The following is a 57,520-nucleotide window of genomic DNA, read 5'->3' as shown; positions in this document are numbered from 1 at the left end:
TGCAGCAGGGCCAGGGCCTGGCCGACGAACTCGGCGGCGACGCCGGCGGAGACGCCGAGCACGACGGCGCCGAACTCGGCCGGTGCGAACTCGGCGATCTCGGGACAGCCCGCACCACCCAGCACCACACCCCGCTCCCGGCCACGCAGCCGGTCGGACTCACCGCCGCGGTCGCGGCGCGGCCGCGACTCGACGCTGTGGAGGGCCGCGAACTGCTGGGCATGGACAAGGACACTCACCTCATGCTCGCGGGCCACGGCGTGATGCTCCGCGCCCGAGGCGAGCACCTCGGCCGCAGTGAGCCCTGACAAGTCGCCTTCGAACATGCGATCGATTCTAGCGTCACCGAGAGTGACTCGCAAATCACACCACCTCGATATCCCTTATTTGCAAGGGGAATCGATTGCGTCTAGGTTTCAGATGGCTTGGTGGGTGAAGGTTCGGCGGTAGTTGGTTGGGGTGGTGTTGAGGGTTCGGGTGAAGTGTTGGCGGAGGAGGAGGGGTGAGCCGAAGCCGGCTGCGGCGGCGACCTGGGCGATGTTGAGGTCCGTTGTTTCCAAGAGTTCCTGGGCGCGGGCCAAGCGGGCGCGGATCAGCCACTGCAGCGGCGTCGTGCCGATCTGGTCGCGGAAGCGCCGGCTCAGGCTGCGGGTGCTCAGTGAGGCCTGAGCTGCGATGGTGGCCAGGGTCAGTGGTTCGGTCAGGTGCTCGGTCATCCAGTGCAACACCGGTTCCAGCGAGTCGTTGCCTGCGACAACTGGTGTGGCGATGTACTGCGCCTGGCCGCCATCCCGATGCGGCGCCATCACCAGTTGCCGCGCGACGGCGGCCGCGACCGCTGAGCCGTGGTCGCGGCGAACGAGGTGAAGGCAGAGATCGAGTCCGGCGGTCACTCCCGCGGACGTGAGCACATCACCGTCGTCGAGATACAGCGCGTCGGTGACCACGTCCACCTCGGGATATCTACGGGCCAGCTCGGCCGCGTGGTTCCAGTGCGTGGCTGCCTGCCGCCCGTCGAGCAGCCCGGCCTCGGCGAGTACGTAGGCACCCGTGCAGATCGATGCGATCCGGATCCCGCGCCGATGCGCTTCGCGGACCACCTCGACCACGGATGTAGGCGGATCGAACGAGGCCGGCACGATCACCGTGTCCGCCCGCAACGCCTCCTCGAACCCGTACGGCGCCTGGGCGCGAAGGATCCCGCGATCGAACGCGACCACATCAGTCCCGGCCGGACCCCCGCACACGCGGACGTCGTACAAGGGTCGTCCGTCGACTGGATCCTTGGCCGTGGCGAACACCTGGCACGCCCCGGTCAGTTCGAGTCCGATCACGCCCTCGATCGCGAGCACCGCCACAATCGTCATGGCGCGAATCTAGCGAACGATGTCGTTCAAGCCACTCTCGTACGGCGATCCCCGAAGCGCAGGGTGGGTCCATGAGGATCGACGTGCTGATGTTCGACGGAGTGGCCGAGGTGGACGCGCTCACGACGTACGCGGTGTTCGCGACCGCCCGGCGTCGCGGATTCGAGGTGGATCCGCACCTGGTCACGGCGGACGGCGCGACCGAGGTGGTCGGGTGCTACGGGACCACGTTCGGCGGGCTGGTTCCGTGGTCGCCGGAGTCGGCCCGGGTGCTCGCCGTGTCCGGTGGCTGGATCCTGGAGGAGATCGAGCGCGGGGTGATCCCGCGCCAGCTCGCGGAGGCGAAGGCGATCGGCGGGCCGGAGCTGGTGCTGGCCGGGATCGACTCCGGTGCGCTGTTCCTCGGCGCGGCCGGCCTGATCGGGGGACGGCCCGCGACGACTCATCGCCAGGATCTGGATCGGTTGAAGGAATGGGCCGAGGTCGTCGATGCGCGGATCGTCGATGACGGTGATCTGGTCACTTGCGGCAGTGGATGGTTCGCCGGTACCGACCTGGCGTACTGGCTGCTCGAACGCGAACTCGGCTCGCCCGCGGATGTCGTTGCCCTCGAACAATGGATAGGCCGCGACCGCCAGGGGACTGTCTGGCGGCGCGGCCTCTCGTAGTACTACTTCGTGCCGAACGTGTACGTCGTGGTGGACGTGTACGTCTGGCCGGGGCGGAGGACTGTGGAGGGGAAGTTCGGGTGGTTGGGGGAGTCGGGGAAGTGCTGCGTCTCGAAGGCGAACGCGTCGCCCTGGCGGTAGGACTTGTCGCCGATGCCCTGGAACGTCCCGTCGAGGAAGTTGCCGCTGTAGAACTGCGCACCCGGCTCGCTCGTGTGCACCGTCACGGTCCGGCCGTCCTCCGGCTCCCAGAACCGCGCGGCGAACCGCAGCCCGTCGTCATCGACATCGCCGCCGAGGACGAAGTTGTGGTCGTACCCACGCCCGATCACCAGTTGGGGGTGGTCGTCCCGGATCCGTTTGCCGATCGCGGTCGGCTTGCCGAAGTCGAACGGCGTACCGGCGACGGGCGCGATCTCGCCGGTCGGGATCAGGCCTGCGTCGACCGGCGTGTACGACGGGGCGTTGAGCTGCAGGACGTGGCCGTCGATCGAGCCGCTGCCCTCACCGGCCAGGTTGAAGTAGACGTGGTTGGTCAGGTTCACCACGGTCGGCTTGCCGGCGACGGTTGCGTGGTAGTCGATCCGCAGGGTGTCGTCCCGGTCGAGCGTGTAGGTGACCTTGGTGGTCAGCTCACCGGGGAAGCCCATGTCGCCGTCCGGGCTGAGGTAGCCAAAGGTGACGCCCACGATCTCGTCGGTCTGTACGACCGTTGCTTTCCACACCTTCTTGTCGAAACCGATGGTGCCGCCGTGCAATGCGTTCTCGCCGTTGTTGATCGGAATCTGGTAGTTCTGCCCGTCGAGAGTGAATCGGCCCTTCGCGATCCGGTTGCCGTAGCGGCCGATCGTGGAGCCGAAGTACGGGCTCAGGGCCGCGTAGTCGGGCAGGTTGTCGAAACCGAGACTGATGTTCTTGGTCTTGCCGCGCCGATCCGGGGTCTCGACCCGCTGGATGGTGGCACCCCAGGTCAGCATCGAGATGGTGACCCGGCCGTTCGAGAACGTGTAGACGTCGACCTCGTCCCCTTCCGGGGTGGTGCCGAACGGGTCCTTGCGGATGGAGAGGCGGCCATGGTGTGAACCCATGGCGGCGACCCTATCCGCAGCGGTGGCGTTGGTGGGCGGTGGTGGGCACTGTGAGCAGGATCGCCGGCGTGTTTGGAACAGTTCGTAACCGTTCGGATTCGTTCAGCGACCGGGCTCTTGACCAGATCCGTCCGGTGCCAGGCTCGATGGTGTCTTATCCGGGCGGCCATCCGGCCAGCAGGATCGTGGGTATGACACAGACAGCGCTGATCGTGATCGACGTACAGGAGTCCTTCCGGGTCCGCCCGAACTGGCAGGCGGTGAACCACCCCGATATCGCCGACCGGGTCGATCGGCTGGTACGGGCATCGCGTGCGCGTGGCGACCTGGTGGTGTGGGTGCTGCACACCGAGCCGGGTACCGGTGGCGCCTTCGATCCGGTCAACGGGCACGTCCGACTGATGGACGGGCTACAGCCGATCGAGGGCGAACCGGTCATCACCAAGACGTCGCACAACGCCTTCACCACCACGAATCTGCAGCAGTTGCTCACCCAGTACGGCGTACGCGAGGTCGTGATCAGCGGGATCCGGACCGAGCAGTGCTGCGAGACGACCACACGGGTCGCGTCCGATCTCGGGTACGACGTGGTGTTCGTCAGCGAGGCGACCGCGACCACCCCGCTGCCGCATTGGACGATGCCGGCCGACGCGTCGCTCGAGCAGGTGATGGCGGATCCGCGGACGCTCAGCCCGGACGTGATCGTCGAGCGGACGGAGTACGTGCTGGCGGGCCGGTTCGCCACCATCCGGACACTGGACGAGGTCGCCGGGCTGGCCGTGGCATCCTGACCGGATCATGCCGAAGGTCGTCTTCTTCCTGGTGCCGAAGCTGCATCTGCTCGATCTGGCCGGACCGGCCCAGGTCTTCTTCACCGCGAACGATCTCGGCTATCAGCACGACCTGTACTACGTCGCCGAGGCGGCCGAGATCGTCACGGCCCAGGGTGTGCCCGTGAAGGCGCAGCTGGACTGGCCCGATCTCGGCCGCGACGACCTCATCGTCGTACCGGGCTGGCGGTCGCCGCGGTTGTCGCCGTCGGCACCGATCTCGGCCGGGACGGCGGAGGTCCTGCGGGAGCATCACGCGACCGGGGGATCGGTGGCGAGCGTGTGCTCCGGCGCCGACGCGCTCGGTGCGGCCGGTTTGCTCGACGGGCGGCGGTACACGACACACCACGACCTCACCGACGAACTCGCGGCCCGGTATCCGAAGGCGACCATGGTCCGCGACGTCTTGTACGTCATGGACGATCGGGTGATCACGTCCGCCGGGATCGCGAGTGGGATCGATCTTGCCCTGCACCTGGTCGCGGTCAGGTGTGGAGTCGAAGCAGCCGCCCGGGTCGCGCGCCAGATGGTGGTCTACGCCCGGCGCAACGGCGAAGAGCTGCAGGAGTCGGCGATGCTGCGCCATCGCGGCCATCTGAGCGACCTCGCGCATCGGGTGCAGGACGTGATCGACCGCCAGTACACCTGCCGGCTGCCGCTGACCGAGCTCGCCCGGGGAGCCGGGGTCAGCGAGCGGACGCTGACCCGCATCTTCACCACCGCCACCGGGCTCACCCCGCTCCGCTACCAGCAGGTCCTCCGGCTCGAGCGGGCCGAGCACCTGATCGGCCACGGCGCGACCGTCGAATCCGCGGCGCGCGCCGTCGGCTTCGAAGACGCCCGTATGCTCCGCCGCCTCCGCGCCCGGGACTAGGTGGGGTTAGGTCTACCCCGGGTGGGGGCTTGCGTCTCCTGAGATCGGCGGCTCGCCACGACAGGCTCTTGCTGTGCGGGCAGAGCGCCCGGTCGGGACAGCGAGAGGCTGAACATGAGCAGGCGAACAGTGACCGTGCGGGTCGCGCGGTGGAGTGCAACTCATCCGTGGCGGGCGATCGGCCTCTGGCTGGTCCTCGTCGTCGTCGCGATCGGGTTGTCGATCGCGATTCCCAAGCAACAGACCAAGGACGCCGACACCCGGGTCGGCCAGTCCGGCGAAGCCGCGGCGATGATCGAGCAGGTGAACCTCGGCGGCAAGCCGAGCGAGACCGTCCTGGTGACCGACCCGGACGGACCACTGGACAAGGCGGCCGCGACCAAGGCGCTGACCCAGCTCCGGCAGAAGATGACGGCAATCGACGCGGTGGACTCGGTCGGTGAGCCGATCTGGTCGGCGAACGGGAAGGCCGCGCTGCTGCCGATCGAGTTGAAGGGCAACGCGGACGACGCCTCGGACAACGTCGAGAAACTCGTCGCGGTCACGTCCGAAGTACAGCGTGGCAGCCCCGGTCTGACGATCGAGCAGACCGGTAGCGCGTCCCTCGACGCGGGGATCTGGAAGCAGGTCGGCAGCGACCTGGCGCGGGCTGAGAAGCTCAGCCTGCCGATCACCTTCCTGCTGATGCTGCTGGCCTTCGGCGCCCTGATCGCTGCCGGGATCCCGGTCCTGCTGGCGTTCTCGGCCGTCGGTGCGGCCCTCGGCTTCTACGCGCCGCTGTCGTACCTCTTCCCCGACGGCGGCTCGGTGGCGAACGTCGTCCTGCTGATCGGTATGGCGGTCGGCGTCGACTACTCCCTCTTCTACCTCAAACGCGAACGTGAGGAACGCCGTCGCGGCCGCAACACCGTGGACGCGGTCGAGATCGCGGCAGCCACGTCGGGCCACTCGGTGGTGGTCTCCGGTCTCGCCGTGATCGTCTCGATGGCCGGTCTGTACGTTTCGCAGGATCCTGTGTTCTCCTCCATGGCGACGGCGACGATCGTGGTCGTGGCGGTCGCGGTGCTCGGCTCGCTGACCGTCCTCCCGGCGCTGCTGGCGAAGCTGGGTCACCGGGTGGACCGCCCGCGCGTTCCGCTGCTGTGGCGGCTCAACCGGCGGATCGGTCCGGGCGGGATCAGCCGTCGCATCCTTGCTCCCGTACTGCGCTTCCCCAAGGTCGCCCTGATCGGCTCGACCCTCGTGGTGGTCGCGCTCGCAGTACCGGCGCTCGGGATGAAGACCGAGACGGCCGGCCTGGACACGCTGCCGCAGAGTATCCCCGAAGTGGCGACGATGCAGGCATTGCAGGCGAACTTCCCCTCCGAGGGCATGGCGTACGACGTGGTCGCGAAGTCGGACGACAAGGCTGCCGCGGTCGCGGGGCTGACCAGGTTGCAGAAGGCGGCTGTGGACAGCGCGCAGTTCGTGGTGACGCCGGGGCAGAGCATCCGGGTTTCGGGGGACACCGCGGTCCTGACCCTGGTCTCGGTTCGGCCGGACTCCAGTGCGGACGCCAAGGTCGCGCTCGAGCAGTTGCGCGGGAACCTGGTGCCGACGGCGTTCAAGTCGTTGCCTGATGCAACCTGGGCGGTTGGTGGCGAAGCGGCCGACGGGGTCGACTACGGGAAGCGGCAGGCGGACAAGCTGCCGTACGTGATCGCGTTCGTGCTCGGGCTGACGCTGGTGATGATGGCGTTCACGTTCCGCAGCCTGGCGATCGCGGTGGTCACAACGTTGCTCAACCTGGCCTCGGTGGCGGCCTGCTTCGGGGTTCTCTCGCTGGTCTTCCAGCACACCTGGGCGGAAGGGCTGCTCGACTTCACGTCGCCCGGGTTCGTGGTGTCGTGGATCCCGCTGTTCCTGTTCGTGATCCTGGTCGGGCTGTCGATGGACTACCACGTGTTCGTGCTGGGCCGGATCCGTGAAGGTGTACAGGCCGGGTTGACGGCGCGCGAGGCGGTCCGGAAGGGCATCGTCGAATCGGCCGGTGTGGTGACCAGTGCGGCCGCGGTGATGGTGTCGGTGTTCGCGGTCTTCGCGACGCTCGGGATGATCGAGATGAAGCAGATGGGCGTCGGCCTCGCGGTCGCGGTCCTGATCGACGCGACCCTGGTCCGCATCGTGATGCTCCCGTCGATCATGGTCCTGCTCGGCCGCAAGGCCTGGTGGCCGAACAAGCTCCCGGCCGAGGTCGCCGACGAGCAGCAGCGGCCGGCTCGCGACCTGGTAACGGTCTGAAAGTAAGAAAGTCGAGGGCCTGGAGAACGCCACTCCAGGCCCTCGACGCCTTTGTTACTTACAGTTTGGAAGCTGTGGTGAGCTTGGCGATCGCGGTGCTCAGGTCACCGCTCAGCGCCAGGTGTTCCGCGTCGGAGGTCAGCTTCGAGGTCGCCTCGTCGAGGTCCTGGCCGATCTGGTCCTGGGCGATCCACCGGGCGGCGCCGACCACCGCATCGCTGTCGGCGAACGAGTCGACCCTGGTCCGGTCCAGGTACTTCCCGGCTTGGCCCAGGGCGGCCAGCGCGGTCGTTGCCTGGGGCCCTGACCAGTCCGTCTTTCGCAGGGCGGCGTCGATTGAGATGGCCGCGAGCAGACTATTTGGGTCGAGGAATCCCTTGCGCAGCAGCTCCTTCTTGGCCTCGGCCAGCTTCTGCCGAGCCGCCGCCTGCGTTGTCAGACCCCAGCCATACGGGTACTGCGGATCGTAGGACGCATCACCCACGTTGATCGGCTGCTGCGCCTCCGACTTCGGCCAGGTCACGGGAAGCCGGCCGCTGAACGGCCGCTTGCCGAACAGTACGTCCGCAACCCCAGCACCTTCGCTTCCTGGCAACCACGACGCGACCAACGCGTCGATCTCGCCGAGCTGATCCGCGATCACCTGCGGCCGGCCGGACACGATCAGCACGACACACTTCATCGCCGCGCACACCTTGTCCGCCGCGGCCTTGTCGGCATCGCTCAGCAACAGGTCGTGCCCGTTGCCGACATCACCGATCCCTTCGGCGTAAGGCCGCTCGCCGACCACCACCACACCGACGTCGTGGCCGTCCAACGGCGCCGACGCGTCCTGGCTGAACGTTGCCGTCGGCACGATTTGCTTGATCCCGTCCAGGATGGTCGTACCGGTCGTGGTCGGGCCGGAACCGCCTTGCCAGCTGATCGTCCAACCGCCGAGCTGGTTGCCCAGATCACCTGCGTTGCTGCCGGCGACGTACACCTTCGAAGTGGTTGCCAACGGCAAGAGATTGCCGTCGTTCTTGAGCAGTACCTGGGACTTGGCCGCCGCCTCCCGGCCGACCGCACGATGGGTCGCGCCGCCGATGGAGGCGAGCCGCGACGTGTCGGCGTACGGGCGCTCGAAGAGGCCGAGCTTGAGCTTCTGGGTCAGGATCCGGCTCACCGCGTCGTCGATCCGGCTCTGCGGGACTCGGCCGGCGGTGACCTCGTCGATCAGGCCCTGGGTGAAGCCCTGGTAGTTCGTCGGCACCATGATCATGTCGAGGCCGGCGTTGATCGACGTCCGGATGTCGCTCGGGTAGTCGCCCGGCAGCTGGTCGATCGCCTGCCAGTCGGAGATGACGAACCCGTCGAACCCCATCCGCTGCTTGAGAACACCGTTGATCAGCTCGGCGTTGCCGTGCATCTTCACGGGGCCGGCCTCGTCACCGATGATGTCGACACTCGAGTACGACGGCATCACCGTGCCGACGCCGAGATCAACCGACGTCTTGAACGGATCGAGGTGGATCGCTTCCAACTGCTGCCGCGTGACCTCGGTGATGCCCTGGTCGATCTTGTAGGCGCCAGTCGTCGAGGACCCGTACGGCGTACCGCCGTCGCCGACGTAGTGCTTCGCGGTGGCCAGGACCTTCGTGTTCTGCTTCAACTGGCTGCCGTCGGCCTTGCCCTGCATTCCCGTGATGACGGTCGACATGGCCTTCACCAGCGCGGGGTCCTCGCTGTACCCCTCGTAGGTACGACCCCACCGGTCGTCGCGGACGACGCACACGCAGGGCGCGAAGTCCCACGGGATGCCGGTCGCACGGACCTCGGTCGCGGTCACCTCGCCGGTCCGACGGGACAGCTCGGGGTCACGAGTGGCGCCAATGCCGATGTTGTGCGGCAGGATCGTCGCGCCGATCACGTTGTTGTGCCCGTGCACCGCGTCGACCCCGTAGATCAACGGGATCTGCAGCCGGGTCGCCTGCGCGTTCAGCTGGTAGTTGTCGATCATCGCCGCCCACGCGGCCGGGGTGTTCGGCGTCGGCACCGAACCACCACCGGAGAGCAACGACCCGAGCCCGTACGACGCGATGTCGGCCCGCGAGCGCAACGCGTTCCGCTCCGCCTGGGTCATCTGGCCGGCCTTCTCGGCCAAGGTCATCCGCGCGAGCAGATCCTTCACCCGCTTGTTCACCGGGAGGTTCTTGTTCAGGTACGGCAGATCGTGGGCGTCGATCACCACGACGGGCTGGGTGGTCGGCGCCTTGGCCCCGGTCACGGTCAACTCCACCGGGATCGTCTCGGCGACCTCTGCCGTCCGGTCCTTCCGGGTCGTCACCTGAACCGCCTGCGACGCGCCGGACGGAGTACCGGCTGCGAAGGTGAACGAGCCTGACACCGGCGTGTAGTCGTCGGCTCCGGCCGAGCCGGTGCCGGTCCGGTAGTCGACTGTGACGGGCTCCTCCAAGGGTGTGCTGCCGGTGGTCGCGACGGTCACCTTGAGCTGCGCGGTCCCGCCCTCCTTCACCGGATAGACGCCCGCGTCGGTGACCACGCTCGCCTTGAGTGCCGGGTCGGCCTTGCCGTACACCTCGACCTGGTCGATCAGGAACTCACCAGGGGTTCCGGCCGGCATGGTGAACGCGTAGCCCCACATGTGGGTCAGATTGAGCACCTGGTCGATCCCACCGACCGGCTGGTAGTCGCCGCGATAGACGAAATCCGTGAACGGGATCTCGACCAGCTGCCAGCCCTGCCAGTCGTCGGTGAAGCTGGTGTTCCACAGCTCCGACGCCTCGGCGTTGGCCCCGCCGTCCTTGATCTCGAAGAAGATCCGCTTCCCGGATCCGGGTGGCAGCGGCGCCGTGTTCTGTCCGTACCACCAGAACCGGATCCCCTTGTGGATCGACCAGTCGCCCGGGTTCACGTCGTACGTCACGTCATGGCTGAACCCACCCCACCCACTGATGTTGTACGTCCCGTGCAACACCTTCTCCCCGCTCGGGGCATCGTCCCGCGCCTGCAACTCCATCGTCGGCGGGTCGTCCGCGTCACTACCCCACCCGAAGATCCCCGCACTGGGCGGCGACGCGAACGGCTCGGCCCCCTCGAACGCCGCGAGCACGGTCGGCGGCGGCTCGTCCTCGACCGCCGCGGCCCCCAACGGCACCAAGCCGGCGACCAAGGCGCCCACCGCGACCAACGCAGTCCGCCATCTCGGCCGGCCCCCTCCAACCAGGCGCAAACCAGACCCGCTGACCATGGGCGACTCCTCTGCTTCCGCGCAGGCGCCTCCACCCGCGTCGGCCCCGACTCTCAGCCCTCCCCACCCCCAAATCAATACCTCCCCGGTTCCGGAACTAGAGCGCTCTCACACGGGGGATTGAGAAGTGGGGGTGGTTGGTTTGAGAAGGATTCCCGTGGCTGGATCGGTGGACCGGTTCAGGTGGGGCGGGAAAGGATGGGGGTATGACCACACGTTTCGGGATTTTTGTGCCGCAGGGTTGGAAGATGGATCTGGCCGGGATCGCGGACCCGGTGGAGCAGTGGGAGGCGATGACGGCGGTCGCGAAGCGGGCGGACGAGGGATCGTGGGACTCGATCTGGCTGTTCGACCACTTCCACACGGTGCCGGAGCCGAGTGACAACACCACGTTCGAGTGCTGGTCGGCGACGGCGGCGCTGGCCCGGGACACCAAGCGGGTGAACATCGGCCAGATGGTCGGCTGCAACGGATACCGCAACCCCGCGCTGTACGCCAAGATCGCGTCCACCGTGGACGTCGCCAGCCACGGCCGCCTGTACGCCGGGATCGGGGCCGGCTGGTACGAGCACGAGTGGAAGGCGTACGGCTACGACTGGACCGAGGTGAAGCCCCGGATGGCCGCCTTCCGCGAGGCCACCGAGATCATCTACAAGATGTGGACCGAGGACAAGCCGGTCTACGACGGCAAGTACTACTCGATCGACAAGCCGATCAACGAGCCCAAGGGCGTCCGCAAGCCGCACCCGAGCTTCTGGATCGGCGGCGGCGGTCCGCAGGTGACGCTGAAGCTGGTCGCGCAGTACGGCGACGCGGCGAACATCGGCGGCGGCAACCCCGAGGTGATCAAGGAGAAGACCGCGATCCTCAAGGGGCACTGCGACAAACTCGGCCGCGACTACGACGAGATCATCAAGTCGACCAACTTCAACGTGTTCCCGATCGACAAGGGTGACGACCCGCAGAAGGCGACCGAGAAGGCGCTCGGCCCGATGAACCGGGAGCGGTTCGACCGGGACAACCTGATCGGCACCGAGGACGAGATCGCGGACAAGGTCGAGGCCGCGCTCGAGGCCGGCGCCGACTACGTCAACTTCTATGTACCTGGCGTCGCCTACGACCTCGATCTGGTCAACCGCGTCGAAGAGGTCGCCAAGCGGTTCTAGCCTGGCTGGAACCGGTCATGGCGGGGATAGGTCAGGCGGATCCATGGACTGTGGCTGAGGGCAACTGTCAGGGTCGGTTCCGAGGCTTCGCGCCCGCTGGGGTCTCGGAAGGAGATCCAGGGGATGCGAACGTCACGGCTCGCGACCAGCATGCTCTGTACGGTGACGGTCGGCATCCTGCTGACTGCAAGCACAGCCGCGACCGCTCAGACCGCCGGTGGTGCCGGGTCCCTACCCGGTACCGCCGGTCTCGGCCAGACAACCAGGATCACCCTGATCACCGGCGACGTCGCCGAGCTCACCACCGGTGCCGACGGCACCCGCTCCGCCCGGCTGGTGGACGGCGGCAGCTACTACCTAGGTGACTTCGACGGCGAGCTGACTGTCGTCCCGACCGCGGCGTACGGGATGTTCACGCAGGGCCGTCTCGATCGCCGCCTCTTCAACCTGACCGATCTAGTCGCCCAGGGCTACGACGACGCCCACACCGCCAGGCTGCCGCTGCTCCTCACGAGCACCGGTACGTCGGCCCCGCGGACCCCTTCCGCCGCGACCACCCGCCGTACCCTCGCCAGCGTCGGTACCACCGCGATCGCCGTCGACAAGTCGCAGGCGAAGAAGTTCTGGGACTCCATCGACAGCGGCCCGAGCCTCCGGAGTACGGGCGCGAGCAAGATCTGGCTCGACGGCCGCACCCACGCCACCCTCGACCGGTCGACGAAACAGATCGCTGCCCCCACCGTCTGGCAGGCCGGGTACGACGGCAAGGGCGTCAAGGTGGCCGTCCTCGACACCGGGTACGACGCGAACCACCCGGACCTCAAGCAGCAAGTGGTCGCGGCCGAGAGCTTCATCCCCGACCAGGACGTCCAGGACCTGCACGGACACGGCACCCACACCGCCTCGACGGTCGCCGGCCTCGGTACGGCGTCCGGCGGCAAGCGCAAAGGGGTTGCGCCGGGGGCGGAGCTGCTGATCGGCAAGGTGCTCGACAACACCGGCGGCGGATCGGATTCCGAGGCGATCGCGGGGATGGAGTGGGCCGTCCAGCAGGGCGCCAAAGTGGTCAGCATGAGCCTCGGCGGCTGGCCGTCGGACGGTACTGACCCGATGAGCGAGGCGGTCGACCGGCTCTCCAAGTCCAGCGGCGCCCTCTTCGTCATCGCCGCGGGCAACTCCGGCGCCGAGGAGACGGTCGGTTCGCCAGGTGCAGCGGCCAGCGCGTTGACCGTTGGCGCGGTCGACCGCGATGACAAGCTCGCGTGGTTCTCCAGTCGCGGCCCGCGGGTCGGCGACGGCGCGATGAAGCCCGAGGTGACGGCGCCAGGCGTGGAGATCGCGGCGGCCCGGGCAGCCGGGAGCACCGAGGGTCACCAGCTCGACGAGTACTACACAACGATGAGCGGCACCTCGATGGCGACGCCGCACGTGGCCGGCGCGGCGGCGATTCTGGCGCAGCGCCACCCCGACTGGTCCGGCCAGCAACTGAAGGCGGCGCTCGCGTCGACGGCCGTGGACAGCACCGCCACCGCGGCGCAGGAGGGCCTCGGCCGGATCGACCTCGCGAAGGCGCTCGACCCGAAGATCCTCGCTGACACCGCGAACCTGTACTTCGGCGACCTCTCTTGGTCGGGAGCCACACCGCCTCAGCCGGTCGTCCGTACGGTTGCCTACCGCAACAACTCGCGGACCACCCAGCACCTCGACCTCACCATCCGGGCGACCTCACCCGGCGGCGTGAAGCCCGCGTTGACGGTGAGCCCGGTGAAGCTGACGATTCCGCCCGGCGGGACGGCGACGGCGTCGGTGCGGATCGATCTGGCCAAGACCCAATCAGCCAAGTACTTCGGGGAACTGGTCGCGCGCGGCAGCGGTTCGTCGTACCGGACCGGGGTCGGGTTCGCGGCGGGCGGGCGGCTGAACCAGGTGACGGTGAAGGCGATCGACCGGGACGGGAAGCCGGCCGCGGGGAGTCCGATGGCCAACAGCGGAGTGCAGCTGTGGAACCAGGACACCGGTGAGGTGAACGGGATCATCTTCGACGAGACCGGCAGCCGGACGCTCGAGGTGCCGACCGGCCGGTACAGCGTGATGGCGTACGTGATGGGTCCGGACGAGGCGGGCTGGACCAAGTCGGTGGCGTTGCTGGGTGATCCCGATGAGTGGATCAGCGGCGACCGGACGTTCACCTTCGACGCCCGCAAGGCGAACAAGGTGACGGTGAAGACGCCGCGGCCGGCCGATCTGGAAAGCGTCGGCATCGCCTGGCACCGCAAGGTCGGTGACCGGCAGGCCGTGTCCGGATTCGGGTTCGGCGACAACGTTGCCGATGGCATCTACGTGCAGGACTTCGGCAAGGTGCCGGCCGGGACCTTCCAGGTGGTCCAGCGCTGGGATCTCGCCCAGCCGAAGCTGACCGTCGACGTCACCGGCGCGGGCGGGTTCCGGCTGCCGACTCCGGCCGCCGCCACGTTCGACACGACATACGTCGGCAACGAGAAGGTCGAGCTCGTCAACGCGGGCGACGGTACGCCGGTGGAACTGGAGAACGCCAAGGACAAGGTCGCGCTGATCCGCTGGCGGGACTACGACCAGACGCAGACCCAGATCCAGGCGGCCAAGGACGCCGGTGCCAAGGTGGTGTTTCTCTACAACGAGCAACCGGGCTTCTGGAGCGACGGCGCGGAACTCGGCATCCCGGTCTACCTGCTCCGGGCGGCCGAGGGCGCGAAGCTCGTGCAGTTGTTGAGCCAGCGGCCCGTGACGCTCCAGCTGACCGGACTGCTGGACAGCGCCTATCACTACGATCTCGCGGCCGGTCCGGAGCAGGTCCGTGGACCGCTCACCTACGACTTCGCCCGAATGCGGCCCGCGGTGGTGACGACGAACTACCACCGCAACGACGGGTGGCGCCTGCACGTCGATCAGCGCATTGCCCGTCTGCCGGGTCTGCAGACCGGTCTCAGCGCGACCCGCCTCGTCGCTGGGCCGGTCACCCGGACGGACTACCTCGCCAGTGACGTCTCCGGGATCAACTGGAGCGAGCGGACTGCCGCGGGGGAGTGGAACGAGTCCGGGTTCGAGTACAGCCTGGGCCGGACCTACCGCCCGAACGAGCTGACCACCCGGGACTGGTGGGCCTCGATCGCACGTCCGGCGATCCCCGAGCTCACTGGCGGCGAGGCCGACGGGTTGCCGGTCGCCCGGTTCGAGAACGCGATCCGCGTGGCGATCCCGCAGTACGTGAACGGTGATCGGACCGTCTACGGCTGGGCCGACAACCGCGGCGACCGGACCGACCTCAAGCTGTCGAGCAACGGCAAGGAACTCGGCCGCAAGGACTGGTCGGTCGCGCAGTTCCCGGTACCGGCCGGAACGGCGTGGTACGACCTCACCCTCGACGTCCAGCGGTCCGAGGACACCTGGGCCAAGACCTCGACCGCGACCCATACCGAGTGGCGTTTCCGCTCCGGTACGACGAAGTCGCGGGCGGTCCTGCCGTTGGTCCAGGTGGACTATCGGCTCGACGGGAATCGGCTGGAGCTGACGCCCGGATACCAGCCGGGGGTTCGGGGTACCGGCTTCTTCCGGACGACGGCTGAGCTCAGCTACGACGGCAAGACGTGGCAGCGGCTCCCGGTCCTCTCGGTCGGTGGCAGGGCGACCGCGTGGATCCCGGGTGGGGCGCAGTCGGTCAGTTTGCGAGTGACCGCGACCGATGTGATCAACGGCAACCGGATCAGCCAGACGATCGAGAAGCCCTGGTGACCTAAAAGGGCGACGCCACGAAGCCGGGGGGAGTAGCTCCGTGGCGTCGCCGGCGGCGCACCAAGGGAGGGGTGGGGGCAGGCGCGCCGGTCTGGGTGGGTCAGTTCCCGAGAATGCCACCGCCGAGAACGCCGAGCAGGCCCAGCACCGAGAGCAGGTTGCGGATCACCTGATCGACCGCGGCCGTACCACCGGTCTGGAAGGCGGTCACGCATTTCTGCAACTGGTCCTGGGTCGGGTTGGTGATGGTGACCTTCGCCAGTTCGGACTGGCAGTACTGCGTCGCCTTGGTCAGGTCGGCCAGGGTGCTGCCGACCGTCCCGACGATGACACCCGCGGCGGTGGTCAGCTTGGCGACTCCGGCCGGCGTGCTGGTGGGCGGCGGTGTCGACGGCTTGGTAGTCGGCTTCTCCGTCGTCGGCTTCGTTGTGCCCGGCTTGGTCGTCGTCGGCTTGCTGGTCGGCTTCTGCGTGGGCTGGTTCGGCGGGATGGTCCGTTGCTGCGTGGGCGTCGGCTTCGTCTCGCCAGGCGGGTAGATCGGCAGGTCCTTTTCAGCGGGTGCGTCGATGGTCGGGTCGTCGATCTTGCCGTCGGCCCGGATGATGCCCTGGCCGTCCTCCTCGGTCCCGTTGCCGACCGCGATCCAGCTGCCGCCCGCGTACGCCTTGGCGATGCTGATCACCAGGTCGACGTACTCCTGGGAGTGGTTGTAGCGCAGCAGGGCCTGGTTCAGATCGCCGGCCTGGGAAAGGTCGGTGCTGCCCGAGCAGAGGTAGACGGCCGTCGACATGGCCGCGTCGTCGATGTCCTGCGGGTTCCGGACGCCGTCGCCGTCACCGTCGACACCCATCGAGCGCCAGGTGCCGGGGATGAACTGCATCGGCCCGACCGCCCGGTCGAACGCTCCGTCACCGTCGAACTTGCCCGCGTCGGTGTCGGTGATCCGCGCCGTACTGGCGCCGTCGAGCCGCGGGCCGTAGATACCCGGGACGGCGACACCGTTCGCGTTCAGGCCGTTGCCACCGAAGCGGCCGTGGTTCGACTCCACCCGGCCGATCGCGGCCACCAGGGTCCACGGCAACCGGCAGCCCGGGTCGACCTGAGCCATCACCTGCTGGGCCCGCGAGTACGCCTTCAGCGCCAGGGTCGGGATGCCGTTGCGGGACAGCCCGGACACCACCTGGGTCGGCTGCTCGCCGACGTCCACGCCGTTGCCGACCACACCGGGCACCGGGATGTTCGCCGGGTCCTCGATCGGCTGCTTCGGCACGACGACCGGGTTGCCTCCACTCAGACCGCGGTCCAGCGCCGCCGTGGCGACGGCCGGATCGTCGGTCGCACTGACGGTGAACGCGCTCGCGAACAGCGCCAGCGGAACCAGTGGCGCCACCTGACGCCAGCCGCCGCCGGTGGCGCGACGCTTGCCCTTCGCCATCGATGATCCCCTCCGTGATTCATCGACCTGCCTTCAAATCGGTCCTCGGCTGCCGTCGTATCTGGTCTAACGCCACTCCGTCGCATGGGTTACGGGCGGGCGCTGACAGTGCACGAGCGGTTACCGGGTACCCATACTGGCCCGTAACATCGCCTAACGGAACCCCCCGCGCCCTGCCCGCTGGCCGGATCCACCGGCCGGTCGGGGAGAATGGCGGCCGTGTCCGACCATTCCGCTCGTTCGACCGCCCGATCCACCGCATTGTTCGACCAAGCCTCCGCAGTCACGCCCGGCGGGGTCAATTCACCGGTCCGCGCGTTCCGGGCCGTCGGCGGGGTGCCGCGCTTCATGGCCTCCGGTGACGGATGTCACATCACCGACGTCGACGGCAACACCTACCTCGATCTGGTCTGCTCCTGGGGCCCGATGCTGCTGGGCCACGCCCACCCCCAGGTGACGGCCGCTGTCCAAGCGGCGGTCAGCCGCGGTACGTCGTACGGGACGCCCACCGAGGCCGAGGTGCTGCTGGGCGAGGAGATCGTCGCCCGTACGCCGGTCGACAAGGTGCGCCTGGTCTCGTCCGGGACCGAGGCGACCATGTCCGCGCTCCGGCTGGCCCGTGGGTTCACCGGGCGGGCCAAGATCATCAAGTTCGCCGGCTGCTATCACGGCCATGTGGACGCGTTGCTCGCGCAGGCCGGGTCGGGCGTGATCACGCTCGGGATCCCCGGTACGCCCGGCGTGACCGAGGCGACCACCGCGGACACGATCGTCCTTCCCTACAACGACCAGCCCGCCGTGACCGAGGCGTTCGCGCAGTACGGCGACCAGATCGCGGCGGTGATCACCGAGGCCTCGCCCGGCAACATGGGCGTGGTCCCGCCGCAGGACAACTTCAACGCGTTCCTGGCGCAGACCTGTCGTGCGCACGGCGCGTTGTTCATCTCCGACGAGGTGATGACCGGCTTCCGGATCACCCGCTCCGGCTGGTACGGCGTGGACGGGGTCGAGCCCGACCTGATGACGTTCGGCAAGGTGATGGGTGGCGGTTTCCCGGCGGCGGCGTTCGGCGGCCGGGCCGAGATCATGGCGCACCTGGCCCCGGAGGGCTCGGTGTACCAGGCCGGCACCCTGTCCGGGAACCCGGTCGCCACCACGGCCGGGCTGACCACGCTCCGGCTGGCGACCGACGAGGTCTACGCGAAGCTGGACGAGACCTCGGCCACGATCCAGCGGATGGTCGCCACCGCGCTGGACAAGGAGGGTGTGCCGCACGTCATCCAGGCGGCCGGGAACCTCTTCAGTGTCTTCTTCGTGAACTCATCGGACAGTTCGCGGCCGATCCGGGACTTCGCCGGGGCGAACGCCCAGGTGCTGCCCCGGTTCGCCGCGTTCTTCCATGCCATGCTGGACGCCGGCGTCTACCTGCCGCCGAGCGCCTTCGAGGCCTGGTTCGTGAGCGCCGCGATCGACGACGACGCTCTGGCCGAACTCGAGTCCGCACTGGCGCCGGCGGCGGCCGCTGCGGCCGCCGTACAGAACTGAGAAGGCCGTGCAGAATTGAGAAGGGATTGGGCAGCGGTGACCGAAACGACGGTCGTGCACCTGATGCGTCACGGCGAGGTGCACAACCCGACCGGTGTGCTCTACGGCCGGATCCCCGACTTCCACCTGTCCGAACTGGGCCGCAAGATGGCCGAGCGGGTCGCCGAGCACGTGGCCGGCCGGGACATCGTGCACCTGGTCAGCTCGCCGCTGGAGCGGGCCCAGGAGACGATGGAGCCGATCGCGCAGACGCTCGGGCTGTCCCCGGACATCGACGAGCGGGTGATCGAGGCGGCGAACCTGTTCGAGGGCAAGAAGTTCGGCGTCGGCGACGGCGCGCTGCGCCAGCCGAGTGCCTGGTGGCTGCTGCGGAACCCGTGGAAACCGTCCTGGGGCGAGCCTTACAGCCAGCTGGTCCGCCGGATGCGGGACGCGATCGAGACCGCCCGGCAGAAGGCCGCCGGGCACGAGGCGCTGATCGTGTCCCACCAGTTGCCGATCTGGATCGTCCGGTCCGCGGTCGAGGGCCGGCGGATGCTGCACGATCCCCGGAAGCGGCAGTGCAGCCTGGCCAGCCTGACCTCGTTCACCTTCCACGGCGAGACGATCGTGTCGGTGGGCTACGCGGAGCCGGCCAAGGACCTGCTGCCGGTGAAGAACCCGAAGAAGTTCGTGGGCGGCGCGTGATGATGCGCCGTACTGCGCTGGCGGTGGCCGGGCTTGTTTTGACGCTGACCGCGTGCAGTTCGGGTCAGCAGACGAACGAGAACCGCAGCGGGCAGACCGGATTCGTCAGCGGCAACGGCCGGGTGTCGACGTTCGCGGCGGCCGACCGCAAGCCGGCACCGGCGTTCGGCGGCGAGACCCTCGACGGCAAGCAGTGGAACTTCGCGGACCACAAGGGCAAGGTCGTCGTGCTGAACGTGTGGGGCTCGTGGTGCCCGCCCTGCCGCAAGGAGGCGCCGGACCTGATCGCGGCGTCGAAGGAGCTCGGCCCGGACGTGCAGTTCATCGGGCTGAACACCCGGGACCTGGACAAGGCGCCGGCGAAGAAGTTCGTCCAGGAGTTCGGCGTCACCTTCCCGAGCCTGTTCGACCCGAGCGGCAAGCAGTTGCTCGGCTTCCGCGGGCAGATCTCGCCGACCTCGATCCCGAGCACGCTGGTGATCGACAAGGATGGCAAGGTCGCGTCCCGGGTGATCGGTGAAGTGACGACGCAGACGCTCGTCGGAATGGTGAAAGACGCGAGCTGATGGCTGAGTGGTTCGCGGACTCGATGACCGGATCGATGCTGGTCGCACTGCCGATCGCGGTGCTGGCCGGGACGATCTCGTTCTTCTCGCCGTGCGTCGTACCACTGCTGCCGGGTTACCTCTCCTACGTCACCGGGCTGTCGGCCGCCGAACTCGGCTCCCATCGGCGCGGCCGGATGCTGGCCGGGACCAGCTTGTTCGTCGCCGGGTTCTCGGCCGTGTTCATCCTCACCGGAGTGCTCTTCGGTGCCGTCGGCAACGCTCTGCTCGAGCACCAGACGACGATCACCCGGGTCCTGGGCGGCGTGACCGTCGTCCTCGGTCTGGTCTTCCTCGGCGGGTTCGGGTTCCTGCAGCGGGACATGCGGGTGCACCGGGTGCCGGCCGTCGGGATCGCGGCGGCCCCGTTGCTCGGCGTACTGTTCGGCTTCGGCTGGACGCCGTGTATCGGGCCGACGCTGGGTACTGTGATGAACCTGGCGGCGACCGAGGGCAGCACCGGCCGGGGCGCGACGCTGGCGCTGGTGTTCAGCCTGGGCCTGGGGATCCCGTTCATCGTCGCGGCCCTCGCGTTCCGCCGGATGCTCGGCGCCGTCGCGTGGGTGCGCAAACACCAACTGCTGGTGATCCGCATCGGCGGCGTGCTGATGATCGCCGTCGGACTACTGCTGCTGACAGGGGTTTGGGATTCGATGACCGCCGATCTCAGGCAATGGGTCGCCAACTTCGGGTCGGCGGTGTGAGATGACGGACGTCAAGGACCGGCTCGATACCCCGGCGCCGCCTTCTGAGCCACCGTCGCTCGGCCTGGTGGGCTGGCTGCGGTGGAGCTGGCGGCAGCTCACCTCGATGCGGACCGCGCTGGTGCTGTTGTTCCTGCTGGCCCTCGGCGCGGTGCCCGGTTCGCTGATCCCGCAGATCCCGGTCGACCCGATCAAGGTGTCGGACTTCTACGAGGCGAACCCGTCGCTGGCGGAGTGGTACGACAAGTTCGGGCTGTTCGACGTCTACAAGTCGGTCTGGTTCTCCGCGATCTACCTGCTGTTGTTCATCTCCCTGATCGGCTGCGTCGTCCCCCGTCTCGGCGTCTACCTGAAGGCGCTGCGGGCAAGGCCGCCGAAGCCGCCGCGCAACCTGAACCGGCTGCCCGGACACCAGCGCTTCGAGACCGACGCGAGCGAGGCCGAAGTACTGGCCGCCGCGACGAAGGAGCTGCGCAAACGCCGCTTCCGCACCGAGTCGTACGACGGGGCGGTGGGCGCCGAACGCGGATATCTGCGCGAAGCGGGCAACCTGCTGTTCCACTTCTCCCTGATCCTGACCCTGATCGGGATCGCCTGGGGATCGCTGTTCGGCTACCGCGGCACCGTACTCGTTGTCGTCGGCAACGGATTCTCGAACTCGGTCGCGCAGTACGACGACTTCACCCCGGGACGGGCCTTCACCCCGGACGACCTGCCGCCGTTCTCGTTGACGGTGAACAGCTTCAAGGCCACCTTCGAGACGGAGGGTCCGCAACGCGGCGCGGCCCGGTCCTTCGACGCCGGCATCACCTACCAGGTGAGCCCGGAGTCGCCGGAGAAGTCGTACGACCTGCAGGTGAACCACCCGCTGTCGGTGGACGGCACCCAGGTCCACCTGCTCGGCCACGGGTACGCGCCGAAGGTGACGGTCCGGGACGGCCAGGGCCAGATCGCCTTCTCCGGACCGGCGCCGTTCCTGCCGCAGGACGCGAACTTCTCGTCCTTCGGGGTGATCAAGGCTCCGGACGCCCGGCCGGCCCAACTCGGCTTCGAGGGCTTCTTCCTGCCCACCGCGGTGATCGACCAGCGCGGCCCGATCTCGGTCTTCCCGGACGCGTTGAATCCCGCGCTGGTGATGACCGCGTACTACGGCCGCCCCAGCGCCGAGGAAGGCAAACCGCAGTCGGTCTACCAACTGGACAAGACCAAGCTGACCCAGTTCGACGACGGCAAGGGCGACAAGCTGCGGTTCCAGCTCGCACCCGGTCAGAGCATCACGTTGCCGGACGGCCGCGGCTCGATCTCCTTCGACTCCTACGAGCAGTGGGTCAAGCTGCAGGTCAGCCACACGCCAGGGCTGAATCTCGCGCTCGCGGGGATCCTGCTCGCCATCCTCGGGTTGATGGGGTCGCTGTTCATCCACCCGCGGCGGACCTGGGTGCGGGTCCGGACCGAGGACGGGCGTACCGTGGTCGAGGTCGCCGGCCTGGACCGGGGGCCGGAACGTGGTCTCGGTGACGAGATCGACGCCATCTCGACCGTCCTGAAGCCATCCCGATCAGTGAAGAAGGCGGAGCAGGCATGAACTCGGCAACCCTCGCCTCGGTGTCGAACCTGTTGGTCCCGACCGCCACGGTGATCTACGCGCTCGCCCTGCTGGCGCACACCGTCGAGTGGTCGAGCGGTCTACGGGTCGCCAAGCCGGCCGAGAAGAAGGTCCTGGTCGCCGCCGACGGCAGCGAGATCAGTGAGCCCGAGGACGTTGCTGTTTCTCTGCGCTCCGAGGCGGCCAGCCGGATCGGCGTACTGCTCACGGTGCTCGCGTTCGCGATGCACGCCGGCGGGGTGCTGACCCGCGGTCTCGCGGCCGGCCGGGTGCCGTGGGGCAACATGTACGAGTTCGCCATCACCGCGTCGCTCGCGGTCGGTGCGGTCTACCTGTTCCTGTTGAAACGGCAGCGGCTGCAGTGGCTGGGCCTCGGGGTCACGTTCGTGCTCGCGGCCACCCTCGGCATTGCAGTACTGGCGCTGTATGTCCCTGCTGCCGACCTGCTGCCCGCGCTGCACTCGTACTGGCTCGTCATCCACGTCTCGGCCGCGGCGATCGCGGGTGGCGGTTTCACGGTCGGCGGGCTGGCCTCCATCCTCTACCTGATCAAGAGCCGCGCCGAGCGCCGGGAAGCGGACGGCAAGCCGATGTCGGCCGCGCTGCGCCGGGTGCCGACGGCGGCTGCGATGGACGGCGTCGCGTACAAGGTGCACGCGTTCGCGTTCCCGCTGTGGACCTTCGGCGTGCTGGTCGCCGGCCCGATCTGGGCGTACTACGCCTGGGGTCGCGCCTGGGGCTGGGACCCCAAGGAGGTCTGGTCGCTGGTCACCTGGGTCGTCTACGCCGCCTACCTGCACGCCCGCGCCACGGCCGGCTGGCGCGGCCGCCGCGCCGCCTGGGTCGCGATCGGCGGCTGGGTGGTCTTCCTCTTCAACTTCATCGGCGTCAACCTGTTGCTGTCCGGCTTCCACGCCTACTCCGGCCTGTGATTTGATGGTTTTCAGGGAGCTGGTGTGAAGGAGTTCGCTGTCTACACGGGTCTGCGGCTGGTGCTGTTCGCCGCCGCCTTCGCCGTGCTCTGGTTCGCGTTGAACAACTGGCTGACCATCTTCCCGGTGCTGTTGCTGGCCTTGATCGTGTCCTCGATCCTGTCGATCTTCGTACTCCGCGCCGCCCGTGACCGGCTGGCCGGGACCATCGAGCAGCGGGCCAGCCGGATGTCGGCCCGGATCGAATCCGCCCGTCGCGCCGAAGACGACGACTGAGCTGATCGGTCGGCGTACCAGTTGATCCACTGGTACTCAGCGTGACCTAGGCCACGTAAGAATTCTCCGGTAAATCGTTTGTGTATCTCTTCACATGAGTCGTATCGTGATGGATGAAACGAAACCGTTTCGTTCTATCTGAGATCGACTGATCACACAGGGTGAAGATGACCGACACAGCCGAGACCACGCCGCGGCAGCGTCCGCGGGTCGAAGGAGACCGCGAGGAGCAGATCCTCGAGGCGACCGTCGACGTCGTCGCCGATCTCGGCTACGACCGGCTGACCATGGACGCGGTGGCGACGGCGGCCAAGGCCAGCAAGGCGACGCTGTACCGGCGCTGGTCGACCAAAGCGGATCTGGTCGTCGACGCGATCAGCCGGGCGAAGGGCTGCCCGGTGCCGGAGGCCGTCGACACCGGCAGCCTGCGCGGCGACCTGATCGCTCTGTCGTGTGACGAAGGCGGGTTCACCGACAAGCTGCCGATGTCGGTGATGGCCGGTCTGCTGACCGCGCTGCACCGGGACCCGGACCTGCAGCGGGCGTTCCAGGAGCTGTTCCTGGCACCCCGGATCGCGGTGACGAACCGGATCTACGAGCGGGCGGTGGAACGCGGCGAGATCGCCGCCGGTGTGGACGTCGCCCTACTGTCCACGACGCTGCCCGCGGTCATCATCCACCACGCCTTCATCCTCGGGGTCGAGCCGACCGAGGACCTCATTCTCCGTGTGATCGACAACGTCATCCTGCCTGCGGCGCGTGGGTCGCAGGCGAGCTGACCGGCGAGGGGCCGGTCAGCGACCTAGAAGCCAGTACCACCCAAGAGGGGAATCAATCCGCATGTCCGAAGACGTCAAGAAGGCCGATCCGCCGGAACCACGGCCGGTCGACACGGTGACCGAACCCGAACAGGGGCACGGCCACCGCCATCTCGGCATCGCGCTCGCGCTGATCAGCATGGCGCAGCTGATGGTGGTGCTGGACGGCACCATCGTCAACATCGCGTTGCCGCACATCCAGACCGACCTCGGGTTCACCAACGCGTCGCTGCCGTGGGTGGTCAACGCCTACGCGCTGGCGTTCGGTGGCCTGCTGCTGCTCGGCGGCCGGATCGGGGACATCCTCGGCCGCCGCAAGGTGTTCATCTTCGGCGTCGTGCTGTTCGGTGTCGCCTCGTTCCTCGGCGGTATCGCCCAGAACGAGACGGTGCTGCTGGCCAGCCGGATCCTGCAGGGTCTCGCGGCCGCCGCGGCGTCGCCGAACGCGCTCGCCCTGATCACCACCACCTTCCCGGCCGGCAAGGAGCGCAACCGCGCGATGGCCGTGTACGCCGCGATGTCGGGTGCGGGTGCCGCCGTCGGCCTGATCCTCGGTGGTCTGCTGACCGAGGCGTCCTGGCGCTGGACCTTCTTCATCAACACGCCGATCGGCCTGATCGTGGCCGTGCTGGCGTTCCGCTTCCTGGGTGAGTCCGCTCGCCAGACCGGCAAGTTCGACCTTCCCGGTGCGTTCACCGGAACCGTCGGTCTGACGTCGCTGGTCTACGGTCTGACCCACGCCGCGTCCGACGGCTGGGGCGACCCGCTCACGCTGCTCTTCATCCTGGGTGGTCTGGCCCTGATCGCGGTGTTCCTGCTGATCGAGGCCCGGTCGCGGCACGCACTGATGCCGTTCCGGATCCTCGCGAACCGTACCCGCGGGGTCAGCTTCTTCGTGATGCTGATCGTCGGTGCGGCGATGTTCTCGATGTTCTACTTCCTGGGCATCTTCGTGCAGAACATCATGCAGTACAGCGCGCTGAAGACCGGTTTCGCGTTCCTGCCGTTCAGCGTCGGCATCGTGATCGCGGCCCAGGTCAGCTCGGCGCTGATCGCCCGGATCGACCCGCGCTGGATCGCTGGTGCCGGTACGGCGTTCGCGGCGGCCGGGATGTACGGATTCGCCCAACTCGCGGTCGACTCGACGTACATCGCGCACCTGCTGCCGTACATCCTGCTGCTGTCCTTCGGGATGGGCCTGATCTTCGTCCCGCTCACCCTGACCGCGGTCAGCGGTGTCGCGGCCGAGGACTCCGGCGTCGGTTCCGCAGTACTGAACACGGTCCAGCAGATCGGTGGTGCGGTCGGCCTGGCCCTGCTCGGCACCATCTCCACCAACGCGATCAAGGACAAGTTCACCGAACTGTCCCCGGAGCTGCAGAAGGCGGCCGAGGCCGGTCAGTCACCCGAACAGATCCAGCAACTCCAAGGACAGCTCACGGCCCTGGCCACCACCCACGGCTTCACCCGGGCCTTCGTGGTCTCCGGCTTCATGTTCGTAGGCGCGGCCCTGATCACCATCTTCGGCCTCTCCATCAAGTCCAAAGACCTAGCCACCGACAACCAGTCAGGCAACGTCCACATCGGCTGACAGCTCCACAACGTCGAAGGGCCGCATCTCCCACCGGAGATGCGGCCCTTCGACTCGTTTGGCTCAGCGGGGTGGGAATTTGGAGGAGACCCAGTCGCGGACGCCGCCTAGGCCGTCGCCGGCGTCTCGGAGGAGTTTGGCCAGGGGGTCTTGGGAGCGGGCGAAGGCGTCGGAGTAGGACTTGGCCGCGTTCTTCGCCTCTTGGGTCATCGAGGCGTCGCCGTCTTCCTGGCGCTTGGGGTAGGTGCCGGAGACGATCGTGGTGTACTCGCCCTCGTCCACCCAGCGGCGCAGCTCGTGCGCGCGGATGACGGCCAGCGGGTGCGTCTGCGCCTCCAGCAGCAGGAGTTTGAGCACGCTGTCGCGCAGGTCGCCGGCGCCCTCGTACTCCGTCCCCTGGGCGAGGAACGCGGTCGTGTCGAGCTCGGCGAGCTGGCCGCCGCTGGCCAGTTTCATCTGCACCCGGAGCGCGACGGCGGGATCCTGGACGGCAAGCAGGCCGGCCCGGTCGCCGGAGAGCTCTGCCTTGCGGGACCACTCGTGCAGGGCGGCGATGATCGCGCGCAGGCCGAGGGCGCCGATCGGCATCCAGTTCACCGCACCGGTGAGCCGCATCAGCCAGAGCAGCAGCGACTGGTACAGCGCGTGCCCGCTCTGCGCATGACCGAGCTCGTGACCCAGGATGAACCGGGTCTCCTCGTCGTCCAGGCCCTGCAGGAGCGCGCTGTTCAGCACGATGAACGGCTTGTCCATGCCGATCGTGACCGCGTTCCAGATGGGGCTGTTGATCACGTACAGCTCGGGCAGGGTCCGTACGTCGAGGGTGGTGGCCGCCTCGGTGTAGAGCCGGTGCACCTTCGGGAACTGCCGCTCGTCGACCCGGATCGCCGAGCCGAGGTACTGCAGCCGGAACGCCCGCTCGTTGACCAGCCCGGACATCTTCCGGAGGACGAAGTCGAACCCCTTCAGCGACCGCAACGCCACCAGCGCACCACGGTCCGCCGGGTGTTCCCAGGCCCGCGAACTGATATCGGTCAGGGTGATCCGTTGCCGCGTCGGCCGCTCTTCGTGTTCGGTCATCTTTCCCCCACAGCTCGGCGTGATTCCTCCCAACCTAGCTCGCCCCGGGGTCGGCGTACCCGGAGCAGTCGGGGCGGTTGCGGAGAGTAGGAATACTCAATCCAGGGATGACTGTCCTAGCCTGGCGGGCATGAGTGAGGTTTTCGGGGGTTCGAGCAAGGCCCAGCCGTGCCGGGAAGTCGACCGGCGGGACGACAAGCAGCGCGCCTGGGTGTCGGAGGCGATCCGGATCGTGGACGCGGACGCCAACCGGTCCGCGGACACGCACCTGCACGTGTTCCCGATGCCGGAGTCGAGCGGCGTGGACCTGTACCTGAAGGACGAGTCCGTGCACCCGACCGGGTCGCTCAAGCACCGGCTGGCCCGCTCACTGTTCCTGTACGCGCTGTGCAACGGCTGGATCCGCGAGGGCACCACCGTGATCGAGGCGTCCAGCGGCTCGACGGCGGTGAGCGAGGCGTACTTCGCCCGGATGCTCGGGCTGCCGTTCGTTGCGGTGATGCCGGCCTCGACGAGTCCGGAAAAGGTCGAGCTGATCGAGTTCTACGGCGGCCGGTGTCACTTCGTCGAGCGGTCCGGGCAGATCTACGGCGAGGCCAAGCGGCTGGCCGAGGAGACCCGCGGGCACTACATGGACCAGTTCACGTACGCCGAGCGGGCGACCGACTGGCGCGGCAACAACAACATCGCCGAGTCGATCTTCGGCCAGCTGGCGCTCGAGCAGCACCCGGTGCCGACCTGGGTCGTGGTCGGCGCGGGGACCGGTGGGACATCGGCCACGATCGGGCGGTACATCCGGTACCAGCGGCACGAGACCTCGGTCGCCGTGGTGGATCCGGAGGGGTCGGCGTTCTTCCCAGGGTTCGAGGCGGGGGACAGCGACTTCTCCACCGGCCGCCCGTCGCGGATCGAGGGGATCGGCCGGCCGCGGGTGGAGCCGTCGTTCGTACCGGGGGTGGTGGACCGGATGATCGCGATCCCGGACGCGGCGTCGATCGCGGCGATGCGGTTCTGCTCCCAGGTGACCGGCCGGCTGGTCGGGGGATCCACCGGGACCAATCTGTGGGGAGCACTGCGGCTGGCGGCCGAGATGCGTCGTACGGGGGCTCGCGGGAGCATCGTCACGCTGCTGTGCGACAGCGGTGAGCGGTACGGCAACACGTACTACGACGACGCGTGGCTGAGGACGAACGGGATCGACATCACGCCGTACGCCGAGACGCTGACCGGTTTCGCCCAGACCGGCCGCTGGCGCGAACCGATGCGCTGATGTTTTAGCCCCCGAGTGCTAGCCCTACAGCGAGGCCCACGGCGTAGACCAGCTCGGTCAGGCCGGTGCCCTTCAGCACGGGGATGAGTGCGGGGCCGACCGCGTCGCTGATGACGACCCGGACCGCGCGGACGCCCAACGGCAGGGCGATGAGGGCCAGTAACGTCCACGGAGTCGCCAGTGCGGACAGGGTCGCCAGGATGAAGGCGAGCGCGATCAGTGCGGCGTACAGCTGACGGGAGCGAGCAGCACCCAGTACAACGGCCAGGGTGCGCTTGCCGCTAACGGTGTCGGTGGGGATGTCCCGCAGGTTGTTGACGACCAACAGAGCGCAGGCGATCGAGCCGACCGCAACAGCGCCGGCCACCGCCGTCCAGTGCAGCTCCTCCGCTTGCGCGTAGGTCGTCCCCAGCACTGCCACCAGCCCGAAGAACAGGAACACGCTGGCCTCACCGAGCGCGCGGTACCCGTACGGCTTCTTCCCGCCGGTGTAGAACCACGCGCCGAGCAGCGACGCGGCCCCCACGACCAGTAACCACCAACTGGAGGTCGCGCAGAGCACCACACCCAGTACGGCGCCCACACCGAAGCAGGTGAACGCCGCGGTCTTCACAGCCCACGGACTCGCCACCTTGGACCCCACCAGGCGGAGCGGGCCGACCCGGTTCTCGTCCGTACCGCGGATGCCGTCGCTGTAGTCGTTCGCGTAGTTCACGCCGATCTGCAGCGCCAGTGCGACGCCCAGGGCCAGCAACGCCTTCCACCAGACGAAGCCGTCCAGGTAAGCGGCTGCACCGGTCCCGACGAGCACGGGCGCGATCGCGGCCGGGAGCGTGCGCGGACGAGCGCCTTCGATCCACTGGGCAGGGGTGGCCATGACCGTCGATTCTGTCAGCTCCCTGTCAAAGGCCTGCACCCGGCACGGCTGCGGGAGTCGCGGTGGGCTGGCCGTACGCTCGGAGAGACATGTATACGTTGCGGTTGATCCCTGGCACCCCCGACGCGGTGCTGTCGGCACTGGCGGAGGTACTAGAGGGATCCGGTACGCCGTTCGCCCCGTTGCCGGCCGATCCCGCCGGTGCCGCGCGGGTCCGGCAGGCGGCAGCCCCGGACGAACCACTGGAAGCCGACTGTGCCGTCGTACTGACCACCTCGGGCTCATCCGGTGAACCGAAGGGGGTCCTGCTGTCCCGGGAGGCCCTGATCGCCTCGGCCATGGCGACGCACGACAGGTTGGGCGGACCTGGGCAGTGGTTGCTCCCGATGCAGCCGTACTTCGTGGGTGGCCTACAGATCCTCACCCGGTCCGTGCTGGCGGGCACCACTCCGGTTGTGGCCGGTGACAACTTCACGGCGGCCGCGGAGACGATGACCGGGGTCCGGCGGTACACGGCGATGGTGCCCACTCAGTTGGCTCGGTACCTCGAGTCGGAGCCGGACGCACTGCGCAGTTTCGACGCGATCGTGATCGGGGGCGCGGCGACGTCGGCCGAGTTGAAGGCACGGGCAGCCGCGGAGCAGGTGAACGCGATCCCGGCGTACGGGATGACGGAGACCGGGAGCGGGTGCGTGTACGCCGGGGTGCCGTTGGAGGGGACCGAAGTCGGGTTCGAGGGGGATCGGATCCTGATCAAGGGGCCGACGTTGTTCTCGGGGTACCGGCTGAGGCCCGAGTTGACCGCGGAGGTGCTGCGGGACGGGTGGTTCCGGACTCAGGATCGCGGGCGGCTGGTCGACGGTCGGCTGCAGGTGATCGGTCGGCTGGATGATGTGATCATCTCGGGTGGGGTCAACGTGACGCTGCCGGCTGTGCAGACGCGGTTGCTTCAGCACCCTGAGGTTCTGGACGCGGTGGTGCTCGGCGTACCGGATGCGGAGTGGGGGAGTCGGGTGGTCGCGTTCGTCGTTGGTGAGGCCGGGCGGGATGAGTTGCGGGACTTCGTGGCCGAGGAGTTGCCGCGGACCTGGGCGCCGCGCGAGGTGGTCCGGTTGGCGGCGTTGCCGATGCTTGCCTCGGGCAAGGTGGACCGGCAGGGCTTGCTGGATGGTGTGCGGTGATCACGTACTCGATCGGGATGCGGACCAGGTTCCGCGGGATCACTGTTCGCGAGGGCATGCTGTTCGAGGGGCCTGCCGGGTGGGCCGAGTGGAGTCCGTTCCTGGACTACGACGACGTCACGTGCGTGGCGTGGTTGCGGGCTGCTCGTGAGGCCGCTTTCGACGGGTGGCCCGCGGCGGTGCGGTCCGTCGTACCGGTGAACTGCACTGTGCCTGCAGTGGGACCGGAGGCCGCCCGGGAGATCGTGGTGAAGTCCGGATGTCGCACGGCCAAGGTGAAGGTGGCAGAGCCGGGGCAGAGGCTTGCGGACGACATGGCGCGAGTGGAAGCGGTACGGGACGCGTTGGGGCCGAGTGGTCGGGTGCGGATCGACGCCAACGGAGCCTGGTCGGTTGACGAAGCCGTTGCTGCGTTGAAGGAACTGGGCCGGTTCGACCTGGAGTATGTGGAGCAGCCGTGCGCGTCGGTGGAGGACCTGGCTGCCGTGCGACGGCGTACCGACGTACTGGTTGCTGCGGACGAGTCGATCCGGCGGGCCGAGGATCCGTTGCGCGTGCGTGAACTTGAGGCGGCGGACATCGCCGTACTGAAGGTGCAGCCAATTGGCGGCGTCCGGGCATGCCTGGAGATCGCCGAGCGAATCGGACTACCTGTGGTTGTGTCGTCGGCGCTGGAGACGTCCGTGGGTATCGCTGCTGGGGTCGCACTTGCCGCGGCCCTACCGGAGTTGCCGTACGCATGCGGCCTGGCCACTGTCTCTCTCTTGCAAGCCGACGTGGTCACCGAGCCCCTGGTGCCTGTGGATGGGTTGCTGCCGGTCAAGCGCGTGGTGCCGGACCCCTCCCTGGTGCACGCCGACGCGGCGACCACTGCGGTATGGGAGGCCCGACTCGACAGGGTTGACGAATTGAAGGGGAGTGCCGAATGAACCCGTCCACGGCATTTGCGGCTGTGGTTGTTGACGAGCTGATTCGGTGCGGTGTGCGGGAGGCGGTGATCGCGCCGGGCTCTCGGAGTGCTCCGCTGGCGATGGCGTTGGCTGCAGCGGACCATGAGGGGCGGTTGCGGCTGCACGTGCGGATCGACGAGCGTACGGCTGGGTTTCTGGCCATCGGGTTGATCCGTGGGACCGGATTGCCGGTGCCGGTTGTGACGACGTCCGGTACTGCGGTGGCCAACCTGCATCCGGCCGTGCTCGAAGCGTCGCACAGTGGGCTGCCGTTGATCGTGCTGAGTGCGGACCGGCCGCCGGAGTTGCGGGGGAGCGGGGCGAACCAGACGACCGATCAGTTGAAGGTGTTCGGGTCGACGGTGCGGCTGTTCCACGAGATGGGTGTGCCGCGGCGCGAGGTGGGACAGGCGGCGTACTGGCGGTCGCAGGTCGCGCGGGCGGTGTCGACAGCGGTGGGAGCCCGTACTGCGGACCCGGGGCCCGTGCACCTCAACTGTCCGTTGGTCGAGCCACTGGTGCCTACGGAGGGACCGGACTGGCCGGAGTCGTTGGACGGACGTAGTACCGGGCCGTGGACGAGTGTGCACGCGTCCGGTGCGCAACCGTCGGCGATCGCGCCTGGGCCCCGTACGGTCGTGGTCGCGGGGGACGGAGCTTCGCAGGCCGCGCGAATCGTTGCCGAGGCGGGCAACTGGCCGTTGTTCGCCGAGCCGTCGAGCCGCGCGCGGACCGGGCCCGCCGTCATCTCGGCGTACCGGTTGTTGCTGGGGGCAACTTCGTTGGCGGACGAGATCGAGCGGGTGGTGGTGTTCGGGCATCCGACCCTGTCCCGGCCGATCACGCGGTTGCTGGCGCGGCCGGACGTCGAGGTGATCGTCGTCGCACCGACCGGTCTCTGGCCGGATGCGGCGCGGCGGGCGAGGGCAGTGTTCACCGGTCTGGAGGTCATCGGCGCCGACGAGACCGACTGGCTCGCGCGTTGGCAGCACGCGGATGCGCTCGCCCGGCCCGCGATCGAAAAGGTGCTCGCAGACGGCCTCACCGGTCCGGGTGTGGCCGCCCTGGTCGCCGAAGCGGTCGGCGCCGACGGCATGCTCATCGTCGCCTCCTCGAACCCGATCCGCGACCTGGACCTGGCCCCGGTCGTCCCCATCCGCACCGTGGCCAACCGTGGTCTCGCCGGTATCGACGGCACCCTGTCGACCGCGATCGGCGCCGCCCTGGCGAACGGCGGCCCGACGTACGCGCTGGTCGGCGACCTCGCCTTCCTGCACGACTCCAACGCCCTGATCATCGGCCCGGACGAACCCCGCCCCGACCTCCGCATCATCGTCGTCAACGACAACGGCGGCGGCATCTTCTCCACCCTCGAACAGGCCGGCAGCACCCACTTCGAACGCGTCTTCGGCACCCCCCACCACACCGACCTCTCCGCCCTCGCTGCCGCCACCCACACCCCTTACACCCTCGCCGAAACTCCCGACGCACTCCGCACAGCCCTAAACCGCACGGTCGCCGGCCTAGACCTGATAGAAACCCGCCTCCCCCGCCCAACCCCCCTCCCCGCAGCCCTGCAAACAGCAGTTACACAGGCGCTCAAACAGTCGTAGGAGTAGCGCTCGCCGGCTGAGTCGGCTTGCTGGGCTTGGCCGGCTGGAGGGTGCGGAGGTGGCCTAGGAGGGTGCCGACTACGACGATCACGAGGGAGGTGGTTACGAGGATGGGGACGGCGGCGCCTCGGAGGGAGGAGTTGAGGGGGGCGGCGATGGTGAGGATGAGGCTGACGCCTACCAGGGCTGTGGTGAGGCGGCGGCCGGGGCGGGCGACGGCGAGGAAGGGCAGGCACCAGAGGAAGTACCAGTCGTGCGCCGTCGGGCCGAGGAGGACTACGGCCAGCAGGGCGATGCCTACGGCTCGGGCTGCCTGATGGATGTGGGAGCGCAGGCCGAGGACGGCGATCAGGCCCAGAGCCGTGAGGATGCCCAGTAGGCGGACGATCTGGAGTGCTTGTTCGGCCGCGGTGTCGGCGCCCAGCCACTCGAGGACGCCGGAGGTGCCCATGCCGATCAGGTTGGCGATCGACAGCGGGGACTTGACCAGGCCGGGGACGTCGAGGGCGCTGAGCCAGCCGGATCCGACGCCGGTGAGTTCGCCGATCGTGACGAGGGTGAGGACGGAGACCGCCCCGGCAATGCACAGGCTGGCGAGTCTGGCCCGGGCACGTCCGGCCAGGGGACTCATCACCGCTGCTATGGCGATGACCACCAGACCACCGGGTGCTTTCACCGCGGCGGCGACTCCAGCGATGACCGCGGCTGTTCCCCAGCGACCAGTGAGCGCCACTGCGAAAGCGGAGCAGGCCAGGCCGAGCATCAGTACGTCGTTGTGCGCCGCGCCGAGGCCATGGGTGATCAGGACCGGGTTCGCGACCACCAGCCAGGTCGCGACGTTCGGGTCCACCCGGCACGCCACTGCAAGACGCGGGACCGCCCACGCGATCAGCACGATCCCCAGCAACGCCAGGGCACGGTGCGCGAGCATCAGGACGTACGGGTCGAGGGTCAGCCGCGCCACGAGCCCGCCGTACGCGAGTGGCAACGGCCCGTACGGCGCGGGCGTGGCCATCCACATCGGGTCGACCGCTTCGATCACCCTGCCGGACAGGACGCCCGGGCCGACGGAGTACGGGTCGAAGCCCTTGGCGACGAGCGCACCCTGTGCGGCGTAGCTCCACGCGTCCCGGCTGAACAACGGCGGCATCAGCAGGAGTGGTGCGCTCCAGATGACTGTGAGCGGGATCAGTCGATGCCGTACGCCGGCCAGCACCTCGCGGCCGACCGACAACCACGCCCACACGAGCAGGCCCAACCCGAAGACCATGAACGCGAGCGCGGTCATTCGTCCAGGCAGCGAGTGCCGCATATCACTGGCGATCGGCAGCGAAGCCACCCACGACGACGGCGGGACCACCGAGGTGACGAGTGAGGTGGCTGCGACGATGCACGAGCCCACCAACCCACGGATCAACGGCGAGGGCACACGCATGGTCGCACCGTAAACACCGAAGGCGACTGCCGGATGAACAACGCCTTGCCGCCGGAGAACCCGCGGTGCTAGGCGGATTCCTTGCGGAAGGTGCGGGCGCCGACGGCCAGGCCGATCACGGTGAGCAGTACGACCCAGAACAGGCCCCACAGCGACGCGCTGCTGTTGATGTCGCCGCGGAAGAGGGCGCGGACGCCGGTCACCACGTGCTTGAGCGGGCTGATGTCGGACAACCGCTGCAGCCAGGTCGGGCCGATCTGCATCGGTAGCAGGATGCCCGAGAGGAGCAGCAGCGGCATGGCGATCCCGTTGAGCAGCGGCGCCAGCGCGTCCTCGCTCTTGGTGATCAGGGCGACCGAGTACGACAGCGAGGCGAAGGTCGCACCGAGCAGCGCGACGATCACGAGGGACAGCAGTACGCCGCCCCAGGGGGCCCGCAGACCCATCGGGATCGACACGAGGAGCAGCAGGATCGACTGGACCACCAGTACCACGACGTCCCGTAGTACCCGGCCTGCCATCAGTGCGATCCGGCTGGCCGGCGTGACCCGGTCGGCCTCGATCACGCCGGCCCGGTACTCCGCGATCAGGCCGAAGCCGACGAACATCGCGCCGAACATGCCGAGCTGGACGATCAGGCCGGGGATGAACACCTGGTAGGCGTTCGTGGTCTCGCCCTGGCTGATCTGCGCGGTGATCGGCTTGAGCAGCGGGCCGAACAGGAACAGGTACATCAGCGGCTGGCTGAGCATCAGGATGGACCACATCGGGTTCCGCAGCGACAGCCGCATCGCGCGGTTGAAGACGATCCACGTCTCACGCAGAACGGTCATGCCACGTTCTCCTTCTCGGTGCTGTCCTCGTCGCGAAGCGATCGGCCGGTCATGGTCAGGAACACGTCGTCCAGGGTCGGCCGGTGCACCTCGACGCCGGCCAGCTCGATGCCCTGGGCATCGATCGAGCGGAGCAGGCCCGGCAGCACCGAACCGCCCTGCGGGATCCGGAACGAGACCACCTCGCCGTCGGTCTCGATCGCGACCGCACCGGGCAGGTCCTCGACGACCTTGGTCACGGCCGGGGCCTGGGACGCGTCGGACAGGCCGAGCCGGACGGCGTCGCCGGAGACTTGCTGCTTGAGCTGCTCCGGTTGACCGGCGGCGACGATCTTGCCGTGGTCGATGACGAGGATCCGGTCGCAGAGCGCGTCGGCCTCGTCCAGGTAGTGGGTGGTCAGGAAGATGGTGGCGCCACGGTCCCGGAGGCCGCGGATGTGCTCCCAGAGGTTGGCGCGCGCCTGTGGGTCGAGGCCGGTGGTCGGCTCGTCCAGGAAGATCAGTTTGGGGTCGTGAATCAGCCCCATCACGATGTCCAGCCGGCGGCGCTGACCGCCCGACAGGGTCTTGCACTGCCGTCGCCAGAGGCCTTGCAGGTCCAGTTCGTCGAACAGCCGCCGGCCGTCCGCGATCGCAGTGCGCTTGTCCACGCCGTACAGCCGGGCGTGGTCGACGACCTCGTCGCCGGCGATCGCCTCGGGCAGTGTCGACCCGCTCTGTGGCACATATCCGATACCGCGGCGGACGCCGACCGGGTCCTTGGCCAGGTCGCAGCCGGCGACGGTCGCGGTCCCGCTGGTCGGCTTGATCAGGGTCGCCAGCATCCGCATCGTGGTGGTCTTACCGGCCCCGTTGGGCCCGAGAAAGCCGACGATCTCCCCGTCGGCGACGTCAAGATCTACCCCCTGGACGGCATGCACCGGCCCGCGCTTGGTCTTGAAGGTGCGGACAAGTCCGCGAGCTTCGATCATCATGCCGACCAGTCTGAGTAATCAACATTGAATAGTCAATGTTGATTACGGGCGGAACGGGTCAGTCGGTGGGTGGTGGGCTGGGGATCTCGCCCCAGTGGGTGATCATGCCGGGCGGGGGCTCCCAGTCGGCGGGTTCGCCGGCGAAGGAGTAGGCGCCGTCGGCGACCCGGTCGCGGAAGGCGCGGGTCCAGTCGAGTTCACCCCGGTTCCGGGCGTTGGTGATGCGGAACATCTCGACGACATGGTTCGGCGTACCGGGGTCCCCCAGGACCTGCCGCTCCTCGAACGGCTCGGCCTTCTGCAGCTGCTCGAGCTGCACGATGCGCGCCTCGAGTGCGGCCAGCACCTCGTCCCGGCGCAGCGACCACATGAAGCTCAAGGACGCCTGCATCCGGTCCGGGTGGAAGCCGTCCACGTTCCACAACGACTGCCGCAGCAGCGAGAAGTACTCCGTCTCGCCGTCGGCCGTCAGCTTGTACGACGTACGCCCGGGCCGGTCGCCGCTGCCGCCCTCGAGCTCCTGCAGATACCCGTGCTTGGCCAGCGTGCGCAGGCCGGTGTAGATCGACCCTGGGTTGATGTTGGCCCAGTGCTGCACGTTCCAGGTGAGCAGCTCACGGCGCAACTGGTAGCCGTAGGCCGGCTGGAAGATCCGCACGACCCCGAGCAGCAGCAACCGCGTGGTGGACATGCCCGCAGTGTAAATCCGGCTGCCCGCTAATTCAGGCGACCGAGTTGGTCGGCCGTGGTTAGCGTGGAGTCATGGCGACGCGGGTGACGAGTGATGCCGGTGAGTTCCGGGCGGCGGTGTTCCCCTTCCTGGAAAGGGATCCCGTGCTGAACACGCTCATCCTGACCAACGTCGCCGAGCGCGCCGACGGGAATCGCCCGGCGGAAGACGGTGACTCGGTTTTCGTCTCGGTGCACGATGCCGAGGGCGACGTGATCGGCGCGGCGATGCGGACCCCGGGCCGTCCGATCTACCTCGGTGCGCTGGACGAGCGGCTGGTACCGGACCTCGTCGAGGTGTACACCGACCTGGTCCCCGACGCGGACGGCGTCGGCGGATCCCGACCGGCCGCGACCGCCTTCGCCAATCAGTGGACCCGGTCGACTTCGGCCGCGAGATCGCCGACAACACCGAGTGGGCCAAGATCCAGATCGACCACGGCACCCTCTGGTTCTGGGAGGTGGACGGTACGCCGGTGAGCATGGTCGGCCACCGTCTCCCGGTCTTCGGCGTCAGCCGCGTCGGCCCGGTGTACATGCCGGCCGAGTTCCGCCGCAACGGATACGCCGGCGCTCTCACCGCCCACGTCTCCGCCGAGATCCTTGCCGCTGGCAACCAGGCCTGCCTCTTCACCGACCAGGCCAACCCGACCTCCAACAAGATCTACCAGAACGCCGGCTACCGACCGATCGCCGACTTCGTCGTCCTGTCCTTCACCTGAAGGGCTTTCAGGCGAGGTCGAGGGTGTCGCCGGGGTTCAGCGATACGTAGGGGTTGGGCTGGTTGTCGAGGAAGCGCTTCATCATGCCCTGGCCGATGGGGCTGAGGAGGGCGTCGTGGATGCCGATGGTCTGGCGGGCTGCCACGGAGCGGGTGTACTCGACGGCCGGGGGCAGGGAGAACCAGGGGCCCGAGATGGGGACCAGGTTGGTGTGGACCGCGCGGTCGGGCTGGGTGAAGGAGTCGCCGGGGTGGTAGACGGCGTCCTCGATCAGGAAGCCGATGTTCTGGCACGGAACACCCAGCTCGGGCAGGATGATCGCGTGATCCTTGCCATAGGCACGGATCGCGTAACCGGCCGCCTCGAAGGCCTGGCCGCCCTCGACCACCTGGACCCGTTCCGCCAGCGATCCGAGCTGCGCGGCGACGCCGGCGTTGGTGTAGATCGGGGCGTCCAGCGACTTCAGCCGGTCGGCGTCCACGTGGTCCGGGTGCTCATGCGTGATCAGGATAGCGTCGGCGGTCTCGAACGCCTCGTCCTCGGCGAACGTGCCCGGGTCGACCAGCAGCACCTTGCCGTCCTTCTCCAGCCGGACGCAGGCATGCGTGTACTTCGTGAGCTTCACAGTCAGTCTCCCAACGCGTCTCTCATCGGAACCAGCTTGGCGTTCGACTCGGCCAGTTCGGCCTCGGGGTCCGAGCCGGCCACGATCCCGCAGCCGGCGAACAGCCGCATCCGGGCCGGGTCCCGCGGATCCGCCTGACCGCAGCGCAACGCGATGCCCCATTCGCCGTCACCGCTGGCGTCCAGCCAGCCGACGGGTCCGGCGTACCGGCCGCGGGACATGCCCTCGATCTCGTTGATCAGGTCGCGGGCCACGTCCGTCGGCGTACCGCAGACCGCGGCCGACGGGTGCAGCGCGGCGGCGAGGCCGAGGGCGGACGCGCCGTTCGCGGCGACACCGGCGACGTCCGAGGCGAGGTGCATGACGTTCGGCAGGTGCAGGACGAACGGGGTCTCGGGCACGTTCATCGACTTGCAGTGCGGTTTCAGCGCGTCCGCGACCGACCGGACGGCGAACTCGTGCTCCTCCAGGTCCTTGCTCGACCGGGCCAGCGATGCCGCCAGCGCCAGGTCGTGGGCGTCGTCCCCGGTACGGCGGATCGTGCCGGCCAGGACCCGCGAGGTGATCAGCCCCTTCTCTCGCCGGACCAGCAGTTCGGGGGTCGCCCCGATCAGTCCGTCGACGGAGAACGTCCAGCAGTTCGGGTACGCCGCGGCAAGCCGTCGCAAGGGCCAGCGGAGATCGATCGGGCGGGCGGCCTGCGCGACGAGATCCCGGGCCAGCACCACCTTGTCCACCTCGCCGCCGGTGATCCGCTTGACCGCGTCGGCCACGATCGCGGACCAGGCGGTGCCGGAGCGGGCCCCGTCGGCGAAGGCGATCTCGCCGACCGGTTCCGGTTCGTGCACGACCAGGTCCGGGGGAGCGGCGAGCGAACTGGCCGGGGAGACCGTGGTCACCCAGGTGGTCCCGCCCCGGCGGCCGACGATGATCTCGGGCACCACGAGCTCACCGGGGTCGGCGTCGGTGAAGCCGAACGAGCCGAAGCAGACCAGGCCGGAACCCGGGGCGCCGACGTCGTCGCGGACAACGGCGGCCGCGGTGAGCGTTTTCCACCAGGCCTGCGCGTCGGCGAACCGGTTGCTACCGGCAACCTCGAGGCGGGCGGCGACACCCCAGCCGACCAGGCCGTCCCCGCGTCGGACCCAGGCGAGCGCACCGTCGGCCGGCAGGTGATCCATCAGCTGTGCCGAGACGCCCTCGACCGGGTGGCTGCGGACCACCAGGTGCGGGACCGCCGTACGGCTGGGCTCGACCGGGTCAGGCAAGCTCACGACAACACTCCTCGCTTGGTTGACGCTCCCTCACGGCATGCAAGCGTATGCCCGTCCTGTGTCCGGTGAATTTCGGTGCCCCCGGAGCCGTGATCAACCAGACAGCCCAGCCGTGATCAACTAGACAAGTGACCCGCGCAGATCTCAGCAAAGAACCCGAAGCCGTCGCCGCGATGTTCGACAACGTGGCTGAGGGCTACGACCGCACCAACGCGGTGGCGACGATGGGGCTGGAGAAGCTGTACTGGCGGCCGCAGACGCTGGCCGAGATCGCGCCGCGGAAGGGTTTGAAGGTGCTGGACCTGGCCGCCGGGACCGGGGCGTCCAGCGTGAAGCTCCAGGAGGCGGGCGCCGAGGTGGTGTCGTGCGACTTCTCGGTCGGCATGCTCCGGGTCGGCAAGCGGCGGTACCCCGACCTCGACCTGATCGCCGGTGACGCGCTGCGGCTGCCGTTCACGGACGAGACCTTCGACGTGGTGACGATCTCCTGGGCGCTGCGGAACGTGAACGACGTGGACCTGGCGCTGCGGGAGATGCTCCGGGTGACCAAACCCGGCGGCCGGCTCGTCGTACTGGAGAACTCGCATCCGACCTGGAAGCCGTTCCGGGTCGCCTACCTGGAGTACATGATGCGAGCCGTACCGGTGGTGGCGAAGGCGGTGTCGACCAACCCCGAGGCGTACGAGTACCTGGCCGAGTCGGTCCGCGCGTGGCCCGCCCAGGAGCCGCTCGCCCGGACGATCGAGGGGTCCGGCTGGAGCCGGGTGCAGTGGCGCAACCTGACCGGCGGCCTGGTGGCGATCCACCGCGCGGTCAAAGCCGGATAAATACCAGTAGTAGCACTGGTAAGCAGCCAGAATTGCGCTGAATTAAGCAACGGCAATTGCGCGAAAATGGCCCGCAGGCAAGGGATTCGGGGCCGGTTTCGCGTCCATGTCAGGCAGTTCTAGACTGTCGGATGACCGGGCCTCGTGAAGCCATTCACTAGCGGGTGTGCACGAGGGACCACCGGGTGACCAGACAGCCAACCTCCAGGCCGGGATGAGATGAGCCAGAGCGCGTCGGCACGGCAGCAGGCCGAGACCGCGGATGTGATCGTCGTCGGTGCCGGCCCCGCCGGATCGGCTGCCGCCTATCACCTCGCCAACGCCGGCCTCGACGTCCTGTTGCTGGAGAAGACCGCGTTCCCGCGCGAGAAGGTGTGCGGCGACGGTCTGACCCCGCGCGGCACCAAGCAGCTGATCAACATGGGCATCGACATCTCGCCCGAGGCCGGCTGGATCAAGAACTACGGCCTGCGCATCCAGGGTGCCGGGCACGTGCTGCAGCTCGACTGGCCGGAGCTGGCCAGCCACCCGAACTACGGGCTGACCCGGAACCGGATGGACTTCGACGACATGCTCGCCCGGCAGGCCGTGAAGGCCGGGGCGCAGTTGCGCGAGCGGACCAACGTGACCGCGCCGATCCTGGACGACAAGGGCTTCATCGTCGGCGTCACCGCCAGGCCGGTCGACGACAACGGCCGCCGGGCCGGTGACGACATCGAGTTCCGCGCGCCGCTGGTGATGGCCGCCGACGGCAACTCGTCCCGGCTGAGTGTCTCGATGGGGCTGCACAAGCGCGACGACCGGCCGATGGGCGTGGCCGTCCGGACGTACTTCACCAGCCCGCGGCACGACGACGACTACCTGGAGTCCTGGCTGGAGCTGTGGGCCGACGACCCGCAGAACCCGGGCCAGCGCAACCTGCTGCCGGGCTACGGCTGGATCTTCGGGATGGGCGACGGCACCGTCAACGTCGGCCTCGGCATCCTGAACACCTCCGACGCGTTCGGCAAGGTGGACTACTCCGACCTGCTCAAGCAATGGCTGAAGAACACCCCGGTTGAGTGGCAGTTCCGCGACGAGTTCCAGACCATCCCGATTCGCGGGGCCGCGCTGCCGATGGGGTTCAACCGGCAGCCGCACTACACCCGTGGCCTGATGCTGCTCGGCGACGCCGGCGGCATGGTCAACCCGTTCAACGGCGAAGGCATCCCGTACGCGATGGAGTCCGGGGCATTCGCCGCCGAGGTCGCCGCCCAGGCGTTGCGCCGGCAGCCGAACCAGCGCGAGCGCGCGCTGTCGGCGTACCCGAAGGCGCTGAAGCAGGAGTACGGCGGCTACTACACGCTCGGCCGGATCTTCGTGAAGCTGATCGGAAATCCGGAGGTGATGCGGCTGTGCACGAAGTACGGTCTGCCGCGCACCACGCTGATGAAGTTCACCCTGAAATTGCTGGCCAACCTCACCGACCCGCGCGACGGCGACGTGATGGACAAGATCATCAACGGCCTCACCAAGGTCGCCCCGGCGGCGTAGTTCCGGCGGGGCGAGTGACGTGAGCCACAGCGGTACTGATAACACAGTGCTGACTCGAAACAGGTAATCCAGGCGGCAGTACGACGCAGAAGGAGGGAGCACCGACACGATGCACCCTTACGTACCGATCATCGTTCTCGGTGTGCTGGCGACGATCTTCGTGGCCGGCACCTTGGTGACGAGCGCGCTGGTCGGCCCGAAGCGATACAACCGGGCCAAGCTCGACTCGTACGAGTGCGGGATCGAGCCGACCCCGCAACCTGTCGGCGGTGGGCGGTTCCCGGTGAAGTACTACATCACCGCGATGCTGTTCATCGTCTTCGACATCGAGATCATCTTCCTCTTCCCGTGGGCGGTCGCTTTCGACCAGATGGCGCTGTTCGGGCTGATCGAGATGGTCATCTTCATCGTGACCGTCTTCGTCGCGTACGCCTATGTCTGGCGCCGCGGCGGTCTGGAGTGGGACTGAGTTATGGGTGTTGAGGAACAGCTTCCGGCCGGAGTGCTGCTGACCACCGTCGAGGGCCTGTCCGGCTACATGCGGAAGGCGTCGTTGTGGCCGGCAACCTTCGGGCTGGCCTGCTGCGCGATCGAGATGATGACCACCGGAGCACCGCGGTACGACGCGGCCCGGTTCGGGATGGAGGTCTTCCGGGCTTCGCCGCGGCAGGCCGACCTGATGATCGTGGCCGGCCGGGTGAGCCAGAAGATGGCTCCGGTGCTGCGCCAGATCTACGACCAGATGCCGAACCCGAAGTGGGTGCTGGCGATGGGCGTCTGCGCTTCGTCGGGAGGCATGTTCAACAACTACGCGATCGTCCAGGGTGTCGACCACGTGGTCCCGGTCGACATGTACCTGCCCGGCTGCCCGCCGCGGCCGGAGATGTTGCTGGACGCGTTCCTCAAGCTGCACGACGACATCCAGCACGGCAAGCTCGGCGCGCACAAGAAGGCGCTGCAGGCCGAGCAAGAGACCGCGGCGCTGACCGCGGCCCCGACGCTCGAGATGAAGGGTCTGCTTCGGTGAGTGACACCCAACCCGAGAACCTTCCGGCGACCTCCGCCGCCGGCGACGCTCAGACGCCGGGCGCCGAGGTGGTCGACCAGCGGCAGGGCATGTTCGGTGTCCGCGGCACCGGTGACACCTCCGGCTTCGGCGGCCTGCGTCGTCAGGTCGCCCTGCCCGGTGGCACGCCGAAGCCGTACGGCGGCTGGTTCGACGGCGCCACCGAGCGGCTCGAGGGCCTGTTGGGCACAGACGGCGACGGCGCGATCGAGAAGGTCGTGGTCGACCGCGGCGAGTTGACCCTGCACATCAAGCGGGAGCAGCTGGTCGAGGTGGCCCAGCACCTGCGCGACGACGAGGCGCTCCGGTTCGAGTTCTGCTCCGGCGTCAGCGGCGTGCACTACCCGAACGAGACCGGGCGCGAGCTGCACGCGGTCTACCACCTGCTGTCGATCACCCACAACCGGCGGATCCGGCTCGAGGTGTCCTGCCCCGACGCCGACCCGCACATCCCGTCGGTGGTCTCGGTCTACCCGGCCAACGACTGGCACGAGCGGGAGACCTGGGACTTCTTCGGCATCATCTTCGACGGGCACCCGGCGCTGACCCGGATCCAGATGCCGGACGACTGGCCGGGCCACCCGCAGCGCAAGGACTACCCGCTCGGCGGTATCGACGTCGAGTACAAGGGCGCCGTCATCCCGCCGCCCGACACGCGGAGGTCTTACAACTGATGACCACGACAGATCCCTACGCGACCACCCGCGACACCACCGAGGGCAAGGTCTTCACCGTCACCGGTCAGGACTGGGACTCGGTCGTGTCCGGCCTCGGCGACGAGCCGGAAGAGCGCATCGTCGTCAACATGGGCCCGCAGCACCCGTCCACCCACGGCGTGCTCCGGCTGATCCTCGAGATCGAGGGCGAGACGGTGACCGAGGCCCGCTGCGGCATCGGCTACCTGCACACCGGTATCGAGAAGAACATGGAGTTCCGCTCCTGGACGCAGGGCGTCACGTTCTGCACCCGGATGGACTACCTGTCGCCGTTCTACAACGAGACGGCGTACTGCCTCGCGGTCGAGCGGCTGCTCGGGATCGAGGACCAGATCCCGGAGAAGGCGAACGTGATGCGGGTGCTCCTGATGGAGCTCAACCGGATCAGCAGCCACCTGGTCTGCATCGCCACCGGTGGGATGGAGATCGGCGCCCTGACGGTGATGACGATCGGCTTCCGCGAGCGGGAGATGACGCTCGACCTGTTCGAGCTGATCACCGGGTTGCGGATGAACCACGCGTTCATCCGGCCGGGCGGTGTCGCCCAGGACCTGCCGCCGGGCGCACTGGACAAGATCCGGGACTACATCACCTGGATGAACAAGCACCTGCCCGAGTACGCCGAGCTGTGCAACGCGAACCCGATCTTCAAGCACCGGCTGGAGAAGGTCGGCTACCTGGACCTGTCCGGGTGCATGGCGCTCGGCATCTCCGGCCCGCCGCTGCGTGCGACCGGGTACGGCTTGGACCTGCGCAAGACCCAGCCGTACTGCGGGTACGAGACGTACGACTTCGACGTACCGACCTGGGACACCGCCGACTCGTACGGGCGGTTCCGGGTCCGGTTGCAGGAGATGTGGGAGTCGCTGAAGATCGTCGAGCAGTGCGCCGACCGCCTCGCCAAGATGGAGGGCGAGCCGGTGATGGTGGCGGACAAGAAGATCGGCTGGCCGAGCCAGCTCGCGGTCGGCAACGACGGCATGGGCAACTCGCTCGACCACATCAAGCACATCATGGGCGAGTCGATGGAAGCCCTGATCCACCACTTCAAGCTGGTCACCGAGGGCTTCCGGGTCCCGGCCGGCCAGGCCTACGTGGCGGTCGAGTCGCCGCGCGGCGAACTGGGCTGCCACCTGGTCTCCGACGGCGGCACCAAGCCGTACCGGGCGCACTTCCGCGACCCGTCCTTCGCAAACCTGCAGGCGATGCCGATCCTGTGCGAGGGCGCACAGGTGGCCGACGTGATCGTCGCCGTCGCCAGCCTTGACCCGGTGATGGGTGGAGTGGACCGATAGATGGCCGAGAACGGTAGCTGGAATCATACGACTGCGACCGACAAGCCGGTGCCGTACAGCACCGGTGACTCGAAGATCACCGAAACCACGATCGCGGAGATGCGTCAGCTCGCGGCCCGGTACCCGGTCGGCCGCTCGGCGCTGCTGCCGATGCTGCACCTGGTGCAGTCGGTCGAGGGCCGGGTCACCCCGGAGGGCATCGAGGCGTGCGCCGGCGTGCTCGGGCTGACCGGCGCCGAGGTGTCGGCGGTGGCGACCTTCTACACGATGTACAAGCGCCGCCCGGTCGGCGACTACCACGTCGGGGTGTGCACCAACACGCTGTGCGCGATCATGGGCGGCGACCTGATCTTCGAGCGGCTCAAGCAGCACCTCGACGTCGGCAACGACGAGACCACCGAGGACGGCAAGATCACCCTCGAGCACCTGGAGTGCAACGCCGCCTGCGACTACGCGCCGGTGATGATGGTGAACTGGGAGTTCTTCGACGACATGACGCCGGAGTCGGCCACCCAGCTGGTCGACGACCTGCGCGACGGCACCGAGGTGAAGTCGCCCCGCGGCGCGACGATCTGCACCTGGAAGGAAGCCGAGCGGGTGCTGGCCGGGTTCCCCGACGGCCGCGCCGACGAGGGACCGACCGGTGGCAAGGCGACTCTGGCCGGGCTCCGGCTGGCCCGCGAGCGCAACTGGACCGCTCCTGGTAGAGACTCTTCGGCGGCGGACGCCCGGAAGGAGGACTGACCATGCTGACCCCGGTACTGTCCGACAACTGGGACCAGATCCGCTCCTGGCAGCTGGCGTCGTACCAGCGGTCCGGTGGCTACGAGGCGCTGCGTACGGCGCTGCGGATGCAACCGGCCGACGTGATCACCGCGGTGAAGGACTCGGGTCTGCGCGGTCGTGGTGGCGCGGGCTTCCCGACCGGGATGAAGTGGTCCTTTATCCCGCCTAAAGACGCAGCCAACCCGAAACCGCATTATCTCGTGGTGAACGCGGACGAGTCCGAGCCGGGCACCTGCAAGGACATCCCGCTGATGCTCGCCTCGCCGCACACGCTGGTCGAGGGCGTCATCATCTCGTCGTTCGCGATCCGCGCGTCGGTGGCGTTCATCTACGTGCGCGGTGAAGTGCTGCACGTGATCCGCCGGCTGCAGCAGGCGGTCGAGGAGGCGAAGGCGGCCGGCTTCATCGGCAAGAACATCCTCGGCACCGGCTACGACCTGGACGTGGTCGTGCACGCCGGCGCGGGCGCCTACATCTGCGGCGAGGAGACGGCACTGCTTGACTCGCTGGAAGGCCGTCGCGGTCAACCCCGGCTGCGTCCTCCGTTCCCGGCCGTGGCAGGTCTGTACGGCTGCCCCACAGTGATCAACAACGTCGAGTCGATCGCGTCTGTTCCCGCGATCATCAAGAACGGGCCGGACTGGTTCGGCTCGATGGGCACCGAGAAGTCCAAGGGCATGACGCTGTACTCGCTGTCCGGGCATGTCACCCGCCCGGGCCAGTACGAGGCGCCGCTCGGGATCACGCTGCGCCAGCTGCTCGACCTGGCCGGCGGAGTCCGCGAGGGCCACGAGCTGAAGTTCTGGACGCCGGGCGGTTCGTCCACCCCGATGCTGACCGCCGATCACCTCGACATCCCGCTGGACTACGAGGGCGTCGGCTCGGTCGGCTCGATGCTGGGCACCAAGGCGCTGCAGATCTTCGACGAGACCACTTGCGTGGTCCGCGCCGTACTGCGCTGGACCGAGTTCTACAAGCACGAGTCCTGCGGCAAGTGCACGCCGTGCCGCGAGGGCACCTGGTGGCTGGTGCAGATCCTGGAGCGGCTGGAGGCCGGCAAGGGCAGCGAGGAGGACCTCGAGACCCTGTTGGATCTGTCCGAGAACATCATGGGCCGGTCGTTCTGCGCGCTCGGCGACGGTGCCACCGCACCGATCACCAGCTCGATCCAGTACTTCAAGGACGACTACCTGGCGCACTTCGAGAACGGCGGCTGCCCGTTCGACCCGATGGCAAGCACTGTCTTCGCTACCGCTGGAGCAAGCGCATGACGATCGCCAACAACACAGTGAACCCGTCAGCGGAGGTGGAGCGGACCGATCTGGTCACCGTCACCATCGACGATCTCGAGGTCAAGGTTCCGAAGAACACTTTGGCGATCCGGGCCGCGGAGCAGGCCGGGATCCAGATCCCGCGGTTCTGCGACCACCCGCTGCTGGAGCCGGTCGGCGCCTGCCGGCAGTGCCTGGTCGAGGTGCCCGACGCCGGTAACGGCCGCGGGATGCCGAAGCCGCAGGCGTCCTGCACGCTGGCCGTCGCCGACGGGATGGTGATCCGGACCCAGGTGACCTCGCCGGTGGCGGACAAGGCTCAGCACGGGAACATGGAGTTCCTGCTGATCAACCACCCGCTGGACTGCCCGGTCTGCGACAAGGGCGGCGAGTGCCCGCTGCAGAACCAGGCGATGTCCAACGGCTACGGCGAGACCCGCTTCCACGAGATCAAGCGGACCTTCCCGAAGCCGATCAACATCTCCGCCGAGGTGCTGCTGGACCGGGAGCGGTGTGTGCTCTGCGCCCGCTGCACCCGGTTCTCCGAGCAGATCGCCGGTGACCCGTTCATCGCGCTGATCGAGCGGGGTGCGCTGCAGCAGGTCGGGATCTACGAGAAGGAGCCGTTCGAGAGCTACTTCTCCGGCAACGCCATCCAGATCTGCCCGGTCGGCGCGCTCACCAGCGCGGCGTACCGGTTCCGGTCCCGGCCGTTCGACCTGGTGTCGGTGCCGACGGTGGCCGAGCACGACTCGTCCGGTGCGGCGATCCGGGCCGACTACCGGCGCGGCAAGGTGATGCGCCGGTTGTCCGGTGACGACCCGGAGGTCAACGAGGAGTGGATCTCCGACCGGGACCGGTTCGCGTTCAACTACGCGACCACCGGTGACCGGCTGACCCACCCGCTGATCCGCGAGGACGGCGAGCTGCGGCCGGCGTCCTGGCCGGAGGCGTTGAACTTCGCGGCCGAGAAGCTGACCGCCGCGCGCGGTAGCGCCGCAGTACTGACCGGTGGGCGGCTGACGCTCGAGGACGCCTACGCGTACTCGAAGTTCGCCCGGGTCGCGCTGGGCAGCAACGACATCGACTTCCGGTCCCGGCCGCACTCGCCCGAGGAGGCCGACTTCCTGGCCGCCGCGGTCGCGGGCACCGGGCTCGGTACGACGTTCGGCGACCTGGAGCGGGCCGGATCGATCCTGCTGGCCGGGTTCGAGCCCGAGGAGGAGGCGCCGACGGTGTTCCTCCGGCTCCGCAAGGGCGTCCGGAAGAACGGCACCAAGGTCTTCACGGTGGCGTCCCTCGCCTCCCGGGGTGTGGAGAAGCTGTCCGGCGTCGTCGTACCGGCCGCGCCGGGCACCGAAGCCGCGGTACTGGCTGATCTGCGCAGCGCGGGTGAGACCGGGGCCGCGGCGAAGGAATCGCTCGGCGCCGACTCGATCATCATCGTGGGCGAGCGGCTCGCGTCCGTACCGGGCGCCTACTCCGCGGCCCTGCGGCTGGCGCTCGACACGGGTGCGCAGCTGGCCTGGATCCCGCGGCGCGCGGGTGACCGGGGTGCGCTGGAGGCCGGCTGCCTGCCGGGCCTGCTGCCCGGTGGCCGGCTGGTGACCGACCCGCAGGCGCGGGTCGACCTGCAGGCCGCGTGGGGTGTCGACAGCCTGCCGGGCACGGTCGGCAAGGACACCGGCGAGATCCTCGCCGCGGCCGGATCGCTGCAGGCGCTGGTCGTCGCGGGCGTCGAGATCGACGACCTGCCGGATCCGGCGGCCGCGCTCGCCGCGCTTGAGGCGGCGCCGTTCGTGGTCAGCTTCGAGGTCCGCAACTCCCAGGTCACCGAGCACGCCGACGTCATCTTCCCGGTGGTTCCGCCGGCGGAGAAGGACGGCACCTTCATGAACTGGGAGGGCCGGGAGCGGTCCTTCCCGGTGGTGCTCCAGGTGCCGGCCGCGATGCCCGACGTCCGGGCGCTGGCCGCGCTGACCCAGGAGATGGGCCTGTCGCTCGGCTTCAGCACTGCCGCAGCGGCGAAGAAGGAGTACGACGAGCTCGGCCGCTGGGACGGCGACCGGGCCCAGGAGCCGACGTACCAGGCCGGTCCGGCGCTCGGCGCGTTCGACTCGACCCGGCTGTCCACCTGGCGGATGCTGATCGACGACAGCCGCAGCAACGACGGCGAGCCGCACCTGGTCGCGACCGCCCGGAAGCCGGTGGCGAAGATCTCGCTGACCACCTCGCGCCGGGTCGGGGTGACCGATGGTGACGAGCTGGTGGTCAGCACCGACGCCGGTTCGATCCGGTTGCCGGTGGTGGTCACGGCCATGCCGGACAACGTGGTGTGGCTGCCGACGAACTCGGCCGACTCGCATGTCCGCCGGTCACTGCACGCCGACCATGGCTCGATCGTGACGATCGCCGGAGGGAACGCATGAGCATGATCCCGCTCGCTGATGTGCCGGATGCGGGCTTCGGTCAGGACCCCTGGTGGGTGATCGGCCTCAAGGTGCTGCTGGTCTTCGTCTTCCTGGTCGTGCTGACGCTGTTCAACATCTGGCTGGAGCGCCGGGTGGTGGCCCGGATGCAGCACCGGATCGGCCCGAACGTGCACGGCCCGCAGGGGCTGCTCCAGTCGCTGGCCGACGGTATGAAGCTGATGTTCAAGGAAGACCTCATGCCGAAGGGCGTGGACAAGGTCGTCTTCGTCGCGGCACCGGTGATCGTCTCGATCCCGGCCTTCCTGACGTTCGCCGTGATCCCCTTCGGGCCGACGGTGAAGATCCCGTTCACCGACACCTACACCCGGCTGCAGATCACCGACCTGCCGGTCTCGGTGCTGTACGTGCTGGCGATCGCGTCGATCGGCATCTACGGCATCGTCCTCGGCGGCTGGTCGTCGAACTCGACGTACTCACTGCTCGGCGGGCTGCGGTCCAGCGCCCAGATGATCTCGTACGAGGTCGGGATGGGGCTGGCATTCGTCACGGTGTTCCTGTTCGCCGGGTCGATGTCCACCTCGGAGATCGTCGCCGCGCAGGGCTCGAACCAGTCGATCAGCCTGTTCGGCGCGGACATCCCGATCCCGGGCTGGTACGCGTTCCTGTTGTTCCCGTCGTTCGTGATCTACGTGATCTCGATGGTCGGCGAGACGAACCGGGCGCCGTTCGACCTGCCCGAGGCCGAGGGCGAACTGGTGGCCGGCTTCCTGACCGAGTACTCGTCGATGAAGTACGCGATGTTCTTCCTGGCGGAGTACATCAACATGGCGACGGTGTCGGCGCTGGCGACCACGCTGTTCCTGGGCGGCTGGCGTGCGCCTTGGCCGATCTCGATCTGGGACGGCGCGAACTCCGGCTTCTGGCCGGTGCTGTGGTTCGTCGGCAAGATGATGTGCTTCATCTTCTTCTACATCTGGCTGCGCGGGACACTGCCGCGACTGCGGTACGACCAGTTCATGAAGCTGGGCTGGAAGATCCTGATCCCGGTCGCCATGGGCTGGATCCTGCTGGTCGCCACCGTCCGCGCCGTCGGCCGCGAGGTCGACTTCAACCGCAACTACCTGCTGGTGGCCGCGGGCATCGTCGCGCTGATCGCGGTGATCACCATGTTCCTGCCGCAGAAGAAGACCGAGGAGCCCACGCCGGCCGCGGAAGGCGACTTCGACGCCTTCGCCGGTGGGTTCCCGGTCCCACCACCGCTCGTCGAGACTCCGAGCCGAAGCGAGGAAGCCAACCGTGGCTAGTGTGAAAGAGTCCCTCTGGGACCCGGTTGCCGGGTTCGGGGTCACCTTCCGGACGATGTTCCGCAAGGTGTTCACCGAGGAGTACCCGTTCGACAAGAAGCCGACCGCACCGCGGTTCCACGGCCGGCACCAGCTGAACCGCTGGCCCGACGGCCTGGAGAAGTGCATCGGCTGCGAGCTGTGCGCGTGGGCCTGCCCGGCCGACGCGATCTACGTCGAAGGTGCCGACAACACCGAAGGCGGTCGGATGTCGCCGGGTGAGCGGTACGGGCGCGTCTACCAGATCAACTACCTGCGCTGCATCCTCTGCGGTCTGTGCATCGAGGCCTGCCCGACCCGGGCGCTCACGATGACCAACGAGTACGAGCTGGCCGACCGCAGCCGCGAGTCCCTCATCTACGAGAAGAAGGACCTGCTGGCGCCGCTGCTGCCCGGGATGCAGGAGCCGCCGCACGAGATGCAGCTCGGCGCGAGCGAGAAGGACTACTACCTCGGGCTGACCGGTGCGGCGGCCGCGCCGGCCGAAGGTGGTGGCAACAAGTGATCACCCTCGTGACTGGCGGACAGGTCGCGTTCTGGATGCTGGCACCGGTGATGGTGCTGGCCGCGATCGCGATGGTCCTGGTCCGCAAGGCGGTGCACTCCGCGCTGCTGCTGGCCACGGTGATGGTCTGCCTGGCCGTGCAGTACGCCGCCCAGGACGCGCCGTTCCTGTTCGCGGTGCAGATCATCGTCTACACCGGCGCCATCCTGATGCTGTTCCTGTTCGTGCTGATGCTGGTCGGCGTCGACGCGTCCGACTCGCTGGTGGAGACCATCCGCGGTCAGCGGCTGCTGGCCGGCCTGGCCTTCCTCGGCTTCGGCATCCTGCTCGTCTCCGCCGTCGGCAGCGCGATGTACGGCGACCCGATCGGTCTCGGCCAGGCGCAGCCGGACGGTAACCCGATGGCGATCGCGCAACTGCTGTTCAGCAAGTACGTGTTCGCCTTCGAGGTGACCTCGGCGCTGCTGATCACCGCCGCGCTCGGCGCGATGATGCTGGCGCACCGGGAGCGGCTGACCAAGAAGAAGACCCAGCGGGACCTGTCCGAGGAGCGGATCCTCAAGTACGCCGAGCACGGCGTCCACCCCGGGCCGCTGCCGACCCCCGGCGTACTGGCCCGGCACAACGCCGTCGACACGCCCGCGCTGCTGCCGGACGGGTCGATCGCACCGACCTCGGTTTCGCGAGTCCTGCAGGCACGTGGCACCGTGTTCCCCGAAGCGGAGGAGCGCGCCGAGATCGAGGCTGTCCGCCGGATCGCTGCAGGTGACCCCGGAGACCAGGTCCCGCCGGAACCGACCGGCACGGATCTGACCGGATTCGGTGAAGGAGACAAGCTGTGACCACGGAGCCGTACATCGTGCTCTCGGTGATCCTGTTCAGCATCGGCGCGCTCGGCGTGCTGGTCCGCCGGAACGCCATCGTCGTCTTCATGTGCGTGGAGCTGATGCTGAACGCGACCAACCTCGCGTTCGTCAGCTTCGCCCGCCAGCACGGCAATCTCGACGGCCAGATCGCCGCCTTCTTCGTGATGGTGGTGGCCGCGGCCGAGGTCGTGATCGGTCTGGCGATCATCATGGCCATCTTCCGCACCCGTCGCTCGGCCTCGGTCGACGACGCCAACCTGCTCAAGTACTGAGGTAATCACCGATGAGTCATGAGCTGACGTGGCTGCTGGTCGCCATTCCGGCGGTGTCCGCGGCGATCCTGCTGCTGGGTGGCAAGGCCACCGACGCGTGGGGTCACCTGCTCGGGACCGCGGCGCCGCTGGCCTCGTTCGTCTGCGGTGTCGTGCTGTTCTTCCAGATGCAGGGCCTGCACGCCGAAGAGCGGTCCGAGACGGTCCACCTGTTCGAGTGGTTCTCGGTCGGCAGTATCAAGGTGGACGTGTCCCTGCTGGCCGACCAGCTGTCCATCCTGTTCGTGCTGCTGATCACCGGGGTCGGTTCGCTGATCCACATCTACTCGATCGGCTACATGGCGCACGATCCGCGCCGGCGCCGTTTCTTCGGCTACCTGAACCTGTTCGTCGCCTCCATGCTGCTGCTGGTGCTGGCGGCGGACTACCTGGTGGTCTTCGTCGGCTGGGAGGGCGTCGGTCTGGCGTCGTACCTGCTGATCGGATTCTGGCAGCACAAGAACTCGGCCGCGGTCGCCGCGAAGAAGGCGTTCGTGGTGAACCGGGTCGGTGACATCGGCCTCTCGCTCGCGGTGATGAGCATGTGGGCGCTGTTCGGCTCGTCGGCCTTCACCACCGTGAACGCCGGGGCCGAAGGGCTGTCGGAGACCTGGGGCACGCTGCTCGGCCTGATGCTCTTGCTGGCGGCCTGCGGCAAGTCGGCCCAGGTGCCGCTGCAGTCCTGGTTGCTGGACGCGATGGAGGGCCCGACCCCGGTGTCGGCCCTGATCCACGCCGCGACCATGGTCACCGCCGGTGTCTATCTGGTGGTCCGGTCGCACGCGATCTACGAGGTGTCCGAGGCCGCGTCGACCGCGGTGGTGATCGTCGGTACGGTGACCGCGCTGGCCGGTGCGATCATCGGTTGCGCCAAGGACGACATCAAGAAGGCGCTGGCCGGTTCGACGATGAGCCAGATCGGCTACATGATGCTGGCCGCGGGGCTCGGCCCGGCGGGGTACGCGTTCGCGATCTTCCACCTGCTCACCCACGGCTTCTTCAAGGCCAACATGTTCCTCGGCGCCGGCTCGGTGATGCACGGCATGAACGACGACGTGAACATGCGGCACTACGGCGGCCTGGCGAAGTACATGAAGGTCACCTTCGCCACTTTCGCGTTCGGCTACCTGGCCATCCTCGGCATCCCGCCGTTCTCGGGCTTCTTCAGCAAGGACAAGATCATCGAGGCCGCGTTCGCGGACAACACGGTGATCGGGTTGTGCGCGCTGCTCGGCGCCGGCATCACCGCGTTCTACATGACCCGGCTGATGCTGATGACGTTCTTCGGTGAGAAGCGGTGGAAGCAGGACGTCCACCCGCACGAGTCGCCGGCCGTGATGACCGGTCCGCTGGTCGTGCTGGCGGCGCTCTCGCTCGGTGGCGGCGCGCTGTACTTCGCCGGCCACTGGATCGTCGACTGGCTGGAGCCGGTGGTCGGTCACGAGGAGCACCACCCGCCGGTCAGCGCGCTGGTGATGACGCTGATCACTCTCGCGGTGGTTGCCGTCGGCATCGTCATCGCGGTGCTCCGGTACCGCCGGGACATCCCGAGCGAGGCGCCCGCGCGGGTCTCGCCGGCCACCACCTTCGCCCGCCGTGACCTGTACGGCGACGCGCTGAACGAGGCGGTCTTCATGCGCCCGGGTCAGTACAGCACCCGGACGCTGGTCTGGCTCGACAACCGGGGTGTGGACGGTCTGGTGAACGGGCTGGCCGCACTCTTCGGCGGACTGTCCGGCCGGCTCCGCCGGTTCCAGACGGGGTTCGTCCGGTCCTACGCACTCAGCATGGTCTTCGGCGCCGCATTCGTGGTCGTCGCCCTCCTCGCGGTGAGGTTGTCGTGAACATCGGTTGGCTGACCTATCTCCTCCTCCTGCCGTTCGTGGGAGCCATCGCGACGATGGCCGTCCCGAAGGCGAAGGGGCTGCTGGCGAAGCAGGTCTCGCTGGTCTTCTCGCTGCTCACGCTGGCGCTGACCATCGTGATCGCGATCGGCTACCACCAGAACGGGGCAGCCGACTACGCGGAGACGCACACCTGGATCGAGGCCTTCGGCGCGCACTTCGCGCTCGGCCTGGACGGGGTCGGGATCGTGCTGGTGGTGCTCACCGCGCTGCTCACCCCGATCGTGCTGCTCGCCTCCTGGAACGACGCCCAGCAGGGCCGCTGGAGCGAGAAGTCCTTCTTCGCCTGGATCCTCGGCCTGGAGGCGCTGTCGCTCGGCGTGTTCGCCGCCACCGACGTGTTCCTGTTCTACGTGCTGTTCGAGGCCACGCTGATCCCGATGTACTTCCTGATCGGCGGCTTCGGCGGGGCCCAGCGCTCGTACGCCGCGGTGAAGTTCCTGCTCTACTCGCTGCTCGGCGGACTGCTGATGCTGGCCTCGGTGGTCGGCCTGTACGTCCTCTCGGCCCGCGCCGGCGACCCGTCGTACCTGCTCACCGACCTGATCCAGCTGGACATCAGCCAGAACACCGAGCGCTGGCTGTTCCTCGGCTTCTTCTTCGCGTTCGCGGTGAAGGCGCCGATGGTGCCGTTCCACACCTGGCTGCCGGACGCCGCCGCCGAGGCGACGCCGGGTACGTCGGTGCTGCTGGTCGGCGTCCTGGACAAGATCGGCACCTTCGGGATGATCCGGTTCTGCCTGGGCCTGTTCCCGAACGCGTCCGAGTGGGCCACCCCGGTGGTGCTCGTACTCGCGCTGATCAGCGTCCTGTACGGCGCGCTACTGGCGATCGGGCAGACCGACATCAAGCGGCTGATCGCCTACACGTCGATCTCGCACTTCGGGTTCATCGTGATGGGCATCTTCGCGCTGACCTCGCAGGGTATGACCGGGTCGACGCTCTACATGTTCAACCACGGTCTCTCCACCGCCGCGCTGTTCCTGGTCGCGGGGTACCTGATCTCGCGGCGCGGTTCGGCGCGGATCGCGGACTACGGCGGCGTCGAGAAGGTGGCACCGGTGCTGGCCGGGACGTTCCTGTTCGCGGGTCTGTCCAGCCTGTCGCTGCCCGGGTTGTCGCCGTTCATCAGCGAGTTCATGGTGCTGGCCGGGACGTTCAGCAAGCACAGGGTGATCGCCGTGATCGCGGTCGTCGGTATCGTGCTGGCGGCGCTCTACATCCTGCTCATGTACCAACGCCTGATGACCGGGCCGGTCCGGGACGGGGTCGAGAAGCTCAAGGACCTGAACTTCCGCGAGGTGTTCGCGATCGCACCGCTGCTGGTACTGATCGTCGGCCTCGGCGTCTACCCGAAGCCGGTGGTCGACATCATCAAGCCCGCGGTCGAGTCGACGATGCAGCGCGTCGGAGTCACCGACCCGGCCCCGGAGATCCCCGTGACGGAGGGACAGAAGTGAGTGCAGTGCTGACGGCTTTGCCGGTGGCGGACTTCACCGCGCCGAAGCTCGAGTACACCGAGCTGATGCCGTTGCTCGTAGTCTTCGGGGCGGCCTGTGTCGGCGTCCTGGTGGAGGCGTTCCTGCCGCGGTACCTCCGGCACCTGGTCCAGGTCGCGCTGGCGATCGTCGGGTTGGCGGCGGCCGGCGTACTGACCGTGCTGCTGATGGCCGACAAGAAGGAACTGATCGCCGCCCAGGGCGCGATCTCGGTGGACGGCCCGGCGCTGTTCACCTGGATCACGTTGCTCGCGCTGACGCTGATCAGTGTGCTGCTGTTCGCGGAGCGCTCGGTCGACGGTGGGCTGTCCGCGTTCGCGGGCCAGGCGGCCGCCGTACCGGGGTCCGAGGCCGAGCGGGAGGGTACCGCGGCCAAGGTCGAGCACACCGAGATCTTCCCGCTGACGCTGTTCGCCGTCGGCGGCATGATGCTGTTCGCCTCAGCCAACGACCTGCTGCTGATGTTCGTCGCGCTCGAGGTCTTCTCGCTGCCGCTGTACCTGCTCTGCGGGCTGGCCCGGCGTCGCCGGCTGATCTCGCAGGAAGCCGCGATGAAGTACTTCCTGCTCGGCGCCTTCGCCTCGGCCTTCCTGCTGTTCGGGATCGCGATGCTGTACGGGTACGCCGGCACCATGTCGCTCGGCGGGATCGCCGACGCGCTGGCCACCCAGACCGGCGGCGACACGATCCTGCTCGCCGGTACCGGCATGATCGGGGTCGGCCTGCTGTTCAAGGTCGGCGCGGTGCCGTTCCACTCCTGGACGCCGGACGTGTACCAGGGTGCGCCGACGCCGGTCACCGGGTTCATGGCCGCGTGCACCAAGATCGCCGCGTTCGTCGGGCTGATGCGGGTCTTCTACGTCGCGCTCGGCGGCAGCCGGTGGGACTGGGCGCCGATGATGTGGGTGGTCGCCATCCTGACCATGGTGGTCGGCTCGATCGTCGCGATCACCCAGACCGACGTGAAGCGGATGCTCGCGTACTCGTCGATCGCGCACGCGGGCTTCCTGCTGACCGCGTTCGTCGGGCTCGCACAGGCCGGGAGCGGTGTGCTCAACGGGATCACCTCGACCCAGGCGGTGCTGTTCTACCTGGTCACCTACGGTTTCCCGACCATCGGCGCCTTCGCCGTCGTCACGCTGGTGCGGGACGCGGGCGGCGAGGCCACCCACCTGTCCCGGTGGGCCGGGCTGGGCAAGAAGTCGCCGCTGCTGGCCGGTGTCTTCGCCTTCTTCCTGCTGTCCTTCGCCGGCATCCCGCTGACCGCGGGTTTCACCGGCAAGTGGGCCGTGTTCACCGCCGCGTGGACCGGTGGGGCCTGGCCGCTGGTCGTGGTCGCCGTACTGTGCAGCCTGGTCGCCGCGTTCTTCTACGTCCGGGTGATCGTGCTGATGTTCTTCTCCGACCTGCCGGCTGATGCGCCGGACGTGGCGCTGCCGGGCTGGCAGACCACGGCCGCCGTCGCCCTGGGTCTCGCCGCCACCGTCGTCTTCGGCCTGGTTCCCGGCCCGATGCTCGACCTGGCGGCCCGAGCGGGTGAGTTCATCCGTTGAGCCCGACTCCGTTGCCGGCTGAGAGCCTGGGATTCGCGATCGCCGACGAGGCGCTCGAGTCCCGGGTCCGGGCCGGCCTGGAACGGGTCGAGCAGGCGCTGCGGGACTCCACCCAGTCCGAGGCGCCGTTCGTCACCCAGGCCGCCCAGCACGTCATGGTTGCCGGCGGCAAGCGGTTCCGCCCGCTGCTGGTATTGCTGGCGGCGGAGTTCGGGCCGCGTCCCGACGCCGATGAGGTGATCGAGTCGGCCGTCGTGGTCGAGCTGACCCACGTCGCGACGCTGCACCACGACGACGTGATGGACGAGGCCGCGCTCCGGCGGGGTGCTTCCACCGCGAACGCGGCCTGGGACAACTCGGTGGCGATCCTGGCGGGGGACTGGTTGTTCGCCCGCGCATCCGACCTGGTCGCCGGGCTCGGACCGGAAGCGGTCCGGATCCAGGCCCGTACCTTCGGCCGGCTGGTCGAGGGGCAGATCCGGGAGACACTCGGGGTCGGCGATGGCCAGGACCCGCTCGCGCACTACCTGTCGGTGGTCGCGGACAAGACCGGCTCACTG

General features: G+C 68.3%; 51 protein-coding genes (2 of these 51 running past the window's edge). 38 read left to right on the top strand and 13 right to left on the bottom strand.

The window, feature by feature from the left end:
- Positions 1-326: the start of a hypothetical protein gene (locus tag EV643_RS32200; RefSeq protein ID WP_133803956.1), read on the bottom strand. It extends 1,537 nt beyond the left edge of the window; only the first 326 of its 1,863 coding nucleotides appear in the window; it begins with the start codon at positions 324-326; its stop codon lies beyond the left edge, outside the window.
- Positions 327-416: 90 nt separating this feature from the next.
- On the bottom strand, positions 417-1,367 hold the full coding sequence (locus tag EV643_RS32195; protein ID WP_133803955.1) for a GlxA family transcriptional regulator: 951 nt from the start codon (positions 1,365-1,367) through the stop codon (positions 417-419).
- A gap of 71 nt (positions 1,368-1,438) precedes the next feature.
- Between EV643_RS32195 and EV643_RS32190 the strand changes: the two genes are divergently transcribed.
- Positions 1,439-2,035: a DJ-1/PfpI family protein gene (locus EV643_RS32190; protein WP_133803954.1), complete on the top strand. Its 597-nt coding sequence runs from the start codon at positions 1,439-1,441 to the stop codon at positions 2,033-2,035.
- Between the two features lie 2 nt (positions 2,036-2,037).
- Here EV643_RS32190 and EV643_RS32185 read toward each other — a convergent pair whose 3' ends face one another.
- Positions 2,038-3,123, bottom strand: coding sequence for an aldose epimerase family protein (locus tag EV643_RS32185; protein ID WP_133803953.1), 1,086 nt, complete (start codon positions 3,121-3,123; stop codon positions 2,038-2,040).
- Positions 3,124-3,314: 191 nt separating this feature from the next.
- Here EV643_RS32185 and EV643_RS32180 point away from each other — a divergent pair, with 191 nt between their 5' ends.
- The 3 genes from EV643_RS32180 (at position 3,315) to EV643_RS32170 (ending at position 7,107) form a co-directional block, all read left to right on the top strand.
- The gene (locus tag EV643_RS32180; RefSeq protein ID WP_202869856.1) at positions 3,315-3,914 is read left to right on the top strand and encodes an isochorismatase family protein; all 600 of its coding nucleotides are present in this window, start codon (positions 3,315-3,317) and stop codon (positions 3,912-3,914) included.
- 7 nt (positions 3,915-3,921) lie between these two features.
- Positions 3,922-4,827, top strand: a complete 906-nt coding sequence (locus tag EV643_RS32175; RefSeq protein WP_133803952.1) for a GlxA family transcriptional regulator — start codon at positions 3,922-3,924, stop codon at positions 4,825-4,827.
- Between the two features lie 114 nt (positions 4,828-4,941).
- Positions 4,942-7,107: an MMPL family transporter gene (locus EV643_RS32170; protein WP_133803951.1), complete on the top strand. Its 2,166-nt coding sequence runs from the start codon at positions 4,942-4,944 to the stop codon at positions 7,105-7,107.
- 58 nt (positions 7,108-7,165) lie between these two features.
- Here EV643_RS32170 and EV643_RS32165 read toward each other — a convergent pair whose 3' ends face one another.
- Positions 7,166-10,288 (bottom strand): glycoside hydrolase family 3 N-terminal domain-containing protein, encoded by a 3,123-nt coding sequence (locus EV643_RS32165; RefSeq protein WP_238165941.1) that lies wholly within the window; start codon positions 10,286-10,288, stop codon positions 7,166-7,168.
- A gap of 275 nt (positions 10,289-10,563) precedes the next feature.
- Between EV643_RS32165 and EV643_RS32160 the strand changes: the two genes are divergently transcribed.
- Both EV643_RS32160 and EV643_RS32155 read left to right on the top strand, forming a co-directional pair.
- A complete protein-coding gene (locus tag EV643_RS32160; protein WP_133803949.1) occupies positions 10,564-11,523 on the top strand; it encodes an LLM class F420-dependent oxidoreductase in 960 nt (319 codons plus the stop codon).
- 123 nt (positions 11,524-11,646) lie between these two features.
- Positions 11,647-15,291: a S8 family serine peptidase gene (locus EV643_RS32155; protein WP_133803948.1), complete on the top strand. Its 3,645-nt coding sequence runs from the start codon at positions 11,647-11,649 to the stop codon at positions 15,289-15,291.
- Positions 15,292-15,391: 100 nt separating this feature from the next.
- Here EV643_RS32155 and EV643_RS32150 read toward each other — a convergent pair whose 3' ends face one another.
- Positions 15,392-16,726: a lytic transglycosylase domain-containing protein gene (locus tag EV643_RS32150; RefSeq protein WP_133803947.1), complete on the bottom strand. Its 1,335-nt coding sequence runs from the start codon at positions 16,724-16,726 to the stop codon at positions 15,392-15,394.
- Between the two features lie 210 nt (positions 16,727-16,936).
- Here EV643_RS32150 and hemL point away from each other — a divergent pair, with 210 nt between their 5' ends.
- The 9 genes from hemL (at position 16,937) to EV643_RS32105 (ending at position 25,490) form a co-directional block, all read left to right on the top strand.
- Entirely contained in the window at positions 16,937-18,271 is a 1,335-nt protein-coding gene (gene hemL, locus EV643_RS32145; RefSeq protein WP_133803946.1) for a glutamate-1-semialdehyde 2,1-aminomutase, read from the top strand.
- A gap of 63 nt (positions 18,272-18,334) precedes the next feature.
- Positions 18,335-18,958 carry a histidine phosphatase family protein gene (locus EV643_RS32140; protein ID WP_238165950.1) on the top strand — a complete coding sequence of 208 codons (624 nt, stop codon included), beginning with the start codon at positions 18,335-18,337 and terminating at the stop codon, positions 18,956-18,958.
- Positions 18,958-19,524: a TlpA family protein disulfide reductase gene (locus EV643_RS32135; RefSeq protein ID WP_202869855.1), complete on the top strand. Its 567-nt coding sequence runs from the start codon at positions 18,958-18,960 to the stop codon at positions 19,522-19,524. The genes EV643_RS32140 and EV643_RS32135 overlap by 1 nt, the downstream gene beginning before the upstream one ends.
- Positions 19,524-20,267, top strand: coding sequence for a cytochrome c biogenesis CcdA family protein (locus EV643_RS32130; protein ID WP_133803944.1), 744 nt, complete (start codon positions 19,524-19,526; stop codon positions 20,265-20,267). Before EV643_RS32135 ends, EV643_RS32130 begins: the two co-directional genes overlap by 1 nt.
- A gap of 1 nt (position 20,268) precedes the next feature.
- The gene (gene resB / locus EV643_RS32125; RefSeq protein WP_133803943.1) at positions 20,269-21,852 is read left to right on the top strand and encodes a cytochrome c biogenesis protein ResB; all 1,584 of its coding nucleotides are present in this window, start codon (positions 20,269-20,271) and stop codon (positions 21,850-21,852) included.
- A complete protein-coding gene (gene ccsB, locus EV643_RS32120; protein ID WP_133803942.1) occupies positions 21,849-22,805 on the top strand; it encodes a c-type cytochrome biogenesis protein CcsB in 957 nt (318 codons plus the stop codon). The genes resB and ccsB overlap by 4 nt, the downstream gene beginning before the upstream one ends.
- A gap of 24 nt (positions 22,806-22,829) precedes the next feature.
- Entirely contained in the window at positions 22,830-23,081 is a 252-nt protein-coding gene (locus EV643_RS32115) for a DUF4229 domain-containing protein (protein WP_133803941.1), read from the top strand.
- A 167-nt stretch (positions 23,082-23,248) separates the two neighbouring features.
- Positions 23,249-23,860, top strand: a complete 612-nt coding sequence (locus tag EV643_RS32110; protein ID WP_133803940.1) for a TetR-like C-terminal domain-containing protein — start codon at positions 23,249-23,251, stop codon at positions 23,858-23,860.
- A 61-nt stretch (positions 23,861-23,921) separates the two neighbouring features.
- On the top strand, positions 23,922-25,490 hold the full coding sequence (locus tag EV643_RS32105; protein WP_133803939.1) for an MFS transporter: 1,569 nt from the start codon (positions 23,922-23,924) through the stop codon (positions 25,488-25,490).
- Positions 25,491-25,553: 63 nt separating this feature from the next.
- Here the strand turns inward: EV643_RS32105 and EV643_RS32100 are convergent, their stop codons facing one another.
- Positions 25,554-26,570 carry a M48 family metallopeptidase gene (locus EV643_RS32100; protein WP_133803938.1) on the bottom strand — a complete coding sequence of 339 codons (1,017 nt, stop codon included), beginning with the start codon at positions 26,568-26,570 and terminating at the stop codon, positions 25,554-25,556.
- Between the two features lie 130 nt (positions 26,571-26,700).
- Between EV643_RS32100 and cds1 the strand changes: the two genes are divergently transcribed.
- Positions 26,701-27,840 carry an L-cysteine desulfhydrase Cds1 gene (cds1, locus tag EV643_RS32095; protein WP_133803937.1) on the top strand — a complete coding sequence of 380 codons (1,140 nt, stop codon included), beginning with the start codon at positions 26,701-26,703 and terminating at the stop codon, positions 27,838-27,840.
- Positions 27,841-27,844: 4 nt separating this feature from the next.
- Here the strand turns inward: cds1 and EV643_RS32090 are convergent, their stop codons facing one another.
- A complete protein-coding gene (locus EV643_RS32090; protein WP_133803936.1) occupies positions 27,845-28,717 on the bottom strand; it encodes a 1,4-dihydroxy-2-naphthoate polyprenyltransferase in 873 nt (290 codons plus the stop codon).
- A gap of 89 nt (positions 28,718-28,806) precedes the next feature.
- Here EV643_RS32090 and menE point away from each other — a divergent pair, with 89 nt between their 5' ends.
- The 3 genes from menE to menD are packed head-to-tail and all read left to right on the top strand — an operon-like array spanning position 28,807 to position 32,461.
- Entirely contained in the window at positions 28,807-29,898 is a 1,092-nt protein-coding gene (gene menE, locus EV643_RS32085) for an o-succinylbenzoate--CoA ligase (RefSeq protein WP_133803935.1), read from the top strand.
- Entirely contained in the window at positions 29,895-30,827 is a 933-nt protein-coding gene (locus tag EV643_RS32080; RefSeq protein ID WP_133803934.1) for an o-succinylbenzoate synthase, read from the top strand. The genes menE and EV643_RS32080 overlap by 4 nt, the downstream gene beginning before the upstream one ends.
- The gene (gene menD, locus EV643_RS32075; protein WP_133803933.1) at positions 30,824-32,461 is read left to right on the top strand and encodes a 2-succinyl-5-enolpyruvyl-6-hydroxy-3-cyclohexene-1-carboxylic-acid synthase; all 1,638 of its coding nucleotides are present in this window, start codon (positions 30,824-30,826) and stop codon (positions 32,459-32,461) included. The genes EV643_RS32080 and menD overlap by 4 nt, the downstream gene beginning before the upstream one ends.
- Here menD and mptB read toward each other — a convergent pair.
- The 4 genes from mptB to EV643_RS32055 all read right to left on the bottom strand — a co-directional run bounded on the left by mptB (position 32,448) and on the right by EV643_RS32055 (position 36,394).
- Positions 32,448-33,896: a polyprenol phosphomannose-dependent alpha 1,6 mannosyltransferase MptB gene (mptB, locus tag EV643_RS32070; protein ID WP_133803932.1), complete on the bottom strand. Its 1,449-nt coding sequence runs from the start codon at positions 33,894-33,896 to the stop codon at positions 32,448-32,450. The genes menD and mptB overlap by 14 nt on opposite strands.
- 68 nt (positions 33,897-33,964) lie before the next feature.
- Positions 33,965-34,729, bottom strand: a complete 765-nt coding sequence (locus tag EV643_RS32065) for an ABC transporter permease (RefSeq protein ID WP_133803931.1) — start codon at positions 34,727-34,729, stop codon at positions 33,965-33,967.
- Positions 34,726-35,703 carry an ABC transporter ATP-binding protein gene (locus EV643_RS32060; protein ID WP_133803930.1) on the bottom strand — a complete coding sequence of 326 codons (978 nt, stop codon included), beginning with the start codon at positions 35,701-35,703 and terminating at the stop codon, positions 34,726-34,728. Before EV643_RS32060 ends, EV643_RS32065 begins: the two co-directional genes overlap by 4 nt.
- 58 nt (positions 35,704-35,761) lie before the next feature.
- Positions 35,762-36,394 carry a PadR family transcriptional regulator gene (locus EV643_RS32055; RefSeq protein ID WP_133803929.1) on the bottom strand — a complete coding sequence of 211 codons (633 nt, stop codon included), beginning with the start codon at positions 36,392-36,394 and terminating at the stop codon, positions 35,762-35,764.
- A 71-nt stretch (positions 36,395-36,465) separates the two neighbouring features.
- On the opposite strand from EV643_RS32055, the gene EV643_RS44375 reads away from it, so the two are divergent.
- Positions 36,466-36,912 carry a hypothetical protein gene (locus EV643_RS44375; protein ID WP_166665652.1) on the top strand — a complete coding sequence of 149 codons (447 nt, stop codon included), beginning with the start codon at positions 36,466-36,468 and terminating at the stop codon, positions 36,910-36,912.
- Positions 36,804-37,154: a GNAT family N-acetyltransferase gene (locus EV643_RS32050; RefSeq protein WP_166665654.1), complete on the top strand. Its 351-nt coding sequence runs from the start codon at positions 36,804-36,806 to the stop codon at positions 37,152-37,154. Before EV643_RS44375 ends, EV643_RS32050 begins: the two co-directional genes overlap by 109 nt.
- A 7-nt stretch (positions 37,155-37,161) precedes the next feature.
- Here the strand turns inward: EV643_RS32050 and EV643_RS32045 are convergent, their stop codons facing one another.
- On the bottom strand, positions 37,162-37,779 hold the full coding sequence (locus EV643_RS32045; RefSeq protein ID WP_133803927.1) for an MBL fold metallo-hydrolase: 618 nt from the start codon (positions 37,777-37,779) through the stop codon (positions 37,162-37,164).
- A gap of 2 nt (positions 37,780-37,781) precedes the next feature.
- Positions 37,782-39,053 (bottom strand): isochorismate synthase, encoded by a 1,272-nt coding sequence (locus EV643_RS32040; RefSeq protein ID WP_133803926.1) that lies wholly within the window; start codon positions 39,051-39,053, stop codon positions 37,782-37,784.
- Positions 39,054-39,181: 128 nt separating this feature from the next.
- Here EV643_RS32040 and EV643_RS32035 point away from each other — a divergent pair, with 128 nt between their 5' ends.
- The 17 genes from EV643_RS32035 to EV643_RS31955 all read left to right on the top strand — a co-directional run.
- Positions 39,182-39,880, top strand: a complete 699-nt coding sequence (locus EV643_RS32035) for a demethylmenaquinone methyltransferase (RefSeq protein ID WP_133803925.1) — start codon at positions 39,182-39,184, stop codon at positions 39,878-39,880.
- Between the two features lie 219 nt (positions 39,881-40,099).
- Positions 40,100-41,413 (top strand): geranylgeranyl reductase family protein, encoded by a 1,314-nt coding sequence (locus EV643_RS32030; RefSeq protein ID WP_133803924.1) that lies wholly within the window; start codon positions 40,100-40,102, stop codon positions 41,411-41,413.
- Positions 41,414-41,522: 109 nt separating this feature from the next.
- Positions 41,523-41,882, top strand: a complete 360-nt coding sequence (locus EV643_RS32025) for an NADH-quinone oxidoreductase subunit A (RefSeq protein WP_133803923.1) — start codon at positions 41,523-41,525, stop codon at positions 41,880-41,882.
- A gap of 3 nt (positions 41,883-41,885) precedes the next feature.
- On the top strand, positions 41,886-42,440 hold the full coding sequence (locus tag EV643_RS32020) for a NuoB/complex I 20 kDa subunit family protein (protein WP_133803922.1): 555 nt from the start codon (positions 41,886-41,888) through the stop codon (positions 42,438-42,440).
- Positions 42,437-43,153 (top strand): NADH-quinone oxidoreductase subunit C, encoded by a 717-nt coding sequence (locus tag EV643_RS32015; RefSeq protein ID WP_133803921.1) that lies wholly within the window; start codon positions 42,437-42,439, stop codon positions 43,151-43,153. The genes EV643_RS32020 and EV643_RS32015 overlap by 4 nt, the downstream gene beginning before the upstream one ends.
- A complete protein-coding gene (locus EV643_RS32010) occupies positions 43,153-44,490 on the top strand; it encodes an NADH-quinone oxidoreductase subunit D (RefSeq protein WP_133803920.1) in 1,338 nt (445 codons plus the stop codon). Before EV643_RS32015 ends, EV643_RS32010 begins: the two co-directional genes overlap by 1 nt.
- Positions 44,491-45,234 (top strand): NADH-quinone oxidoreductase subunit NuoE, encoded by a 744-nt coding sequence (gene nuoE / locus EV643_RS32005; protein ID WP_133803919.1) that lies wholly within the window; start codon positions 44,491-44,493, stop codon positions 45,232-45,234.
- 2 nt (positions 45,235-45,236) lie between these two features.
- Positions 45,237-46,547, top strand: a complete 1,311-nt coding sequence (gene nuoF, locus EV643_RS32000; RefSeq protein WP_202869854.1) for an NADH-quinone oxidoreductase subunit NuoF — start codon at positions 45,237-45,239, stop codon at positions 46,545-46,547.
- Entirely contained in the window at positions 46,544-48,976 is a 2,433-nt protein-coding gene (locus EV643_RS31995) for an NADH-quinone oxidoreductase subunit G (protein WP_133803917.1), read from the top strand. The genes nuoF and EV643_RS31995 overlap by 4 nt, the downstream gene beginning before the upstream one ends.
- Complete coding sequence (gene nuoH, locus EV643_RS31990) at positions 48,973-50,283, top strand: NADH-quinone oxidoreductase subunit NuoH (RefSeq protein ID WP_238165939.1); 1,311 nt, start codon at positions 48,973-48,975, stop codon at positions 50,281-50,283. The genes EV643_RS31995 and nuoH overlap by 4 nt, the downstream gene beginning before the upstream one ends.
- Positions 50,276-50,827 (top strand): NADH-quinone oxidoreductase subunit NuoI, encoded by a 552-nt coding sequence (gene nuoI / locus EV643_RS31985; RefSeq protein WP_133803916.1) that lies wholly within the window; start codon positions 50,276-50,278, stop codon positions 50,825-50,827. Before nuoH ends, nuoI begins: the two co-directional genes overlap by 8 nt.
- Positions 50,824-51,669: an NADH-quinone oxidoreductase subunit J gene (locus EV643_RS31980; RefSeq protein ID WP_133803915.1), complete on the top strand. Its 846-nt coding sequence runs from the start codon at positions 50,824-50,826 to the stop codon at positions 51,667-51,669. Before nuoI ends, EV643_RS31980 begins: the two co-directional genes overlap by 4 nt.
- Positions 51,666-51,965 carry an NADH-quinone oxidoreductase subunit NuoK gene (gene nuoK, locus EV643_RS31975; protein WP_133803914.1) on the top strand — a complete coding sequence of 100 codons (300 nt, stop codon included), beginning with the start codon at positions 51,666-51,668 and terminating at the stop codon, positions 51,963-51,965. Before EV643_RS31980 ends, nuoK begins: the two co-directional genes overlap by 4 nt.
- Before the next feature lie 11 nt (positions 51,966-51,976).
- On the top strand, positions 51,977-53,848 hold the full coding sequence (gene nuoL / locus EV643_RS31970; protein WP_133803913.1) for an NADH-quinone oxidoreductase subunit L: 1,872 nt from the start codon (positions 51,977-51,979) through the stop codon (positions 53,846-53,848).
- Positions 53,845-55,368: an NADH-quinone oxidoreductase subunit M gene (locus tag EV643_RS31965; protein WP_133803912.1), complete on the top strand. Its 1,524-nt coding sequence runs from the start codon at positions 53,845-53,847 to the stop codon at positions 55,366-55,368. The genes nuoL and EV643_RS31965 overlap by 4 nt, the downstream gene beginning before the upstream one ends.
- 65 nt (positions 55,369-55,433) lie before the next feature.
- Complete coding sequence (gene nuoN, locus EV643_RS31960; protein WP_370452411.1) at positions 55,434-56,960, top strand: NADH-quinone oxidoreductase subunit NuoN; 1,527 nt, start codon at positions 55,434-55,436, stop codon at positions 56,958-56,960.
- On the top strand, positions 56,957-57,520 hold the 5' portion of the coding sequence (locus EV643_RS31955; protein WP_133803910.1) for a polyprenyl synthetase family protein. The gene runs 459 nt beyond the window's last position; the window shows 564 of its 1,023 coding nt (coding positions 1-564); the start codon lies at positions 56,957-56,959; the stop codon falls past the right edge of the window. Before nuoN ends, EV643_RS31955 begins: the two co-directional genes overlap by 4 nt.

This window comes from Kribbella caucasensis (assembly GCF_004361855.1).
In the GTDB taxonomy this organism is placed as follows: domain Bacteria; phylum Actinomycetota; class Actinomycetes; order Propionibacteriales; family Kribbellaceae; genus Kribbella; species Kribbella caucasensis.
Note: the sequence above shows the minus strand (reverse complement) of the source record. Positions and strands in the feature narration are given on the sequence as shown.

Bases quoted from the DNA above. Each gene is read 5' to 3' on its own strand.
- EV643_RS32195 (WP_133803955.1), bottom strand. From the start codon at position 1,367: ATGACGATTGTGGCGGTGCTCGCGATCGAGGGCGTGATCGGACTCGAA.
- EV643_RS32190 (WP_133803954.1), top strand. From the start codon at position 1,439: ATGAGGATCGACGTGCTGATGTTCGACGGAGTGGCCGAGGTGGACGCG.
- EV643_RS32185 (WP_133803953.1), bottom strand. From the start codon at position 3,123: ATGGGTTCACACCATGGCCGCCTCTCCATCCGCAAGGACCCGTTCGGC.
- EV643_RS32180 (WP_202869856.1), top strand. From the start codon at position 3,315: ATGACACAGACAGCGCTGATCGTGATCGACGTACAGGAGTCCTTCCGG.
- EV643_RS32175 (WP_133803952.1), top strand. From the start codon at position 3,922: ATGCCGAAGGTCGTCTTCTTCCTGGTGCCGAAGCTGCATCTGCTCGAT.
- EV643_RS32170 (WP_133803951.1), top strand. From the start codon at position 4,942: ATGAGCAGGCGAACAGTGACCGTGCGGGTCGCGCGGTGGAGTGCAACT.
- EV643_RS32160 (WP_133803949.1), top strand. From the start codon at position 10,564: ATGACCACACGTTTCGGGATTTTTGTGCCGCAGGGTTGGAAGATGGAT.
- EV643_RS32155 (WP_133803948.1), top strand. From the start codon at position 11,647: ATGCGAACGTCACGGCTCGCGACCAGCATGCTCTGTACGGTGACGGTC.
- EV643_RS32150 (WP_133803947.1), bottom strand. From the start codon at position 16,726: ATGGCGAAGGGCAAGCGTCGCGCCACCGGCGGCGGCTGGCGTCAGGTG.
- hemL (WP_133803946.1), top strand. From the start codon at position 16,937: ATGGCGGCCGTGTCCGACCATTCCGCTCGTTCGACCGCCCGATCCACC.
- EV643_RS32140 (WP_238165950.1), top strand. From the start codon at position 18,335: ATGCGTCACGGCGAGGTGCACAACCCGACCGGTGTGCTCTACGGCCGG.
- EV643_RS32135 (WP_202869855.1), top strand. From the start codon at position 18,958: ATGATGCGCCGTACTGCGCTGGCGGTGGCCGGGCTTGTTTTGACGCTG.
- EV643_RS32130 (WP_133803944.1), top strand. From the start codon at position 19,524: ATGGCTGAGTGGTTCGCGGACTCGATGACCGGATCGATGCTGGTCGCA.
- resB (WP_133803943.1), top strand. From the start codon at position 20,269: ATGACGGACGTCAAGGACCGGCTCGATACCCCGGCGCCGCCTTCTGAG.
- ccsB (WP_133803942.1), top strand. From the start codon at position 21,849: ATGAACTCGGCAACCCTCGCCTCGGTGTCGAACCTGTTGGTCCCGACC.
- EV643_RS32110 (WP_133803940.1), top strand. From the start codon at position 23,249: ATGACCGACACAGCCGAGACCACGCCGCGGCAGCGTCCGCGGGTCGAA.
- EV643_RS32105 (WP_133803939.1), top strand. From the start codon at position 23,922: ATGTCCGAAGACGTCAAGAAGGCCGATCCGCCGGAACCACGGCCGGTC.
- EV643_RS32100 (WP_133803938.1), bottom strand. From the start codon at position 26,570: ATGACCGAACACGAAGAGCGGCCGACGCGGCAACGGATCACCCTGACC.
- cds1 (WP_133803937.1), top strand. From the start codon at position 26,701: ATGAGTGAGGTTTTCGGGGGTTCGAGCAAGGCCCAGCCGTGCCGGGAA.
- EV643_RS32090 (WP_133803936.1), bottom strand. From the start codon at position 28,717: ATGGCCACCCCTGCCCAGTGGATCGAAGGCGCTCGTCCGCGCACGCTC.
- menE (WP_133803935.1), top strand. From the start codon at position 28,807: ATGTATACGTTGCGGTTGATCCCTGGCACCCCCGACGCGGTGCTGTCG.
- menD (WP_133803933.1), top strand. From the start codon at position 30,824: ATGAACCCGTCCACGGCATTTGCGGCTGTGGTTGTTGACGAGCTGATT.
- mptB (WP_133803932.1), bottom strand. From the start codon at position 33,896: ATGCGTGTGCCCTCGCCGTTGATCCGTGGGTTGGTGGGCTCGTGCATC.
- EV643_RS32065 (WP_133803931.1), bottom strand. From the start codon at position 34,729: ATGACCGTTCTGCGTGAGACGTGGATCGTCTTCAACCGCGCGATGCGG.
- EV643_RS32060 (WP_133803930.1), bottom strand. From the start codon at position 35,703: ATGATGATCGAAGCTCGCGGACTTGTCCGCACCTTCAAGACCAAGCGC.
- EV643_RS32055 (WP_133803929.1), bottom strand. From the start codon at position 36,394: ATGTCCACCACGCGGTTGCTGCTGCTCGGGGTCGTGCGGATCTTCCAG.
- EV643_RS44375 (WP_166665652.1), top strand. From the start codon at position 36,466: ATGGCGACGCGGGTGACGAGTGATGCCGGTGAGTTCCGGGCGGCGGTG.
- EV643_RS32030 (WP_133803924.1), top strand. From the start codon at position 40,100: ATGAGCCAGAGCGCGTCGGCACGGCAGCAGGCCGAGACCGCGGATGTG.
- EV643_RS32025 (WP_133803923.1), top strand. From the start codon at position 41,523: ATGCACCCTTACGTACCGATCATCGTTCTCGGTGTGCTGGCGACGATC.
- EV643_RS32020 (WP_133803922.1), top strand. From the start codon at position 41,886: ATGGGTGTTGAGGAACAGCTTCCGGCCGGAGTGCTGCTGACCACCGTC.
- EV643_RS32010 (WP_133803920.1), top strand. From the start codon at position 43,153: ATGACCACGACAGATCCCTACGCGACCACCCGCGACACCACCGAGGGC.
- nuoE (WP_133803919.1), top strand. From the start codon at position 44,491: ATGGCCGAGAACGGTAGCTGGAATCATACGACTGCGACCGACAAGCCG.
- nuoF (WP_202869854.1), top strand. From the start codon at position 45,237: ATGCTGACCCCGGTACTGTCCGACAACTGGGACCAGATCCGCTCCTGG.
- EV643_RS31995 (WP_133803917.1), top strand. From the start codon at position 46,544: ATGACGATCGCCAACAACACAGTGAACCCGTCAGCGGAGGTGGAGCGG.
- nuoH (WP_238165939.1), top strand. From the start codon at position 48,973: ATGAGCATGATCCCGCTCGCTGATGTGCCGGATGCGGGCTTCGGTCAG.
- nuoL (WP_133803913.1), top strand. From the start codon at position 51,977: ATGAGTCATGAGCTGACGTGGCTGCTGGTCGCCATTCCGGCGGTGTCC.
- nuoN (WP_370452411.1), top strand. From the start codon at position 55,434: ATGCCGTTGCTCGTAGTCTTCGGGGCGGCCTGTGTCGGCGTCCTGGTG.